The sequence below is a fragment of the Siphonobacter sp. SORGH_AS_1065 genome (genome assembly GCF_030818595.1).
Classification (GTDB): Bacteria; Bacteroidota; Bacteroidia; order Cytophagales; family Spirosomataceae; genus Siphonobacter.
Window position 1 is genome coordinate 4,622,886 of record NZ_JAUTAM010000004.1, and the last position, 57,671, is coordinate 4,680,556.

Consider the following 57,671-nt stretch of genomic DNA (forward strand, 5'->3'; position numbering starts at 1 on the left):
GCTGTCTTTTATCGTTACCTTGTCAGTCTGGCATCCTCCCACGTTCCGTACATTACCTAACCTGTAGGGTTGGGCTTTTGAGCTTGAAGTTCCTGACTATCCCCGAGCCTTTAAATGCAATCCGCACCCCAACGATGCGGCCAATGCCTTTTGAAAACTTCCCTTTGAAGGCCAATTTCTCGTTTAGGCTGATCGTTAGCACTCCGGCGGAGGCCATGCATTTTAACTGGACAGCCTTAGTGAAATCAACGCCAAAACTTGAAAGGTTATGAGTATTCCCGGCAATCTCCTCTTCGCCCAGTCTGAGTAGCAGGTCTCCTACGCACCCTGGAGCGGATAAGGGTATCTCGATAACGCCTCCTGTTCCGAGCAGCATTACACTGGCCTGTCGGCACGGAGCACTCACCTGAGTAAACGTATTTTGCAACGCCATGGTCAGTTCAAAATTTTCCGATTCGATGCCCATGTCCTTATCCACTCGCGTGAGCACAAAAGTGGGGACTTCCTGATTGTAATCCTTGGAATCCATGATCAAGTCCGCTTCTTCGAGTCCCAGCCCACCCGCTTTGAAGTACAATTCCCGGGGCAGGTAGATCGGCATCGGGTCTTTGTCGAGCACGCCGATCCAGTCTGATTCGATAAAAAGGTCGTGTTCTTTGACGACTGAATCATTCAATACCAGCTTAGCACGGTAATATACCGGTAAGTAATAGGTGCTGGCGTACTCATGTTTGTGCTTATCGACCTTAAACCTGCGTCTTTCATCCCAGCTTTGCTGAATGAAAACGCTGTCTGCATTAGAGTCACTGGCATCATATTCAAATAAGACGGTGTTGGGTACACCTTGAGTTACGGGCTGGCTTGAAAAGCGGGTATGGCGATAGGTCAAGGTTCTGCCGAATTGCTTTTGCAGGACAAAACCAATCAGTGCTAATGCAACAACAGCAGCGACAACCAGGAGCGTAATTCTATAGCCTCTCTTTTTACGTTCCTTAGGCTTTGGATCAGTCTTTTCTTCCTGGGCAGAACAAAAGGACCTCCAATTAGGAAAATCTACAAACTGGGCCAGGGCATCCAAGGTGGCCAGGTTCGGTGTGCTGTTGTATTTGACTTTCCCCCAGATCCGCTTTAGCGTGCTTGGGCTTAGCAGTACACCCGTTTTTTTAAAGATCTCTTCACTTAAGGTTTCGAAGTCCTGCGATTGCCAGTCAGTGCTTTTCCGCCAACCGATCTTGCTTTCGACAAGTGCCCGGTATTTTAATATAAAAATCTGAATATCAGTCATTGTAGTACCCTGTTCAAACTTGAATAGATTTGAACACGCTTTGAATGTAAGCTTTGAACCTTTTCACTTTCCTTTGAACGACAATGATAATCACACCAAGTTTAACAACAAATGCTTACGATGAACCGATTTAGTAAAGGAGTAACGGGTCTGATACTGATGTGTTATGCTTTCAGTGCTTTGGGCCAAAAGGCCACTCGGGTACCTTTGGAAAAAGAGAATCTGTATCCGGTAAACCGAGAAATACAACTTGCTTTTGATAAGCATAAAGGTAGCCTAGTGCAGGTCAACGCTTTGAACAACCCAGGAGTAGTCTGGATCAATAACCTGAATTTTAAGAGTGGCAGTATTGAATTCGACGTGAAAGGAAGGGATGTTCTACAGAAAAGTTTTGTAGGCATTGCTTTTCATGGTAGGAATGACCACAGCTATGAAGCGGTTTATTTCAGGCCCTTTAATTTCAATGCGAAAGATAGTGTGAGAAAATCACACGCGGTGCAGTATATGGCCTTACCGAATAATGACTGGCCCTATTTAAGGAAAACTTTTCCCGGAAAATACGAGGCCCCGGTAAAGTCCTTTGTCGATCCTGATGCCTGGTTTCATGTGAAGGTAGAGGTAACCGACCAATTCATCCAAGTTTTCATGAACGGGGATGAGTCACCCATGCTCAAAATTTCGCCACTGGAAAAATCCTTTAACGGCAAAGTAGGCTTTTGGGTGGGCCATGAATCAAACGGGACTTTCTCAAATCTAGTAATCACTGGCGGCCAATGGGTTAAAAAATAAAAGGTTGAAGGCTTACGGCTCCGTGCTCTTTTATCGGGCTCATTATAAAGTCATCATGTGATCAAGGCTCGTGTTAACTTCATACTCTTTGTCTTTGAAAACATGCTTTTCAATTGATTTAATGTTATTTTTTTACCTACTGTAAAAAAAATTCACATCTAAAATAGCAAATGCCTCGGAGATTGATGTCCAGAAATCGTGTTCAAAATAATTAATCTGTAATCATTTTATAAATTATAAATTATGACACTCTTATCAAGTTATATAAGTCATTATATGTTTATAACAAATCATCTGCTTCGATGACGATCAAATTCTATTATAATACAACAACGTCATCGAGCACTGGTTGGGTTTTAGCGACGACAAAAACCATCAGTCCTCGCACCGATGCTTCGTATTGTCGCTTAGCCGCTAAACAGCTCAAAGCCGTTATCACTTATACACCGACCGCAGGAACCTATTCATCTTTTAATTAGCAAAAATATTCCTGCAATTAAATAATAAGCCAGCCCCATACATTAGAATCTTAGGGGCTGGTTTATGGTGACTTTCCTACTGCTAATCACAAACTTTATCAGCTCTTGGAATATTATCGATAATTTTGGCTATTAAGGCTTGCTACTCTGCATTGGCTGCATCCGTCCACATATAAAATTTTACTATAGATATTTTAAACGTGAGCGGATGCGAGAAACTGTACGTTATTATTCCTTTTCTGTTTCACCTTGCTATTGGAGTTTTTGAGTGGCCGCTTCTTTCTGTTATGCCAATTCAGCCCCCCTTCTTAGGCTTTTTTCATACGCAGTTATCATTCCTGGTATTTTTGAGCTCTCTTTTGCCGTTTCCTGTTCTGTTGCTTTTTAGGGTCCGCTATAGTTTACACAAGCACCCTTAAATTCAACACTCTGGCCTGAGCAGTACCAGGGTGTTTTTTATACCAATGGTCCAGTAAAAGTATTTTTCAATAGTTCAGCCTCTAATTAAGACTTAACTTATGTTAAAAAAATCAAGTCTTGCCTTATTTAAATACGTAGCTTATAGGGGAGTATTTAAATTTAGGGCATTATCCCATACCTAATAATAGGTAAGGATTAATCAAACGGGTTCAAACATTAAATACAATAGAACGTCACCTCAAACAGTACATAGACGGGGTTCCTTTAAAGTAGTGATCGCTTCCAATGTCCTATTGCTCTATTACTGGTACAAACCCCGACGTGGATTTTACAAAAGTTAAAAGAGCCTTTTCATCTTATTTAAAAGGCCCCTTGGAAGATTTCCAGGGGCCTTTTGCTCTACGGCGTTCCATGAACGTTCGTTTGTAAGAGGTTACCTTCAAATATTGGGCAAATCATAATCAAATCTATGTAATTTCTTGTCCTGTTTTAATGAGGCAAATGTGCTATTAACTCAACTTCCAGTTTGGCTTCACTCATGTAAAGTCTGGATACCTGAACCCAGGTCGCCGCCGGGAAATCTCCATTATAAAACGTTTTTCTTACGGAGTTGTATGCTTTCATCGTTTCAATGTCCGTAGTATATAAATTTTCCTTTACCACATTTTGAAAAGTTGCCCCGTAGCTTTTTAAAGATTTTTCCAAGGCTTTATAGACTTGTCGTATACCTTCGAGAGTAAGCTTGGTTGTTACCGCCCCAGAAATGTAGAGAACATGGTCTACTTTTAGTACTTGTGTGTAGCCGACTACCGTATCTTGCTTAGAAGGCGTATCCCAATGCCATTTATCTTTGGTGATAGTATGGCTTTGTGCGTAACCAAGGAAGGTTATAAGTGTAAAGAATAGCGATGATACAATTTTCATAATCATAGTCAGAATAACTGCTGTTTTTAGGTTTAATTCTATCAGATTTACTCATACTTCAGCCAGACTCCCATCATTTATCTGTATTCAAAATGCATGTATTTGCTTTGTAACCCATCAAGAGCTAAAGCTGCTTACTCAGCTATAGAGAAAATAACGCTTACCATTTTCCATTCGTTATCCATTTTGATCAGATGCCAGAATTCCTTTCCCCAGTTGGTCATCTTACCATCATTCCAATACTCATAATCAAACGTAACACTACCTATAACGTCATCATTGGTAATTCTTACATTTTTAAAGATTTCCTCCTGCGTTCCTTTATCTCCCAAAAACTTGTAGAAAGTATCATATCCTACGGAAAAATAGTTTTTAAGATCAGGCTTTTTAGCAATTACTTTTTTAAACTGATTCTGATTTTTCATAACCCCTATCCATACGAACGCCTGCGGTGTAAAAAGGCGAAGAAAAGTGACTGAATCTTTTTTACTAATGCTAGTTCGGAATTGATCCACAATCCCGTTGATTTCTGCTTTTTCTTTTGCAAATTTCTGTGCTTTTACCTGAGTTAAAGAGAGCAGGAAAATAAATACGGTAATCACTCTTTTCATGACTCTATATTTTGATTTAGTAATCGATTTTTCAGCCAGCTTGAGGGACGCTCTAACGTGTATCGGTAAACTAATCCAGCCGCTAGGCATCCAATCAGGCAAAGAATCATTAATTGGTTTTCGGAAAGATTCATCGGGCTAGTGGCTACTTGTATGAGATGAATGATTCCTTTATGAGATAAATAGATCGCAAAAGATAAATCAGCCAATTGACGGGTTACCCTTAATGACATCCCGCTGAGAAAACAGGAGTCGGAAACAGCGGAACTTACCAGTAATCCATACGCCAGACCTACCCAGGTAAAGCCAAAAACAGAAGCCGTTTGGGAGTATTGGTCCTTACAAACCCAAAAGGCAAAGGCCAGCATAGCTATTCCTGCAAAGAAAAATAGTACCCCCTTTGAATGGATCAGTTGCTTGAACGTTACTGAATATTCGTAAAGAAAACCGATCAGCACCCCTATGGCGAGGGAGTCCAACCGGGTATGCGTAGGATAGTAGATGTGCATATACCACAGTTTCCAAAAGTGATCAGACTCTAATGCGGGAACGACGAAATGAGTCCAGGCAAAGCTCCGCAGAGCAATAGAAATTAGCGGCAAAACCATGAGTATGTACTTAAGTTTACTCAGCCAGCCCGTTTTTAATAACAGAAGAAGGGAGAAAGGGAGCAGCAGGTAAAACTGTTCTTCGATACACAAAGACCAGGCATGGGAAAACGTGCCTTTATTGATTACATCAAGTCCATAGTTTTGCGTAAACGTTAGAAACCTCCATAAAGGAGGTAAGGCCTCTCGTTCCCTAAACCAAGGAAAACAGACATACAGCAGCAGCGTAAAGACAAAAGGCGGGATAATCCTGAAAAACCTTTTGGTAAAAAAGGTTTTCAGAAATACAGTACCATACTGCCGAATTTCTCTGAACAACTGACCAGAAATAAGAAACCCGCTTAGCACAAAAAAAAGATCCACTCCTGTCCAGCCATAGCTGCCGATAGTATCCAGCCAGTCAGGATGCCGGAACGCCCGGTAATGGTACATCCACACCAATATAATAGCGACGGCCCTTAAATGATCCAGTCCGTTAAATCTGTTCTCTTTCATTTTTTCTGCAAAACTTCACCTCTTGCAACCTATATCCTACGGGGTATGCCAGAAAACCTCTTTTATGGGACCGACGACATTAGAGGGTGTTTACATGAAAAATCCTGCTGTTTGTGCTCCAATCAGGTAGTCTGTCCCTGTTGTGGGCGTTTATACGGACAGAGTTTCTAGTTTTACAGCAATGAAAGAGAAAACAACCCGTAACTTACTTTCAGTCATCAGCTATCAGGCGGTATTCTGGACGGCCCTTTTTCTGTTCGGACTGGGACAGGCTCACAGCAGTACCACTTACCTAAGTTTAGAGGATATCATCATCTACAACTTGTGTCACCTGCTATTTCAGATCATCAGTGCCAACTTGATTTACTATTATCTGATTATTCATCTTTTCGACCGAAAACGTTACGTGCTGTTTTTGATCAGCCTAATCTTTTCTCTGTATCTCTTAGCCGTTATCAATCGAATTTTTATCGTTTATGCCGCAGAGCCTTTTTTTACGAATGAGGCACCGGACAGCATTACCACCATTTTAACCGATCTTGATTATCTGGTTGTGTGTTATGCCCTCCCCGTTATTACTGCATCATTTATTTTTGTCTGTTTCATGCATATTTTACGGTATAAAAACGAGAAACAAGACCGCATTCGACTGCAAAAGGAAAAAGCAGAACTTGAGCTGAAGGTGTTGAAATCCCACCTGAATCCTCATTTTCTGTTCAATACGCTTAATAACATTTATTCCCTCGCGGTTAACCACCCCGATAAAGCTCCTAAATTCATTGCCGGACTGGCTGACATCCTTGACTATGCCCTTTACAAAGGCCCTCAAAAGATGGTTCGAATCACTGACGAGATCACTACCATCGACCGCTACCTGGAACTGGAAGAATTGCGTTATGGAAACACTTTAGAAATCAACCGAATACTGAAAATTCAAGCTGAAAATCAAATTCCTCCGCTTCTGTATCTCTCACTGGTTGAAAATGCATTCAAACATGGAAGCAGGAGCCTTGACGGCAACCTCCGTATCACGCTTGAACTGCAAACCGATGAGGTCAGATCTGTATTCAAAATTGGAAATAGCAGTTTTCAGAAAACGTCTGACCGCCAAGAAGGAATCGGTCTGACCAATATTGAAGAGCAACTGAAATTGTATTACAAACATAATTTTGAACTTCGTGTCAACTCAGATGAAGACTGGTTTAGTGTAGAAATCGTCACTCCTGCCTGGTATGATTAAATGTATGATCGTCGATGACGAACCACTGGCTATTGAGCTGTTGGAAAGCCATTTAAAAAAAATAGAAGCCCTTCAGCTCGTCGGCAAAGCAAGAAATGCGATTGAGGCCCATAAGCTCCTGCAACAACTGCCGGTTGATCTTCTGTTTCTGGATATTCAGATGCCTCATCTGAGTGGTATTGAACTAATGCGGTCTCTACCCGTAAAACCGAAGGTTATCTTCACGACGGCCTTCAGGGAATTTGCTGTAGAGGGATTTGAATTGGAAGCCGTCGATTATATTCTGAAGCCGATCACTTTCGAGCGTTTTTTTAAAGCGGTTAGTCGGATATTGAGAGATACGGGTAACAAAAATCCTGAAAACACCCTAATGATCAGATCAGAAGGGTTAAACCGAAAAATCAGGATAGATGACATTATTTTTATAGAAAGTCAGGGCAATGACCTGAAGCTCTTTCTGACTAATGCGGTTTACCTCACTAAAAACACGATTGCGGATTTTGCAGAACGGCTTGCTACCCAAGGTTTTGTAAGAATCCATCGGTCCTTTCTCTTTAATCCTGACTACGTTACCGGTTATAGCAATTCTGAAATTGCATTAGGCTCCTATTCCGTTCCGGTAGGGAGATTTTACAAACAAGAGTTTAATGCGTTTGTTAAGAATTATGCTAAAACAGAGTAGCAATGGGGATTTGTATGGAAGAAGTTTTTTAAACTATTTTCTTTCCATTGCACATTATACTGGATTTCTCCTGATTGCTACATTGCTTTATTCCTGAGTAGATAAGTAAAATAGAGCCTCCATCCCCAATAAGCTATTCTATGTCTGACCGATCTTTAACCAACCGAACGAGAGATCACGAATATCTGCAAGTATTATTTCAATTCCATAATGGTACGATTAATACATTCAAGAAAACCGGGTCTATTACGGTAATGTGCAACATTTCAATTCCATAATGGTACGATTAATACGGTCTGAAGTAGCAAGTACTGAGGTGCAGGTTATTGGATTTCAATTCCATAATGGTACGATTAATACCGCTTATAATATGGTAGTCACGGCGGAATATATGATATTTCAATTCCATAATGGTACGATTAATACAACATTGCATTATGAGAGCGGAAATAGAGCTACCTATTTCAATTCCATAATGGTACGATTAATACTCTTACTTGCAATGCGTAGCAGAAAACGGTAAAATCCATTTCAATTCCATAATGGTACGATTAATACAAAGCCGCTAAATCTGTCTAATCCCCTTTTCACCGAATTTCAATTCCATAATGGTACGATTAATACGGGACGCCGTCGAGCCTTCATTAAAGTAAATGAGCAATTTCAATTCCATAATGGTACGATTAATACCTCGACAAGTTTGCTGATTACTTGGATCAGTATTATTTCAATTCCATAATGGTACGATTAATACTGTAAATGGTAAGCCAGACTGCACCTTCTATGTTTTATTTCAATTCCATAATGGTACGATTAATACGGAAATCGAAAAAGACGATGCTTTGGGTAAATCTTCATTTCAATTCCATAATGGTACGATTAATACTTGTCTGGATGATTCTGGAAAACGCTCTGGATCTCAATTTCAATTCCATAATGGTACGATTAATACAGGCGGCACAAACTAAAAGAGCAGTTGACTTAACTGATTTCAATTCCATAATGGTACGATTAATACCCCGTTTGCGGTCCTTCGTAATTCGAATGTTTTCGTATTTCAATTCCATAATGGTACGATTAATACACTACTATTAACTGTATTGTATACGTATACGGGGGAATTTCAATTCCATAATGGTACGATTAATACACTGGAGAGATAAGGTAAGAGAAGTATCTAAACGCTATTTCAATTCCATAATGGTACGATTAATACGTTTAACGGGATTTACAACGCTTCCGGCTCAACCCCATTTCAATTCCATAATGGTACGATTAATACAGGTTAGAGCATTTCTTGTCTGGCGTTGGGTTCATAATTTCAATTCCATAATGGTACGATTAATACTAAAATCGTTTTCAAAAACGGTTTGAAGCCTTACAATTTCAATTCCATAATGGTACGATTAATACAGTTTCTGTTCAGACCGATAACGTGGTCGAAATCGAATTTCAATTCCATAATGGTACGATTAATACTCGAAGTATGTACGAAGTTTCTCAGGCCGCGTTCACATTTCAATTCCATAATGGTACGATTAATACCCGTGAATTTACAAATCAAAAAGCCTTATTCTATAGCACAATCCCTATTTATGTTACTTCATAAAAGCTACCAAAATCGTCGACCACCAATCATAAGAAAACATAGGGCGATCGACGACTACTCATTACCAAACAATTAACTCACTAAACTACTTTTCAAACTTCTTATAAAATGCAATTCCAGGCATTTATAAACCGATCGACGACAAAGTGAAGTAAAATACTTCCTTTTTTTACAGCCCAAATTACTAGATACTCAATCTATTTCTAGTTGAATATTAAAACTTCTAAGCTCTTTCTGAGTATAGCTCATCTTTACAAAACTGGATAATCTGGGAAGCCTAATTCTTTTACTACGATTGACTCAATGCGTCTTAGTCATGGTTTCAGGAACCGTGATAATAAAATTAGCCAGTTCGGGTTTGGCATCTTTAGGTTCCTCAATATTTGCTTCTTCGGTAGTAGCAATGGTTACAATTTTTAAAGCGGGATTCGCTTTCTTGAGATACCAGTAAATTCCTTCAAAGTTCTGGCTGTGGTACGAGCCATTAAAGTGTAGAAAGGTCTGTCCTTTTTTCCAGTGTTTAAGAATAAAGTGACTCATCGTGGCATCCTTAATGGCCTGAGCTTTGGCCATATTTTCAGCACTAATGGAGCTACCGCTACCATGTACCCCACCCATTTTTATTAATTCGGCATACCCGGGAAGTGTCAAGTCAAACGGGATAGGTTGAGGGGCAATATGCTGCTGAGCTTCTGGACTTAACTGTTTCAATTCATCCGTACCTCGTTTGGCAACGATGCTGGCATAACGCCGGGGAATATTGGTGGCGATAAAAGGAATCTTCTTTTCCTGAGCAAAATCAACTAATGGCTTATAATCGGTTTGATAATTGTTCCAGACTTTAGCCTCGGCGGTTAATTGCTGAGAGGTAATTTTGTTCTGTAAATATTCATCCAGAACAATCTGATTATCAGATTCAAACATTTCTGCTCCTAGGACTAGTTTCTCATTTTTCTGTTTGTATAAATCCTTTGTCAATTCCAATTGTAACCAGTGATCAATCGAGTTATTGTGTAACTCGCCAAACAAAACGATGTCCGCTTCGGAAGCTTTTCTCAGTAACTCCTCATAACTCGAAGCCTTCAACTGCTGATTGTAAATAAGATAGGCTGGTTTATCCGTGAAAGCTAAACCGATCAGTGCCACCAGTGTAAGGAGGAGACTTCGCATATAGAAATTTATTTTGATGAAGGATTATCGTTTTGTTAATGGATTCTATCTTTTAGGAAACAGACCTCACTGCGTTTCATTCCAATTTTAGGATAATAATCTACCGCTTTGGGTGCAGCCAGCAAAATCAGGCTTGTTTGCAAACCCGCTACTTCATGAGTGAGTTCAAGTAACGTTCGCCCAATTCCCTGATGCTGGTAACGTTCGTCTACGGCCAGATCGGCGAGATAGGTACAGAAGCTGAAATCACTTAAGGCTCTGGAAACTCCAATGAGTACCTCTCCTTCCCAGGCGGTAACTAAAATCTGAGCGGCAGTTAACATCTGCTCCATACGTTCGCGGTCGTTGACAGGCCGCCGCTCACCCAACGTGGAACGATTTAGAACATCAATGAATTCTTCTACGGAGAGCTTTCGCCCGGTTTGATATTGAATCATAGGAATAGTAGTCGACAGATGAAAGCACCGTTTAGTAACTATCGATCAATTTTATAACATTTATGGAAACTCCATTTACCCTTTCTTCCGCACGCATCGAGTCTGCCTACTCCTATCAATCGTATCGTCAACTGATTACGGATCTGCTAGCGGCGGGGAAAACGACGGGCCCGAAACAATCGGACATACTGACGAAATATACCCAGCTCAATGTACAACGAATGCAGCGTCTGGACAAAACTACGGTTCTGATGCCGGAGTTGCTGGCTACTGTTCAGAATAACCCCTCGTCTTATTACTGGCTGATCCTTACCGAAGGCTGGTGTGGCGATGCGGCTCAAATTGTGCCCGTACTGGAACGAATAGCCGAAGCTTCGAACGGAACCATTCAGACCCGTTATTTTTTACGTGACACCAATCTGGACTTTATGGATGCCTACCTAACCAATGGTGGCCGGGCGATTCCCAAGTTAGTTATTGTTGAAAAAAATACGTTAACGGAAGTAGCCGAATGGGGTCCCCGCCCCCAACCCGCTCAGCAATTATACAAGTCTTTGCAGGAAGCAAAAACACCTTTTGAGGAACTCAGCACGCAACTTCACACCTGGTACGCCAAGGATAAAACCCTTACCCTTCAGGCTGAATTACAGAATTTACTGAAAAATTTATTCTAGTATTTTCAGCCATCCAATCAGATCATCTTTTACCTAAGCGTTAAATTTTACGTAGATAGTTGTGTTTATATCTTTAAAATTTATACAACCGGACTATACCCTTGCACTAGTAAAAAACTGCTACAAATGATGGTAATCCGGGGGTATCGTTATAATTTTGGGAAAAACGCTAGCCTGGCTAGCTACTTTAGGGCGAGGTTTTATTATGATACGTTGGAGCGGTAAGCAATTGATTATCAATATTTTATTGTTTAGTATATTTTTACTAGCAGCTTATTATCTATGGTTTCCACCTATTTGGGCCTGCCAGACGGTGCGTTTCCGTGGCTTTTCCAAAATAGCTCCTTCGGTCTACGTCAGCGATCAGACTAGCAAACCTCGTCAGGATTCACTTTTGCAGTTTATCAATCAGGCTCATAAAAGAATACGGTCCTTCTGGGGGGCTCAAAGCGGCGAAGCAACCATTATTTTCTGCTCCAATCGCGAAGAATATCAGAAATTTTGTCTTTTGTACGAAGGGGCCGGCTGTAGCCTGGGCACGCCTACCGGCTCCTGGATTATACTCAATCCAGACGGATTAAATGTAGATGTCATCGCTCATGAAATGTGTCACGATGAGTTATTTGCCCGTTTAGGCTGGATGAAAGCTAAATCTTCTTTGCCTCAATGGTTTGACGAGGGCATGGCTCTCATGGTTGACTATCGGTATTCTGACCCAGATCCTTCCCGCCGATACATTGGCTATGTTCAGGAATGGGATATTCTTACCAATCACGGTAAAACAGCCCCACATCTTCAGGATATTGTTACTTTAAACGGCTTTTTTGGCACGCAGCGTGGCCAGGCCGATCCTACCCGAACGGCCCAGTCGTACGTTACTTCTGGCAAAGAAGTTTCCCGCTGGTTAGGACTGGTCGGGCAGGATGGCTTACTTCGAATCATTCAACAAGTACGCGATGGCTACGAGTTCGACAATGCTTACCGCGAGATCGAACAATACCACCGGCCAAAACTTTAGTGCTTATATAGGGTTACTACTGAAAGGTAAAATAACCCTGCTCTTTGCTCAAAGCATGACTCCATGAAAATTGCTCTCAATGGTCGTCCCTTATCTGAACAAACGAAACCTGCCATTCAGGCTCTTCTGGGAGAACTGGCTCGTCGGGGTGCGGAGGTTCAGATACACGAACAATACCGCCAGAACATTCAGGAAAATGGCGTTAATCATCCTTTCACGTCCACGTACACCTCTCGTCAGGATTTATTCGACGCTGACTTTGTATTTAGCATTGGCGGTGACGGAACTTTGCTTGAAACCGTCACTCACGTTGGCGAACGTACGTTACCAATCGTTGGCGTTAATACCGGTCGGCTAGGGTTTCTGGCTACCATTAACCCCGATGAGATTACCCAAACGCTGGACTGGCTTGAAAACGGAAAATACTCGATTGACGAACGCGTATTACTGCACGTTGAAAATGATCGGGATGTTTTTGAAGGAACCAACTTTGGTCTGAACGATTTCGTGGTTACTAAAACCGATCGATCTTCCATGATCGTCGTACATACCTGGCTCGATGGTGAATTCCTGAATTCTTATTGGGCCGATGGTCTGGTGATTTCAACCCCAACGGGTTCTACGGGTTACTGTTTGAGCGTGGGAGGTCCAGTGGTGTTACCCCGAACCAACAATTTTATTATCGCCCCTATCAGTCCACACAACCTCAACGTACGGCCTATTGTGGTGAATGACAGCAGTCGAATTGAAGTTTCGGTAGAAAGCCGAAGTAAAAATTGTCTAATTTCTCTGGATTCAAGATCGAAAGTGGTAGAAGATTCCGTACGTTTCTGTGTTCGCCGGGAACGATTCAGTGCTCACCTGGTAAAAGTTAAAGGGGATACCTTCCTGGAAACCTTACGCCATAAGCTGAATTGGGGTTTGGATATCAGAAATTAACATTTCTGCTTTTTATTAGTTATATAGTACTAGATTTGCTTTTCGAAAGTATTCTAGTTACCTCCCATACCATATTGGAAGCTCTATCGTTAGTAACAGTACCTTAGTAATTACCGTGTAATAGAACTGAAATTTACGCTCAGATGCGAAAAAGAATTTTACTGATCAGCACTTTATATTTACTTGGAATAGGTTATTCCCAGGCCCAGCTATTTTCCAGCAAAAGAAATTATAATAAACCCTACAAAGCCAAATTTGAACCCTATTCCAGTGTAGGTTTTGGACTTGGGACATCCAGCTACTACGGGGAGCTTTCTCCCATTGCAGACCCTGTCAACGCTACTTTCAAAATGATGCGTTGGAATGTAACGGCTAATTACGTCCGCCATTTTACGCCAAGGTTCAGCGGCAGAGCTTCTCTGACCTTAGCTCGTTTATCAGGCGATGACTATACTTTTTCAAAGGGGCGTCCTCAATTTGATGGCCAATTTTTACGGAACCTGCATTTCAGAAATGATGTAAAGGAATTAGCTATCACGGGTATTTTTAATATCTTACCAGAAGGTCGAAATGCTTTTGACAGACCTTTTTTTGTACCTTATCTCTTTGCAGGTATTGCTGTCTTTGCTCATAACCCTAAAGCCAAAACTCCTGTTGATGCAGGAAATAACTGGGTAGCGTTACAGCCCTTAGGCACCGAGGGTCAGGGCCTTTCAGGCGGAGCAAAACCTTATTCTCTAGTTTCTGCGGCAATACCCGTTGGCATTGGTTTCCGCTTTCGCTTTAATCGCAATTGGGATATTTCTGCCGAAGCTGGAATGCGATTCACAGCTACAGATTATATCGATGATGTGGGTGGATTATACCCTTCTAATCCAAATGATTTAGCGAATCCGACGGCTATACTGCTTAGCAACCGCATCCTTGAGCCAACGGCTGCCCGAAAAGGCGGAGATCGTATACCTGGTTTACAGAGAATCGCCGCAGAGAATGGAGGTGATTTACCCACAACCAATGCCCGTGGGGGCGGTAATAACGACATGTACCTATTAACCGCTATTCACATTAATTACATCATTGCCCCTAAAATTAAATGTCCTCCCTTACGTTAGTTAGTCAGGACAGATATCCATTCAGGAAATAGGTTCGTGTATCTTGCACGAACCTTACTTATTTAAGCGTATGCGGAAACAGCTTTTACTGCTTTGCTTCCTTTTTGTTAGTTCGGCCCTGACCAGTCAGGCTCAAAAGATTGAATTTGGCGGAGGCCTGGGCTTTATGCATTACAAAGGGGACATCACCCCCAATCTTCAACTGAAATCAGGCCGTCCGGCTGGTAATCTATTTTTTCGATACAATGCCTCCAAAGCTCTTTCTGGTCGCTTTTCTGTAGGTGCTGGGCGAATTTATGGTAGTGACTTCCGCAGTAAGGACCCCTTCCAGCTAGGAAGAGGGTATATCTTTGGAACGCGAATGCTGGAAGCGGGTGCTGATTTAGAATATAATTTTCTGGATTTTGATTATACAAAACGAAAACCTCGCAACTGGTCTCCTTATGTTTTTGCCGGATTGGCCTTTTATAACTTTAAACCAGATCAGGAACCTGCGGAGTCCTATCGGAAATCAGGGCTGGCCATTCCCTTTGGTGTAGGTATTAAATGGCAGATCAAAGGTCCCTGGTCACTGGGTTTTGAGTTTGGAACCCGCAAAACATGGTCTGATTACCTGGATGGTCATAATGAATCCGGTCCAGCCGTGGAAAGGCGACTACAGACAGATCCCACCCGAAAAGACATGTATTATTACAGTTCTATTTCATTAAGTTATACAATCCTCCGGGTGTTCTGTCCTTAATAAAACCAATTACAACGAAAACTGCCACAAAAACCTTACTTTTGCAGCATCGTTCAGAACCGGCAGGTTTGGAACCTACCGGTTTTTTGTATTAGAGGATGAAGGAAACTATTATTCAAGGCAATCTCCCCCGTCATATTGCCGTTATAATGGACGGAAATGGTCGCTGGGCCAAACAAAAAGGTATGCTGAGCCGGATATTCGGACACCGGCATGCGATTAAAGCAGTTGAAGAAGTAGTAGAGGGTTGTGCTGAACTAGGCATTGATTACCTTACACTCTATACGTTTTCTACGGAAAACTGGAACCGCCCGAAAGAGGAAGTTGCTGCTTTAATGGAATTGTTGGTTCAGGCCATTGCTGACCAAACCCCCAAATTATTGAAAAACAATATCCGCCTGTTAACCATTGGTGATACGGAAAGTCTGCCCCCCCGCTGTCAGGCCGATCTTCGGCAGGCCATGCAGCGTACCGAACATAACACGGGTCTGTCGCTCGTGTTAGCTCTCAGTTATAGTGGGAAATGGGACATCATGCGGGGAATTAATAATCTCGTACGTGCAACCCAATCGGGAGAATTAGCATCTGGAGAATTAACGGAGCAAGATTTGTCAAATGCATTGCCTACTTCCCACATCCCTGATGTAGATCTGATGATCCGAACGGGGGGAGAACATCGCATTAGTAATTTTTTACTGTGGCAACTTGCTTACGCTGAGCTTCATTTTACAGAAACTTACTGGCCAGATTTCCGTCGAGAACACCTGTACGAAGCTATTCTCGATTTTCAGAATCGGGAACGTCGTTTCGGTAAAACAAGCGAACAATTAAAAGCCTAACTACCATTATTGAAATTTCTGATGATTTGATTATTAATTCATTAATGAACTAAATTTTCAGGCTTTCGATCTTCAGAAATGCATTCTTAACCCATGAGAAAGGTTTTCCCTCTCCTTCTAATTTTCCTGCCTTTTCTTTCATTCAGCCAGGCCCGTGTCGGTTTGGGTGGGCAACCATCTACCAGCCAGACTCCTGCGGCTTCGAATGAAATTGACTATACTCACCCCAAAGAGTATACCATCAAAGGCATTACAACCAGTGGTACCAAGTTCTATGATGCCGCCTCTCTGATTTCCATATCCGGACTTCGGGTTGGTGACAAAATCCAGATTCCGGGTATTGCCATTTCTGGAGCCATCCGTAAACTGATGGATCAGGGCATCCTGGAAGACGTAGAAGTAACCGCTACCAAAGTGGAAGGCGAAAATATCTGGCTGGATATTTTCATGCGGGAACGTTCTCGTCTCTATAAGATTACTTTCACCGGCGTTCGTAAAGGCGAAAAAGACGCTCTTAACGATAAAGTGAAACTGATCAAGGGAAAAATTATTAACGAAGCCCTCATCAAGAACACCCAGGCGACCATCAAGAAACACTACGTTGAAAAAGGTTTTCTCAACGCAGACGTGAAAGTTCGTCAGGTTTCAGATACGACTCGTGGTAATAACGCGGCTCTGACCGTTTCCATCGATAAAGGTCCTAAAATCAAAATTCATACCATTGATTTTGATGGCCGGGAACAATTGCCGGAAGCAACCGTTCGGAACAAAATGAAGGGGACTAAACAAATGCGTTTTGGTCGGGTTTTCACGCCTTCAAAATACATTCCGAAAAAATTCGAAGAAGACAAAGGCAAGCTCATTGAGTTTTACAACAAGAAAGGGTTCCGCGATGCTCGCATCGTAGCGGATTCTGTTTACTCACACGACCGCAAAACCGTTGACGTATATCTGGGGCTGGAAGAAGGTAAAAAATATTACTTCCGTAATATCAACTGGCAGGGTAATTACCTCCACTCTGACTCTGTTCTGACGGAATTATTAGGCATTAAAAAGGGAGACGTTTACAACCCTGAAGAATTACAAAAACGCTTGCAGGGCAGCCCTGGCTATGACGTTTCTTCGCTGTATATGGATGCAGGTTATCTGTACTTCAGTGCCAATCCCGAAGAGACGGCCATCGAAGGTGATTCTATTGACATTAACTTCAATATTTTCGAAGGAAAACAGTTTACCATTAACAAGATTATTCTGAATGGTAACACCAAAACTTCCGACCACGTAGTACTGCGTGAAATTCTTACCTTACCCGGTCAGAAATTCTCTAAAACGGCGGTTGTAAGTACACAGCAGGAATTAGGTCGTCTGGGTTACTTTGATGCGGAGAAAATCGGAATTAACCCGATCCCCCGTAATGATTACACCGTGGACATCGAGTACACCGTTGAAGAAAAAGCTTCGGATCAGATTGAGCTTTCTGGTGGTTGGGGTGGTTACATCGGCTTTGTCGGTACGCTCGGGGTAGTATTTAACAACTTCTCTGCTCGCAACATTACTAACCTCAAAGCCTGGCGTCCGCTTCCGGCTGGGGATGGTCAGAAACTGGCTGTTCGTTTCCAGGCCAATGGTCGTCAGTTCCAGAACTACTCGTTATCGTTTACGGAACCCTGGCTGGGAGGTAAAAAACCAAATGCCTTCTCTTTCAACATTAACCGTCAGATTTACCGCATCTTCGATTACAGCGGTAGCATGTACAGCGGCTATGGTTACGGGAGCGGTTATGGCTACGGTTACGGGAGTGGCGTACCTACTTCGCTGGGTAACGAAAGAGGTTACTTCAACACTACGGGTGCTTCGATCAGTTTAGGGAAACGTTTACGCCGCCCTGACAACCGTTTCGGTTTGAACATGGCACTTTCGTACATGCGTTATGAGTTCAAAAATTATCCGATCCTGATTCGGGACTTTAGCTCAGGTAACGCTAATAACATCTCGTTGATTACGACCCTGACGCGTTATGATCTGGATAACCCCCAGTATACCAGAAAGGGATCTTCTTTATCGATTTCGGCCACTTTGACTCCTCCCTACTCGCTGTTCCGTCCCAATAACTGGAACCCCACGGAGGCTCAGGATAAATATAAATTCCTGGAGTATCACAAGTGGATGTTCGACATGTCATGGTTCGTGCCTATTACTGGAAAACTGGTATTCCACACGCGAGCTCACATGGGTTTCCTGGGTAATTATAACAAACGCCTGGGCATCATTCCAATGGAACGCTTCGTATTAGGAGGTTCGGGTCTGTCAGGCCAGGGCCAGTTTGCCATCGCTCAGGATATCATTGGTTTACGTGGTTATGATGACCGTAACGTACGTACCGATCCTACGCGTCGTTACGAAGGAAATGGTGGGGTTGTGTACAATAAATATGTAATGGAGATTCGTTATCCCATCTCTCTGAATCCTTCAGCAACGGTCTTCGTTTTAGGATTTATGGAAGCGGGTAATAACTGGGGATAGTTACAAATATTTCAATCCCTTTGACCTGAAACGTTCGGCTGGTATTGGTGCTCGTATCTTTATGCCTGCCTTTGGTATGATCGGTATTGACTATGGATACGGATTTGACCGCAACGTAGGGCCGAACGGTACACAGCCAGCCGGTAAAGGCCAGTTCCACTTTACCATCGGTCAGCAGATCCGATAAGGTTTAATTAAGTTTTTTTAATAGCTACAACCCGAACTATAAATCGTATAAGATCCTTTAACTCGTGAGAAACAGCGTATTTTTCCTATTTTTGGCGTTCATAGGGCAGGTAAGTCCTGCAATGGCCCAGCGATTTGGATACATTGACTCCGAGTATATTGTCAGCAAGATGCCTGAATTCCAGAAAGTGAACGGTGAGATGGATCGCTGGACCCAAGCACGGACGAAGGAAATTTCTGATAAATATGCTGAAATTGAAAAGCTTGAACGGGCTTTTAAAGCAGAGGAACCTCTTTTGACTGACCCCATGAAACAACAGCGTCGTCAGGAGATTACGAAGCGGGAAAATGAAGTTAAAGAGTTAAACAATAAAATATTTGGCTACAACGGCCAGTATCACCAGCGACGGAAAGATGTCTTGAAACCCGTTATGGATGAATTACATCGGGCCGTTGAGAAAGTAGCACGCCAAAAACAGCTTCGTATGATTCTGGATAAATCCTCGGAAGGAATTGCCATGATCTATACGGATCCCCGGGACGATTACTCTGATTATGTTTTAGAAGAGCTAGGCATCGATCCTAAAGCGAACCCCAATCAAACAAACACACCAACGCAAAACACAAAGACTAAGCAGTAAATCAAATGAAAAAACAAATTTTCGCCGTTCTGACCGCCGTTGCCCTGGCCTTCGCAGGATTGAATGCAAACGCCCAGTCGGCTCCCAAAATTGGCTATACTGATATCGATGTACTATTAGCTGGACACCCTAAATCGAAAGCAGTAGAAGCTGAATTACAAACTCGTAGTACGCAATATCAAAACCAAATGCAGAGCCTTCAGAAAGATCTGCAGGACAAATACACCGCTTATCAGAAAGCAGAAGCTACGATGTCTGACGTAATCAAAGCTGACAAGCAAAAAGAATTACAAGGCATTCAGGAGCGTCTGCAAACGCTTCAACAAAATGCTCAGACTGAGTTGGGTCAGAAACAACAGCAATTATTACAACCGCTGTTAGTGGACATCGACAATGCGATTAAAGCTGTAGCCAAAGAAAATAACTACACGTTCATTTTAAGCAGCTCGATCAGCACACAATTAAACCCTGTCGTGCTTTACGCTGATCCTTCTACGGAAGTAACGGATTTGATCTTTAAGAAAATGGGTGTTGATCCAGAAGCAGTGAAAAAAGCTGCTGCCGCTGCTCAACAACCTGCCACTACGCCAGCAGCTGGTACTAAACCAGCAACAACGCCAACGAAAAAAGCTGGTAACAAATAAGCGATTAGGCAAGTAAACGAAAAAGCCGGACTCGACAGTCTGGCTTTTTTCGTTTTCCTGAGGCAAGATTCTATCTCATTCCTGCAATAACGGCATATTCCCACATGCCTGTCATTCCGAGCGAAGCGATGAAGCTTACTTAGTTTTCGCCTCTCTTTGTTGTAAATAAGTTTTCTACCATAGTCGCTCAGTTCTGTCTGAGTGACGAAGTGAAATTTAGGCCTCTGGTAGTTAAAGCATTTCCAGTTAGGCAAGCCCTTCGTTCCAGGCTAGAGTTATTTACCTCAGACGGCCAGAGGCCTACGTTAAGTAGTCACTCGGCAGAGCCAAACGACTGCGGGGATGACCTTTGCTAAACGCATTAGGTTATGAAGAACCTTGATTAACTGTTACACTCTCCCACTCTACGGAAGGGCTCTCTCTTCATTCGAGATAACAGGTCTGACCAATCGAGCGAGATTCCCTCTCGTTCCTATCTTAACGACAGGTTCCACCTGCTCTTCTACCTCAAGCTGTCATAAGCGTAAAAAGACCAGCAGGATCTGCTGGTCTTTTTACGTCTATAAATCGATTAAACTCTTATTGTTCTGATGAATCGCTGATGGGCTTGGCATCTTCTTCTGATGGCTTCTCTTCGGCTGGCTTTGAGGGTTCTTCTTTAAAGAACGATGATTGAAAAATCAGAATAAAAACCACCCCAAGAAAAATCGCTGAATCTGCAATGTTGAAAACAGGACTCGTATAATAAGAACCGCCCCAGACGGGAACCCATTCAGGAATAAATCCTTCCCAGGGATTAAACAACACCATATCAATTACCTGCCCGTGAAACCAGGGCGTTGGAGCATCGTAGGGAGCGTTTCCCAGAAATACACCATAGAAAGTTGAATCAATTACGTTGCCAATGGCCCCTCCTAAGATGGCGGCAATGCACCACAATAAACCATCAGGAGCGTTTTTCCGGGCTAAACGAGTAAGATACCAAGCGATTACCCCCATGGCCACCAGACGGAATAACGTCAGCACCAACTTCCCATAAGGATGATCCAGTTGCATGCCAAAAGCCATTCCCGGATTCAGTACATAATGAATGCTTAGCCAATCGCCGATCACCGGTATATCTTCACCCAAATACATATTTTTGAAAACCAGCAGCTTTACTACCTGATCGACAACAATAACCAAAAGGGTAAGTAAAAAAAACTTCAGAGGATTCTTCATTCAATCAATAATTATCAACCTACAAATAAATAGGTTAATCGAGTAACTCATTCAATAAAGTACAAAAATCGGTAACAACCACTCAAAAAACTAGGGTATGATCCTAATAAAAAACCCCATTCAGTTGAACGGGGTTTCGGATTATGCTTTCTGAGCAGCTTTCTTACTTTTACAAAGATCTTGCCGAACGGCTCTTTTACGTCGGCGAACTTCTTTTTTCAGCAAGGTAAACTCTCTGCTGGCTTGGCCAGCTACTGAAGTATTTTCTGCAGCCCGACGGAAGAGGTAAGGCATCACCGCCTCAATGGGGCCGTAGGGAACGTATTTCGCTACATTATAACCTGCATGAGAAAGGTTAAAGCTAATATTATCACTCATGCCTAATAACTGAGCAAACCAGAAATGCTGATCATCAGCGGCAATGCCCATTTCTTTCATTTTCTGAACCATTAACAAACAGGAGTATTCGTTATGGGTACCCAGACAGATCGAAAGAATATCATGGTTATCGAGGAAATACTGAAGAGCTTTATTATAAGCCTGGTCAGTATCTTCTTTGGTGGCATGAATAGGATCTGAATATTCCATTTCATGAGCCCGCTGGCGTTCTCTTTCCATGTAAGCTCCACGAACCAGTTTGATTCCCAGCTCATATCCCTTTTTGCGAGCCGTTTCCGTTGCTTTTACCAGATTTGAATAACTTTCTGTGCGGTACATCTGATAGGTATTCCAAACGATACATTCCTGATGATTGTATAAATCCATCATCTCATAGGTCAACGTGTCGATGGTATCCTGAATCCAGGTTTCCTCTGCATCCACAAAAATCCGTACGTGCAGGTCATGAGCCGCCTTACACAAGGTATTCATGCGTTGTTTTACCCGGGCATAAGCCGCCTGATCTTCGGCGGTTAATTCTCTCCCGGATTGTACTTTTTCCAGTAGTTCCAGCGTCGCGATTCCAGTTACCTTAAATACGGAAAAAGGCACGGCGGGCGACTCAGCAGCTTTCTTAATAGTCAGCAGAATTTCTTCTACCGTATGGTTAAAGCTTTCTTCTGACTCCTCTCCTTCTACGGAATAATCCAGAATTGTACCGATGTGAGCCGCATCCAGTTGCTTGATAGTCTCATTACAACCTTCGATGGTTTCACCACCGCAGAAATGCTCAAAAATTGTGTTTTTAATGGCTCCCTTGATAGGAAATTTGAGCATTAAAAACAATTTGATGAAAAAGGTGCCTATCTTTACAAGCCAATTTCGATTCATGGCAGCGAAGATGAAAAATGTCTTCTTGAGTTGCCAGTTAGATTGATTAGCAAAAGCAACCGAAGTGTCGTCAAATGAAATAGTTTTTTCTTGCTGTTGATGACTCGGAGCTTTCAAAATGTCCATTTTGGGCATGGGAAGTGAACCGTGTTAGTGTGAAAGTGGAATATAGCGGTCAGGTTCAGGTTGGGTGTGCTCGATCTAAAATATATCGGCGATTCGGTACTTTTTGTTTTTCCGAAAAGCGATTACAAAGGTAAGAGGAAACACACCGCATTTTTACATGTCAGTACTGATTTTTTTAATAAAATAGGTTATCTTTGAGAGGTTAACAAACTGATTTTAAGTTTATTAAGATTAGTCAAACCATAAAAGATTTGGCCTTAACGTTACACTTCATCATAATAAACTGCCCCCTGGCTTTTTGAACAAATAAACGCTTACTAATTAACGATTTACAAGATGAGTGCGACGCTGGATATTGTGCCTTTACAGGATTGGATCAACACCAACGGTAAGCCCTTGATGATTGCGGGACCCTGTAGTGCAGAAACTGAAGAACAAGTTTGGGATACGGTTACCCAAATTGCAAAAGAGGGGTATGCCCACGTGATTCGTGCGGGTGTATGGAAACCTCGTACCCGTCCCGGAAGTTTTGAAGGAATGGGCGAAGCAGCTTTACCCTGGTTAGCAGCTGCTAAAAAAGAAACAGGTCTTCCCCTTGCTATTGAAGTAGCAAGTCCTGATCATATTGAACTGGCTCTCAAATACGGCGTTGATATCTTGTGGATCGGAGCCCGTACAACGGTTAACCCTTTTAACGTTCAGGATATTGCGGACGCTTTGAAAGGTGTTGATATTCCAGTACTGGTTAAAAACCCCGTTAACCCTGATTTAGCTCTTTGGATTGGAGCTCTGGAACGTCTTCAAAATTCCGGCCTGAAGAAATTAGCGGCTATTCACCGTGGTTTCTCAAACATGCAGGAAACAAAATACCGCAACTCTCCCATGTGGCAGGTAGCTCTGGAACTGAAACGCCAGTTGCCTAACCTTCCCATCATTGGCGATCCAAGCCACATGGCCGGAAAACGTCAGTACCTGGGTGAGTTGACCCAACGTTTCTTCGATCTGAATTACGATGGTCTGATTATCGAATCACATCGTAATCCTGACGAAGCCTGGTCTGATGCCTCTCAACAATTAACTCCTGCGGCTTTGGGCGAACTGCTTCGCAGCATGCAGGTGCGTGAGTCTGATTCTTCTGACTCCGTATACCACAGCCACATGGATGAACTCCGTGCGAAAGTAGATAACATCGACCGCGAATTGCTGGAAGTGTTAGCGACGCGTATGGCCATTGTTGAGAAAATGGGTGAATACAAACGTGATAATGGAGTAACGATCTTCCAGATTGACCGCTGGAAACAAGTTCACGCTTCACGTGCAGAAATGGCAAAAAAACTGGGTCTCTACTCTGATCTCGTAGAAGATTTATACCGCCTGATTCACGAAGCATCGATCCGTAAACAGACGGAAGTAATGAATTCAGTTTCTCAGTCTTAATCTGAGATTGATTATAAAAAATGAGGTCGCTATCCAGTGACCTCATTTTTATTTTAAGCCTATTTTCATCTAAACCTAAGGGCCTTTTTTATAACCCATATTCGTTACGAGTCATTCCTGCCTATGAAAACGCCTCCCACTGATCCGTTCGCGGCCCTACGCTATAAAGAGTTTACTTTTTATGGCCTCGGGAGTTTCTTTTTTACTACTGCTATTCTGATTCAGGAAGTAGTGCTGGGTTACCAGATTTATCGCATTACGCATGATCCGCTGGCTCTGGGTTTAGTGGGATTAGCGGAGGCCATTCCTTACATATCCCTGGCTTTGTTAGGCGGTCACCTAGCCGATAAGTATGATAAGAAAACGATTATCTTATTAAGCTTGTCTGTGATTCTGGCTGGTTCTTTCATTCTTCACTGGGCCACCCTCCCTGAAACCCGGGCCATTCACGATGATCGTTTTTTATTAATGATCATCTATTCGGTTGTGGCTCTGATTGGTTTTGCCCGTGGCTTTTATAGTCCGGCTACTGCTTCTCTAAAAGCGTTCCTTACCCCTCGCGAAGTCTACGCCAATGCGGCCTCCTGGTACAGTTCATTCTGGCAAACAGGAGCCATTCTTGGGCCAGGCATTGCCGGTTTTCTGTATAGCTGGATGGGGATGTCGGGCACTATGTGGCTGGTGATTGGCAGTATCGGGGTCGTTTTTATACTTTTTTCTTTCATTAAGAAGAAGCCCATTCCCGAACCTACCCACGAAGAAACGAGTGTCTGGCAGAGCATTAGGGAAGGAATTGGCTTTGTCTTCAAAAGCAAAATTCTGCTTTACTCCATTTCGCTGGATCTAGTTGCGGTGCTTTTTGGGGGCGTGGTGGCAATATTACCCGTCTTTGCCGAAGATGTGCTGAAAGTTGGAGCGGAAGGGCTGGGCATTTTGAGAGCAGCTCCTTCTGTTGGAGCAGTGCTTACCATTATCGGTACAGCCGTTTATTCTCCCGTAAAGAAAGCATGGCTTAATATGCTCATTGCCGTGGCGGGTTTTGGATTAACCACTATCATTTTCGCTCTCTCTACTCACTTCTGGTTATCAGTATTGATGTTATTCCTTACGGGAGCGTTTGATAGCATCAGCGTCGTGATTCGGCAGGCTATTTTACAACTGGTTCCGCCCGATGAAATTCGTGGAAGGGTCCTTTCGGTTAATAGCATTTTTGTTAGTACCTCGAATGAAATCGGAGCTTTTGAATCGGGATTATTGGCGAAAGCATTCGGAACGGTTCCCTCCGTTCTCATCGGCGGAAGTTTGACGATAGTCATTGTAGGGCTAATCTGGGTAAAAACGAAAGAATTACTACACGTGAAGCTGATTTAAGAGAAGCACTGATCAGATAAAGAACTTGTATCAAACGATCTCAAACAGATTCATACTTAATACTTATTCAAACCATAAATGAAAAGGCTAACCTGCGAGGGTTAGCCTTTTTTCAGAAGTTATTATTCAAAAATCTTTAGTCCGAAATAACCGAGGGCGAGCCAGAGTAAGCCTTTAATCAGAAAGAAAAAAAAGCCAGCCCAACCTAACCGTTTAATCCAGCCTTTCCAGCCGGGAGTTGTCGCTTTTTGTTCCATAATGTTTAGAATGATTCTATAGAAATCAAAACTCGGAAAAAAGATTCGGTTCTCCCAGCGATTCAGAAAATTTATCAGGCCACCTCTCTAGCTAAAACAACGTACTTGAGCATCTCAATGTACAGTTGAATTCCTTCTTCGATCTCATGGAGGTAAATAAATTCATCGGCTTGATGCGATCGAGCGGAATCTCCCGGTCCCATTTTCAGCGAATGACAACCAATGACAGCCTGATCGGAAGTGGTAGGTGAACCGTAGGTATTACGTCCTAAAGTAATACCCGCCTGAACAATCGGGTGTTCGAGAGGAATACTCGAAGGATGCAAACGTACCGAACGGGCCTGTACTTCTGATTTTAGGTGTGACTGAATAATCTCACACGTTTCCTCCAGGGTATATTGATCGGTTACCCGAACATCCAGTGTAAAATGGCAACTAGCCGGAACGACGTTATGCTGCTTATTTTCCGTTTGAATCACCGTTGCCGACATTTTCATGTTTCCCAGCGTTGGTGACACTTTAGGGAACTGAAACGAACGAACCCAGGCAATGTCATCCAGAGCTTTATAGAGAGCATTTTCGCCCTCTTCCCGGGCAGCGTGACCAGCTTTACCCTGAGCCATGCAATCCAGCACGAGTAACCCTTTTTCTGCAATCGCCAGGTGCATTTGCGTGGGTTCACCCACGATGGCAAATTCTACTTCACCCAATTTGCCGGAATTCCACAGTAATTCCATCCCATTTTTACCGGACACTTCTTCTTCTGAAGAGGCGGCAAAAACGACGTTATACTGAAGATCGGTGCGGTGGTAGAAGTAACAGAAGGCCGCTAATAACGAAACCAGACAACCTCCTGCATCATTTGAACCCAGCCCAAAGAGTTTACCTTCCTCATTAACGAGGGGGTTAAATGGATCCAGGGTCCACTTCGGATTGGGCTTAACGGTATCATGGTGCGAATTGAGCAATACCGTCGGAAGCTCTGGGTTGTAGTATTTGTTCTTTGACCAGAGGTTATTATGCAGACGGGAAAAAGGCATATTCCTTTCCCGAAAAAATTCTTCAATCAAATACGCCGTCTGGTCTTCTTCCCTACTAAATGAAGGCGTAGCAATCAATCGCTTTAATAATTCAATAGAGTCGCTGGTTAGGCTTTCAATTAAGTTTGCAATGGCCATACATACATAGTTAAAATGGATCAAACCCAAAGATCTGATCCATTTTTATGGTGTTAAACGGAGAGCGATTGGGTAAATCGCTCCGCCAAATTTTCAATGTCTTCCCTTCGGGCAATGTCCTGAAGCCATTCGGCTGGTATCGCCTGAAGACTATAATAAACGCCCGCTAGACCGCCCGTTACCGAACCGGTAGTATCCGTGTTATCACCCAGATTAACCGCTTTTAAAACGGATTCTGAAAATGAATTCGAGGTGAGGAAGCACCACAAAGCCGCCTCCAGCGAGTGTACCACGTAACCGGAAGAGTAAATTTCAGATTCGGGGATTTGGGTAAGGTCCTCTTTCAAGATTCGGGCAAATAACTCGCACTCATCCGCCGGGCCGGTTTCTTCGAAAAACGGGCACATGGTTTGCTGAATGCTATAGTAAGCCTCCATCTTATCTTTTCCGGAAAGTAATTCCTGAATGTAACTCACCAGTAAAAAGCAGGCATGAGCCGAACGGATATGTCCATGCGTAATAGCCGACGTTTTTCGAACCAGTTCGAAACGCTCCGTCATGGAAAGACTGGGTTTACGATACTGCAAGTAAAACGCTACCGGTGAAATTCGCATGAGCGAACCATTCCCATTACAAAGCTCGCTGATCTCACCGGCCTCGGTGGGTTCTACCCCATTTTCCAGACGGTCGAGGGAGTTACGGGTGGCAAAACCAATATCAAAAACGACTCCATTAGCTGTCCATTCGCCCTGGTGATACCAGCTCAAAAAACGGTTCGCTAAATCCCGGTAATTCAGACCGTTAATTAAAGTTTCAATGGTTTGATAAGTCAGAGCACTGTCATCCGACCAAGTTCCGGCAGGTTGATAATGCGTTCCGAACGCCCTTAGGCCAGCCACTGGTTTTTCCTTTAAAAACTTACGATTCGAGAATTCCACCGGAACGCCCATTGCATCTCCAATGGCAGTGCCGAAAAGATAGCCCTTTACTCGGGAGTCGAGGTCGTTCATACGGTGTTGCTTGTAATGATAACGTTGGTTATTGAAGTCTGATCCGGGTTCCGGCGGTACCTTCGGCCACGGCCTGACGCAAGTCAGCCGCGTGGCAAATGGTTACTTGCTTTACGCCATCGGCCAGAGCCTTAAAGGCATTATCGAGCTTAGGAACCATTCCGGCGTAAATAGCACCAGAGGCTTTATGCTCGGCATAGGTTTCAGGCAATAATTCTGGAATGACACTGGAATCGTCTTCAGGATTAGTCAGTACGCCCTTTTTTTCGAAACAATATACCAAATTTACTTCAAAATGCTTTGCTAACGCTACTGATATGGCCTGAGCCTGGGTATCAGCGTTGGTATTCAGCATGGAAGCCAGCGAGGCATCTAAAGTTAAGGGAGCAAACACGGGCACTAGTCCTACTTCCAGAAAACGCTTGATTTGCTCATCGTTCACGGATTCAATATCTCCAACAAAACCGTAATCAACGCTCCAGCCCGTCCGTTTTTTAGAACGGATGATCCCTCCATCGGCCCCAGTAAGGCCAAGAGCGTTACAATCCAGTGCTTGTAACTGAGCGACGAGCTGTTTATTCACCAGTCCACCGTACACCATGGTAACTACGTCAAGCATGGCGGCATCCGTTACCCGCCGACCTTCTACCATGACCGTTTCTACATCGAGCTTTACGGCTACCTGCGTAGCAATTTTACCCCCACCGTGAACCAGAATCTTGGGTAAGGATAATTCAGCGAAATCTTTGAGGAATTGTTGTCGTAACGTTGGGTTATCAACTACGTTTCCGCCTATTTTAATGACAGTCAGCATGTTATTAATTCTTTAATCTGGAAATCTCCAGAGATTCCAAACTTACAAATTCAATAACATTTGTTTGATAACCGCCTGAGCCGCCCAAACCCGGTTACCCGCTTCGTGAATTACAATCGACGCAGGTGAATCCAGCACGGCGTCGTCTACGACAATATTCCGGCGAACAGGCAGACAGTGCATGAACTTGGCATCATTGGTCAGGGACATTTTTTCCTGTGTAATCTTCCAGGCGGGATCACTGTTCAGGATTTTGCCGTAATCTTCATAAGAAGACCAGTTTTTCGCGTAGATGAAATCCGCCCCTTCAAAGGCCTCGCGTTGATTCTGAGTTACCAAAGCATTACCTGAGAATTCAGGAGCCAGAGCATAGCCTTCAGGATGGGTAATCACAAAATCCACATCCGCTGCGTTCATCCATTCCGCAAAGGAGTTAGGAACGGCCTGAGGCAAAGCTTTTACGTGCGGAGCCCAGGTTAATACCACTTTGGGACGAGCTACTTTCTTGTATTCTTCAATGGTAATCAAATCGGTTAGTGACTGCAACGGGTGACGCGTGGCCGACTCCAGGCTCAAGATAGGCACACCTGCATATTTCACAAACTGCTTAATTACCTCCTCACCGTAATCCTTCGCCCGATCCGTTAGAGATGGAAAACTCCGAACCCCGATGATGTCGCAATACTGAGCCACTACCGCCGCTGCTTCTTTGATGTGTTCGGCTTTATTTCCGTTCATGATGGCTCCATCCTCGAACTCCAGACCCCAGGAATCTGACGTCACATTCATTACCATCACCTTCATCCCCAGGTTTTCAGCCGCTTTCTGCGTGCTGAGGCGGGTACGAAGACTGGCATTAAAGAACAGTAATCCAATGGTTTTGTGGTGTCCTAACTGTTCATCCGCAAAGGGATTCTGTTTCAGACGAAGAGCTTCCTGCACCAATCCCGGCAGGTCAGGAACATCATGTACGGAAAGAAATTGTTTCATAGGATTAGTTTACAGTTTTCAGTTTGCGGTTTTCAATTTCGCCTACTAATAACTGTTCTTTAAAAGACTAAAGCTGAGAGCATTCTGTTTACAGTTATTGTTTGAACCAACAACTGTAAACAGAAAACAATAAACTGAAAACTATTAGGCTGTTACCGCAATGACCTGCTCGAGAGCTTCGAGGAAGCGATCGCTTTCGGTTTGACCGATGGCCAGACTTGGTAATAAGCGTAAGGTATGTTTACCTGCGTAACCGCAGAAAATTTTATGGTCGAATAAAAGCGTATCGCGAATCTTGTCTACGGGTTGTTCGAACTCAATGCCAATCATGAGTCCACGGCCACGAAGTTCCTTGATACCGCCGATTCCTTTGAGTTGCTCAAACAGGTAATCGCCCTGCTTAGCTGCATTCTCAATCAGATTTTCATTTTTCATGATATCGAGAACCGCTACCGCTGCTGCACAAGCCAGGTGGTTGCCACCAAACGTCGTTCCCAGCATGCCGAATTTCGCATGAAACTTAGGGGAAATCAGAACGCTACCAATGGGGAAACCATTACCCATGCCTTTAGCCGTCGTAATCAGATCAGGTTCAACGCCTGTGAACTGGTGCGAGAAAAACTTACCGCTACGACCGTATCCACACTGAACCGAATCCAGAATTAATACCGAGCCAAACTGATCGCAAAGTTGACGAGCCGCCTGAAGAAACTCAGTCGAAGTAACTTTAATACCACCCACGCCCTGAATTCCTTCCACAATTACCGCACAGATTTCTTCGCTCATGGCCGCTTTTAAAGCTTCCACGTCGTTGAAAGGAATGAAGGTAACGTGTGAATTATCGTTAATGGGAGCAACAATAGAAGGATTATCCGTAACCGCTACGGCCCCTGAAGTACGTCCGTGAAACGCTCCTTTAAAAGCGATTACTTTTTTACGTCCATTATAAAAAGAAGCTAACTTCAGGGCGTTCTCGTTGGCTTCCGCACCCGAGTTTACCAGGAAAAGCGAGTAATCTGGATAGCCCGAAAGTTCACCGAGTTTCTGTCCTAATTCTTTTTGAATGGAAATTTGAACGGAGTTAGAGTAAAACCCGATTTGTGAAAGCTGACGATTGATTGCTTCCACATAGTAAGGGTGTGAATGGCCTACGGAAATAACCGCGTGACCACCGTATAAATCCAGGTATTGATCCCCTTTTTTATCCCAGAGGTAACTTCCCTGAGCTTTCACAGGCTCAATATCATAGAGCGGATAGACGTTGAATGGATTCATGAAATGCTGTGTTTGGGGTTTGACTCGGTTTGAGGTTTGATCTAGTTTGAGAGGTTTGAAAAGTTTGAGTTCCTTGGTATCTTCCTTAAACTCAACCAAACGGTCAAACGCCATCAAACTTTATTGAACCCAATCAAACGCTTCATTAAAAACCAACTGATTTTAATTTCAGACCGGTTTTCTCGTCCAGTCCAAATAATAAGTTCATGTTCTGAACCGCCTGACCGGAAGCTCCTTTGGTCAGGTTGTCGATAATACTGGTAATAAGCAGGTTACCTTCTGCCACTTCCAGATGAACGATGCCTTTGTTGGTATTCACCACCTGCTTGACATCAATGCTGGCATCACTTACGTGTGTGAAGGGATGCGGGGCATAATAGGATTTATAAAGCTCCTTAGCCTCTTCCAGCGTTCCGGCATAAGGCGTATAAACGTTCGCCATGATGCCCCGTGTGAAGTTACCCCGGTAGGGAATGAAGTTAATGGCCTGCGAGAAATCCGGCTGACCTTTCCTCAATACCATTCCGATTTCGGTCAGGTGCTGGTGGGTGAAGGCTTTATAAATACTGATGTTATTATTCCGCCAGCTAAAATGGCTCGTGGCACTCAGGGATTGTCCCGCTCCAGTGCTGCCCGTTACTGCCGAAATGTGAACATCATTCGTCAATAAACCCGACTGAGCCAGTGGTAACAAAGCCAGCTCAATGCTCGTAGCAAAACATCCGGGATTCGCAATTTTCTGAGCCTGACGAATGGTATCTCTTTGTAATTCAGGTAACCCGTACACAAACCCGTTGGATTCATCCCGAAAATCCGTACTTAAGTCAATGACTTTCAGATTCTCAAATGCCGGATTGGCCGCCAGAAATTTCTTCGATTCGCCGTGTCCAGAACACAGGAAAACCACATCTATATCGGTATGAAATTCCTCTGAAAAGGTAAGATCTGTATCTCCGAATAAGTCTGTATGCGTAGAAGCGACGGGTTTCCCTGCCTGACTCTTCGAATGAGCATACACGATCTCTGCTTCAGGATGATGGATTAAAATACGAAGCAACTCACCACCCGTGTAGCCCGCCGCTCCAATGATACCAACTTTCATTTTATAGTTGTTGGTTGTTGGTGGATAGTTGTTAGTAGTAAAAGAATAAATCCAACCACTAATAACCATCAACCAACAACGCAATTTTAGTCGTTCAACTCAGTGATTTTACGGTGAATCATGGTCTGATTCGAAGCAATTTTCGAGAAGCCGCGAACGTCATCACCCGACCAGGCATTGTTCATTTCACCATAACTACCAAAGACATTACTCATCAGATCAAACGGTGAGGTAATACCCGTTACGAAGAAACGGTAAGGCTGTAACTGCACCTGTACCTGACCCGTTACGTGTTGTTGGGTACTTTCGAGGAACGTTTCCACGTCCCGCATGGCTGGTTCCAGGAACTGGCCTTTGTGCAACAGGCTACCGTACTGACCCGACAGTTGTTCCTTGAAGAAAATCTGCTGCTCGGTTAATACGTGCTTTTCGAGTAAGTGGTGTGCTTTAATAATAATCAGCGGAGCGGCGGCTTCAAAACCCACCCGTCCTTTAATACCAATGATGGTGTCGCCCACGTGAATGTCACGACCTACCGCAAACGGAGCCGCTACGTCCTGTAATTTACGGATCGCATCTACTGGGTTTTCGAAGCTTTCGCCATTTACCCCTTTCAGCTCACCGGCTACGAAATCAAGCGTTACCGTTTCTGTATCCTGACGCTGTAATTGCGTAGGCCAGGCTTCTTCGGGTAAAAATCCGTCTGAGGTTAATGTTTCTTTACCTCCTACTGACGTTCCCCATAATCCTTTATTGATCGAATAGGTCGTCTTCGTCCAGTCGCGTACAACTCCTTTAGCTTTCAGGTATTCAATTTCCGCTTCACGGCTTAAGCGTAAGTCGCGAATGGGCGTAATGATCTCTACTTCAGGAACAACAATGCGGAACACCATATCAAAGCGAACCTGATCGTTACCCGCACCCGTACTTCCGTGAGCAACGGCCTTTGCTCCAATTTGCTTGGCATACTCAGCTACTGCCAGAGCCTGGAATACCCGCTCGGCACTTACCGACAGCGGATACGTATTGTTCTTCAGTACGTTCCCAAAAACGAGATACTTCAGGCAGTTTTCGTAATAGTCATTCACGACGTCGAGCGTGGCGTGGCTGGCTACCCCCAATTCATAGGCATTGCGTTCTACCTGCTGTAAATCTGCCTGGGTAAATCCGCCAGTATCTACTAATACGGAATGAACTTCATAGCCCTGATCGTCCGACAGGTATTTCACACAAAAAGAGGTGTCAAGACCACCACTGTACGCCAATACAACTTTGGGTTTACTCATGGAATTTGGTTGAGTGCGGATTCGGAAATGCGATTTCTGGAGGTTACGCCTATGATTTCCGGTCCTGGTTATGTTCAATCAATAAATACTTATAAAAAAGCGGGAAGGAATCTCTCCCACCCGCCAAAATTATACGACAACGTACAACCATTAACTATTCAACAGTTAACGATTTGTGAATAACTAATGAACGGGTTCTTCGATTTCTTCTTTCTCGTGGTGCCTTAACAAAAGCCGTTGTTTGATTTTATTCCAACGCTCATAGATTTTAGCGTTTTTCAGGAAATTCCACTTCGGCTTTTTCTCTTTTTCTTTTTCCCAGGAAGGATCGAACATCATCCCCGTGCAAAGACAATGCTTCCGACCCGTACGGCTCAGCACATCGAAGTTTACGCAGGAGGAACACCCTTTCCAGAAGGCATCATCTACGGGTAACTCACTGAACGTAGTAGGTTTATAACCCAGTTCGGAGTTAATTTTCATCACGGCCAGGCTCGTGGTAATACCAATAATTCTGGCGTTGGGGTATTTATGACGGGATAGCTCAAAAGCCTTTTCCTTAATCATCTTCGCCAGACCACTTTTCCGGTGATCAGGATGGACGATCAAACCTGAGTTTGCCACGAATTTACCGTGATCCCAGGTTTCTATGTAACAGAAACCTACCCACTCGCCGCGACGCGACATAGCCACAATAGCTTTCCCTTCTTCCATTTTACGACGAAGGTACTCAGGCGAGCGTTTGGCAATGCCTGTGCCGCGTTGCTTGGCACTTTCTTCCATGTGCCAGCAAATTTCTTCGGCAAGGTACAGATGCTCTTTCGAGGCAATCTGGACTTTATATTCGTTCATTTGATTACTTAAAACAGGAACTTGTGTTGAATGAAAGTACACTGGCTAATGGTCAGGTAGCCTTGCTTAACGACTCATACAACCCTAAAAGGAAGAAAATAGTGTGCCGGAATGGCCAGAAATCACAGGCGTACCGGCCTCCGTCGTTCAGGCCTGAAGAAGGGCCGACGCGGTGGCAGGATACTAAAGAAAGGCTCGATAATGGCCTGTGAATTCATTTTCTTTTGGAGATAATTTTGAAAACGTCGCAAAGTTTAGAAAAACGAAAGCGTTCTTGCAAACTTTGTACATTTTTTTTCTTTACATTAGTTATACTTGTCAGATCATGAAGACCTTTATATGTTTAACGGAGCCCATGAAATTTTTGTTCCGAGCTTATGACTAATCTTACCGCGGATGATCTGCTTTATGGATATATGAGTGGGATTTTTCCCATGGCGGACTCAGACGGTACACTTTACTGGTACTCGCCTGAACCCCGAGCCATTATTCCTATTGACACCTACAAACCCGCCAAATCCTTACGCCCCATTCTTAATAAAAAGACCTTTGAAATTCGTATCAACCATGACTTTGAAGGGGTAATGCGGGGTTGTGCCCGCATTCGCGTAGGCGAAGACAGTACCTGGATTTCCGAAGAGATCATTACGGCTTACACCGAATTATATGAGATGGGTTATGCCCACTCCGTCGAAGCGTATGTAGACGATGAGCTGGCCGGTGGCTTATACGGCGTAGCGATTGGTGGAGCTTTCTACGGGGAATCTATGTTCTATAATGTCCCTAATGCGTCTAAAGTAGCTTTTCATTACTTAATCGAAAGACTGCGGGAAAGGCAATATTACCTACTCGATACGCAGTTTATTAACGATAACGTGAAACGATACGGAGCCATCGAGATTCCAAGGGCAGAGTACATGTTCCGCTTACGCATTGCTCTTCAACAACGGTGCCAGTTTGCGGATGTTTCCCCCCATCCATTGCCATATCCTTTTCCGGCGATTATCAAGCACAAGAGCTAGCGTAAACCAGCGGAAAAAGCTAGTCGGGCTATGCCAAGAATACCGCTGCTAGCGAAAAAGCTGGTAGCGGTATTCTCAATCCTGCCATTCAATAACAATAAAAAGCTACCAGCAAAAAAGCTGGTAGCACGTATTAAAACAACAGAAATGCCGCTAGCAGCACCATCCTCAACCCTGCACCTCAATAACAATAAAAAGCTGGCAACACGTATTAAATTAAAACAACAAGAATGACATTGCCCGCATGCATTTGAATTCCTGAATTAATTCCGTCGGTTCACATCACTACCGCCCGATTTCCGAATACCAACTTCTTTCGCATTCCCGGAATAGTTGATATCGCTTCCTCCGCTGGCTTCCGCAGTGATCTCCTCATCTGCATGTACGTGAGCGTCGGAACCGCCAGAGGCTTTCACCCGCACAATACCTGCTTTAAACCCTGAGGCTTTAATATCCGAACCGCCACTGGCTACGGCTTCAAAAACCCCCGCACTTCCTTTCAGATAGGCATCCGAACCGCCACCCGCAGTTATTACCAGGTGTTCGGCTTTCAGCTCAACTTTTGCATCAGAGCCGCCGCTTAAATCCATCGTTAAGTCTTTGACGCTCCACTGGTTTTGAGAATAGACATCTGACCCTCCGCCAGCTCTAAGTTTCTCCAGGGTTTTAAAGGAAATATAAGCCTTCACTGAACGACCAGACCCACCCCAGCTTCCCCAAGGTCCATTGCGGTCAATTTTCAGCATGAGTGTGCCGTCCTTAATCTCTGTAATGACTTCCTTCTCTTCGTAGCCTTTCACTTCGAGTTTCAAAGAGTTACTGTTTCCCTGAGTCAGGTATAGGTCAATGCCACTATTAGCCTGAATGGCCGTAAAATTGCCTACCGAGCGAGCTTGCTGCCAGTTTTGAGCTTGTAAAGCTCCCGTTATTCCCAGTACCAGAGCAATAGATAATAAGGCTTTCTTCATAAGTTGAATGAATTATTTTTAGTAAAGATGCATACTCGGATTTTTTCGTTGCATGACCTATCTTTTCTCATAGGATAATTCCCTCCATTTCAGTCTTCTTCGGAACCATAAGTCCTGATTTTTGATATAACTGAGCCTGTAGTTCTAAAGCAGCTTTCTGAGCTTGCAATTCCCGATAAGATAAATGGTTGATAGTATCCCCAAGAAGATGATACACCTTATAGAACATTTCCCGAAGAGGCAGTTGATGATATTCTCCACCTATAAAGCTATTCATCGAACGCTTTAATTCCTCCGTTCTAATTCCATCGAAAATTCCATTTTTTTTAAACTCCTCAAATTGACTCATTAATCCAGGTTCTGCCTTTTTATATTCTTCGTGATAATAGTTAAAGTTAATGGACGTATCTTCTAAACTATTCATCAGAAAAGGCATAATAAATTCGGCATCTTTAGTAGCCTCGGCCAGAAAATCTTCTTTGATTTTCTTCACCTTAAAAAAGTTACAATAGTGCTGTTTAAAGTTTTCAGATTCGTCAGGATTGTGTTTAGAGACATACCAGTAAATCTCGGTATCCAATTGATTTAATTGAGCCGTGTCTATCTCCTGCTCTTTAGTGAGTTGATGGATCCAGCTCTCTGCTCCTTCTTTTTTGTATTTCTTTCCATCAAAATCAAAAGATATTACATCGATTTCACCCGACTGTATGGATTTCAAAACCTCTATATCTTTAGCATTAGCCAAAATTCGATCTTTTAGAAGCATCGCTTCCTGGTTCATTAGACTATTCCAGGGTCGTAAACTTTCGGGTTCGGTCTCTAAATCAAAAGTTCCGATAAGCCGTTGACTGTAGAAATCTTCGAAAATAGCTGGCAAAGCATATTCTTGCTCGTTTTCCTCTATTTTATCTAATAAGGCTTGAGAACTAACGATTTGTACTTCCGATTTAAATTCAACCTGATTATATAGTTGTTCAGTAAAATACAATTGCCAATGTTTAGAATTTGTAAACACATTCCAGGCAGAATCTTCTACATTAACAGCATCGACATTGATACTTCTTAGATTCTCCTCACGCTCTTCCTGACTTGGGTGAGAGGCCCATTGATTTTTGTAAACTACTCTACTGGTTTGATGTGACGCTAAATACTGATCTGTTATTACTGGTAAATCGTTACTGAACGTAAGGTTATGTTTGGCAACCATGTACTTAATAATTGTTGTCTGCCCCTCATATATATTATCAATTTTTTGATTATCATCCACCAACTGACTACACCAACTCAGCGTTGAATTGAATGCAATTTCTGCAAAATCAGCTCTTCGTAAGGCGTGAATAGTAATGTCACTGCCAGCTACACTTGCCGCAACCGCATCGGCATGAAATTCCATTTCACGCGATAGACTTAATTGTTTCTTATTAATAGAGACGTAAAAAAACTGCAATACACTCATAATCTGCCTGATAAGCAGTGTCGAAAGAGAAGCTGCAATACTGCCAGCCCAGTGACTGGCTGAAATAACTTCTGCCGTTTTACTCCAGGATTCATTTTCATAAAGCATATTATAAATAACCCTGTTTGACTGATACACGTAACTCCCCAGTTTCATACTACGCTGAGAGAAATGTCCAAATTCATGAGCTAGTACGGCCTTCAGTTCACTTAAAGACAATCCATTAACCAAACCTACACCGATGAGCAAATTTTTACGAATAGGAAAGAACATGCTCCAAAAACTGGAATCGTAAAAAACAGCAGCATTAACATTATGCGATAGGAATATTTTTTTGGGCTTTGGTGCTTTAGTATCTTCGGCTATTTGATAAATAAATTTGTATAGATCAGGTTCGTCTTCTTCGCTTATTTCAACAAGCTCAGATGTATCTTCTTTTTTTATGGCAAACATAAATTTGATTAGAAAGAAGATAGTTAATAAACCAAACCCTACTAATCCCAGACCTAAAATAAAGACTCCCGAATAAGAAAATTTCGAGAAAAGTAATATCCCTACAAAGCCACAAGCTATTGTCAGAGCAATAGAGGCCAGAAACAAAACTATATATACTATAATGAAGGTAATAATAGAAGTAGTTACCGTTTTTACTTGCCTCTTGTAAGCGTTTGAAGGTTCTGTTAAGGTTGGGGAAATACCCTTGGGAGACGGTGGATAAATAAATTGATTGGACATCAGAATTAGGAGTTAGGTTATAACACCTAATAAAGCAAAGACTGTATTCTTTAGCAAACTCAATGATAGTACGCCTGGTTTCTTAATAAAAAATAGCCCCCACTACGAGTAGCGGGGGCCTGTTCGAGTTTTGGTTAAGAGAAAGCCGCAATAGCTTAAAAGAGAGTAATTTAGGCAGTAATCTTACTTGACTTTTAAGTTTCGAGAAGGGGAAAACCTTACTAATACCTTCCCGAAATTTAATTTATGAAACTAGTTTGAATGTACAAAATTGGAAGTGAATTACTTCGTCATAACCACCGTTCCGTTGACTACATAGGTAGTCTTATCGGTTTTCAGATTAAATACTTTGTTAACCGAACGAACCGCAGATTGTGTCGTAAAGACATCGTATTTTTTGAGTGTGTTGGTTTCGGCATCGCGGTAATACAGGGCATCGCCTACCCGAACTTCACTCATCTTCTTTACTCCACTTTCCGTTAAAACAGGGTGATTGGCTGTAGCTTCCAGGTTAACTGTTTCCCAATTTGTCGTAGCAGATGCCGTTACTTTAGTGGCTGCATCGACCAGGGTTAATCGGGTTAAGTCAAAAGTCTGATCAGCGTGAACCGTAAGTTCCTCAACAGTAGCTATTTCTGAAGACTTGGTTACGGAGTCATAACTTTGTACCTGATCACCAGCAGTAACCTCCGAGATGGCTTTTGTTGTGCCGTTGGCTAAGGTTACCAAAGCCTCCGCGGGAAAACAATATTCAATTTTCTCCCCTTCCTGAGCCGCCGCCGGTGCACCACCCACGCCCGATTTCGTCAACACAAAAGCAATACAGGACGCCATGCCTTTCATGGCATCTTCTCCGTATTTCAACTCATCAATGTATTTTCCCCAAACGTCGCCCGCAGCATCGGGACTGGGTAAGGGAAACTGACGAAGCTTACCATCTTTGGGCGTTGTATAAATGGCATACATTCCCAATTCGGCCATTTTCTCAGTTTCAAATAATTTATAGAGATATACCCGACGTTCGGTACCGTCTGAAAACTTAAATACGAAAGGATCTCCTACGCGATCCAGTATGAAATTCCCGGCCTTTACGTATGTGTCTTTTTCCAGATTCTTTACGGCAATTTTCTTGGCCGCGTCAAATTCAGCAGAGGTAATCGGACGTTTCTCAGCATCTTGAGCCCAGCTATTTAAAGAAACTAAAGCGGCAACTCCCAGCGTCAGGAAAATTTTCTTCATAAGACTACATTTGAAGCGTTATCAGTATTACGTTAGTTCGTTAATCGTCTGATTGAACGAATTATTAATTCATTATCCCGCCGAAACCCGTTTGTGTAACAAGTCAACCGCGTAACGGGCTGATTCAAACGCTCCGGCCATCCAGGCGGGCAGGTTACTGGCGTGTTCGCCAGCAAAGTAAATGTCATCGTCATTTTTCGTCATGGTGGCATATAACCGCTGACGATTGGCCTCAGAATAAATACCCCAGCCGCCCTGTGAATACGGGATTTTATGCCAGGCTAGTGAAAAGGCATTTTCAAATTCATCCTTATACTGCGGGTGAATTTTTGAACCCTGCTCAAAGGCCAGTTTCTGCCGATCCGCAATGGATAACTCTCCCACCTTTTTTGCCAGACCGTGGAAGTTATACATGCCTTTCAGTACGCCCTTCTCTCCTAACATGCCATGGGCCGGGTAGAAAATCTGGGTAATATCCATATTGGTTTTGGTAATTCCACCGAAGATTTTGTCATCTTCTTCCCAAAAGCGGCGTTTAAACTGCATTCCGATTTTGCAGGTTTCCATGTAAGGTACGAAGTCGGCTACCCGTTGTACTTCACCGGAGAGATCAGATGGAATTTTTCGAAGGATCGGTAAGGGTAAGGTGCAAATGCAATAATCGCCCTTCATTTCTTGTTTCTGCCCGCTTTTCTTATCCTGGTACACAATGCGTACGCCAGGATTGGTTTTGCGAATTTCCAGAATCTCGCAGGAACGTTTAATCTTCTCTCCCAATACTTTCTCAAAAGCCTTGGGAATCATATCCATACCACCCACGGGCTGAAGGAGAACGGGTTGCTGATTAAACGTATATTCGCCTACATTGGCAAAAGCCGGATGCGTTAACCCTGACTCTACGATGTCTTTCAGAGCATAAGGCTGGGCAATTTTGCCACTCTGCAAGCCCGCTCCCGGAGCCATTTCATAGCCATGACGCTCCGAGCCTTTGTACTTTTTGTTAATATCTAAATCTCCTTCTTCGCGTAACCAGGCTACATAGCGATCAACGTCTTCTTTAGACATCTCCAGATCCAGAGCGTTTTGATCAATGGCTTTGGCTACTAACTCGGTCAGGTAACCCCGCATATCGGCGTGAATTTCACGAGCTCTCACCCGCTTATTCGCTAAAGCTCCACGGTTACTTTCAGAATATTGATACCCCGCTTCATTGAGATTGCCAAAAATCTCCACGGGTATTTTTAGTTCTCTACAATACTGAACCGTTAACTGATGATGATGTGGAATCCGGGCAGCCCCGGCATTTAGATAGTACCCTTCATCAAATTTGCAAACCTGTTTTTCCCCTCCAATCTCCGTCTCCGTCGTTCCCTTCCGTATGGTCCAGATCCGACCACCTACCCGTTCGCGGGCTTCTAGCAAGACACACTCATACCCCAATTTGCCCAACTCATAGGCCGCCGACATACCAGCCAGGCCAGCACCGAGAATAACAACCTTTTTGCCGTTGGGTTTTTCGTTACGAGGTAAGTTAAATGCCTGGGCAGGAGCACCTGAAAGAAAGCCCAAAGCAACCATAGCCAGGTAACTGTTACCTGACTTTTCAATAAAATCTCTTCTGGTCATATGGGGAAAGAAAGCGGTTGGTCAGGTTTTTAAAATAGAACCTGCCCGGTATGATCCAACTAAACTAATCAATTGCTCATTACTAGTTTGTATCATACCGGGCAACGTGCAACCCAACAAACTTAATTAAGAAACTACCTTCGTGAACGCGTCGGTGAAGGCTTTCATTTCATCCATTGTACCGATGGACACCCGGCACCAGTGTTGTCCGTCAAAGAACCAGTTCCGTACCATTACGCCTTCCTGCATCAGTTTACCCGTAAGCTCCGTGCCCTTCATATTTACTGGGAAGAGCATAAAGTTGGCGTAAGATGGGATGACTTTATAACCTGCTTTTTTGAGGAAATCAGCCGTATATTTTCTCGATTCCGTCGTCTTTGCTAATACCATTTTAGAGTTTTCCGTATCCGCGAAGGCCGCCTGTGCTGCCATAAGCGTGGGAAGTGATACGCCAAAGCCATTCATGGTGTATTTTGAAATATCCTGTAATAATTCAGGTTTGCCAATCGCATAACCCAAACGCATCCCTGCAAAAGCGTAAAGTTTAGACATCGTGCGAAGAACGATTACGTTTTTACCTTCCTTCACTTTATCTACCATACAATCCGTTTTAGGATCATTGGCGTAGTCGATGTAGGCTTCATCCACCAATACGGGGACTTTAGGAGAAACTTCATCAATGAACTTCCGCAGTTTATCGGCAGGAAGCAGGTTACCCGTGGGGTTATTAGGATTACAGATATAGACCAGGCTGTGTTTCGCTGGATCTACCTTCTTCGCCATTGCGTCCAGATCGTATTGATAATCGGGCGTCAGCTTCACCTTGTCCATCGGAAACTTCTCGTCGTTGCCCGAAATATAGCAGGGATCTCCCACCATGATCGTTCCCTTAGAACCGAAGTGCATCAGACTGGCATTCAGCAACTCCGTGGAACCACATCCTAATTTGATGTAGCTTTTAGAAGGACCGCCCCAGCCGCCGCCACCCGAAGGATTTTGTGGCATCGGAATTCCATCTTTCTCCGAAATGACTTTATACAAATCCATAGAAGCACGACCCGCATAACGGTTGGCTTCAGTGAGTGAGTTATTGACGGCTTCTTTCGTTTTTACAGAAAGTCCCCAGGGATTTTCATTCGCACTTAAACGAGCTTTTACTGCCGCAGGAGGCATAGCATCCGCTAACATAGCTGCCCGAAACTCATGGGACAGGTCCATGTAAAGTTCCTGACGAGCCGCTGGGTCTGCATAAGCTTTTTGCAGAAGAGTAGGCAAGGCGGTCGCTCCTACTGTAAGAGCCGCTGAGTTTTTAAGCCAATTACGACGATTCATCTTTTCGTAACAGTTTGATGGTTTGTGGTATGCGTGCGACCTAAAATGGGACTTATTAGAAAGATGGAGTAGAAAATTCCAACATTAGCAGAGTTAATAAAAAAATATTTTCCTTTCCGAGCATAAAAATAGGGATTATTTGGCCATCCACCAAACATCAGTTTACATCTATTTTTTACATTTTTACAATTTAAACGTCAAATAACTCATTTTTAGAAACCTATTATTTGTCATTTATTAATTTTTCATCCACAATTAGTAATTTTTTAAACCTATAATATTCAAATATCTAATCTATACTAACTCTACATAGATTGCCGACCAATTTTTTACCTTTGTGGGCAGTATGAAGCCTATTCTTGTTATTAAATTCGGCACAGCCAGTATCACCAAAGCCAATGGTGAGATTAATGAAGCAACGATTCTTGAAATTGCCCGGCAAGCCGCTCAGTTACACGATCAGTACCGCATCGTTCTGGTATCCTCGGGTGCCGTGGGTGCAGGTAAAGCTTATCTGAAGGAATACCGAGGCGAGTTAACGCAACGCAAAGCCGCTGCGGCTATTGGCAATCCGCTTCTGTTAGGATTATACGCCAAGTATTTTGGAGCCTTCGGAATCCCGGTAGCCCAAAACCTGTGCGAACGCAGTCACTTCGCGAATCGACCGCAGTTTCTTCAATTAAAAGAGACCTACGAAACGCTCTGGGAAAACGGCGTGATTCCTATCGCTAACGAGAATGACGTGGTATCGGATCTGGAGCTAAAGTTCTCGGATAACGATGAACTAGCCACGCTCCTGGCAGCTGGCCTGGGGGCAGATACCTTGTTATTCAGCACATCCGTTGGAGGCTTACTGGATAAAGAAAACAACATCGTCCCACGCGTCGAGCGAATTGATGAAAATATTCTCGGCATGGCCGATACGTCCAAATCTGCCGTGGGTTTAGGGGGTATGGTTTCAAAGTTAAGCTTTGCCAAACGTGCCGTTCGGATGGGCATTCGGGTGGTCATCTTTGGGATTCATACGCCGGAAGGCATTTTGAATGCCTTAAAAGAAGAAACCGGAACCGTCTTTACACCCGATAAGGTTTCTCTGAAAGCCCGGCAAAAATGGCTAGGAACCGCCAGCTTAGTAAGGGGACAATTGAAAGTAGACGATGGGGCCGTCAAGGCTTTACTATCCCGACGCAGCTTATTAGCCGTGGGTATTGCGGAAGTGATGGGTGACTTTGACCGTGGCGAAGTAATCGAAATTACCGATGAAAGCGGCCAGATCATTGCCGTTGCTAAGGCCCGGGAGTCTTCCCATACGGTTTCCCAGAATCTGAAAACCCAGAACTTTGCTGTCGCTCACGCCGACGATATCGTATTACTGTAGTTTTCTATTTGCTGTTTTCAATGGGGTTAATCGGTATGAAACAAGCGGTTAAACTCTTTCTGCGGAACAAACAGTAAACGGCAAACTTGAAAACTGAAAACTTTTCACTTCCATGCAGGAAACGGAACAATTGAGCATTCTTCCCCAACTCGAAGCTACCCACGCGGCAGCTCCGGCGGTTCGGCGACTGAGTGGTTCGCAAAAAGCGGAAATTCTGAATCGTCTGGCAGCCCTTCTGCTGGAACATTCCAGTCAGATTCAGACTGAAAATCAGAAAGATCTGGAGCGAATGCCGCAGAGTGACCCGAAGTGGGATCGTTTATTACTGAATGATCAACGGATTCAGGGTTTAGCCCAGAGCGTTCGGGACATTGCTCAGTTACCCGATCCCAGTGGGCAAGTTCTACTGGAACGGACGTTACCCAACGGATTAGACCTGAAAAAAATAGCCGTCCCGCTGGGTGTAGTAGGCGTTATCTACGAATCCCGCCCTAATGTAACCATTGACGTAACTGCGATTTGTCTGCGTTCGGGAAATGCGGTGGTTTTACGCGGTGGCAGCGATGCCTGGTTTACGAATCAATACCTGGTTAATTTAATTCATCAGGTTTTGCAGGAATTCGATGTACCTCCGGCAGTGATTACGCTTCTCCCCACCAATCGGGAGTTAATGAAAGAGTTACTAACGGCCACGCGTTACGTTGATATTATTATTCCCCGAGGCTCCAGTGCTTTAATTCAGTTTGTACGTCAGCATTCGCTCATACCAACCATCGAAACCGGAGCGGGTGTGGTGCATACGTATGTTCAGGAAGAAGCGGATCTTGAAAAAGCCCGCGACATTGTCGTTAATGCTCGGGTGTCCCGTCCTTCGGTCTGTAATTCGCTCGACTGCATTCTGGTGGATCAGGGCGTAGCTTCTGCTTTCTTACCGATGCTTTGTGCGGATTTCGAAAAATGGAATGTAGAAGTTTTCGCAGACCCTGCCGCGTATTATGTTTTAGAGAAAACGGGCTACCCCTTTTTACACCATGCTCAGCCCGAAGATTTCGGCAAAGAATGGCTCGACTATAAAATTACAATTAAGGTAGTTACCGGACTTGACGAAGCTCTGGAGCACATTCGGGTCTACTCTTCCCGGCATTCGGAAGCGGTTATTTCTGAGAACCCACACGTTTGTCAACGTTTTCTGGAAGAGATTGATGCGGCGGCGGTGTATGCTAATGCTTCCACTCGGTTTACGGATGGTGGTGAATTTGGTTTAGGTGCTGAAATTGGAATCAGCACGCAAAAATTGCACGCCCGTGGGCCTTTTGCTCTGGAAAAATTGCTTACTGAGAAATGGGTAATTCAAGGAGACGGACAGGTTCGTTGGTGATCTTCTTATTTGTATCGTGGTTGGGTTTCCCCTGCATTTCATCTAGGTAACTTCTTGTATTGCAATTTACCCCCCGTTTCCCCGGGGAAACGGGGGGGTTATAGATGCATTCACTACTACTTTTTATGTACTGAAAATCCCGTAGGGGTTAAATATGAATAGCCCCGGATACAATCCGGGGAAACATCCGACAAACAGAGAAATCATAAAGGTACCAACCCTGTCAAACCTTAAATCGCTTCAGGGGTGGCTCCCTCTTCTGCTTTGAGCTTATCTTTCGTGTCTTTGTAAGCCTCCTCAATAGAGTGTGATTTTCTTAAATCGCTGGCCTTGCGGGTTAATTCGGCCAGTGTTTCGTAATGTTTGCAAAGAATATCCAGTTCATCCTGATCCAACGTTTCTACACCTACGAGTCGGTTACTGGCTCCTTTGGTAGCCGCAATCAACTCATTCAGTTTCAATTGAATCGAAACGGAATCCTTATTCTGAGCTTTCTGAATTACGAATACCATCAGAAAAGTAATGATGGTTGTTCCCGTATTAATTACGAGCTGCCAGGTTTCGGAATAATGAAAAAAGGGACCAGAGATCGCCCAGACCAGCACTACCGCCAGAGCCATCAGAAAAGCCGCCGGACTTCCCGTCGCTTTGGTTACCCAGGAAGAAAAGCTCTCAAAAAACTTATGCTTCTGGACGTGAGATTCATCCGAATGAGGGTTGTTTTTCATGATTGTATAGGTAAAGTTCATCCTACCCAATCTTCTAAAAAACCATTCTCAATTCAACAAAAAAGGTCTCACTTTGGCAAGCGAGACCTTTTTTTAAGGAAAAGTTAATCTACATATTTAGGTAACGAAGCAGTAAATCCAGCCGTTCCTGATCGGTATTGTCCAGAGCTTCCGCCGTGAAGACAGATTCAATGACATAATTGTAACGCTCAAAGGTAGCAATCACGGCCTTGATGTTCCGACGGTTCAGCTTCAGAGTTAATCGTCCGGACTGATTATTTTCGTAATTACCACTGTTAAAATAACTACTAATAATCTTCACGTCGTTCGATTCCACCAACCGGCTTACTTCACTCATAGAGTAATCCCGGTCGTCCATTTGAAGCACCACGATGGCTCCTTCCTCCTGCGTTCCTAAGTCGTCCGCGAATCTTTTCAGTAATTCGTTAACGGAGATACTGCCTACAAAAATCTGGTCTTCCGTAACTACTGGCAGAACATCCAGTTGATACAACTGCGTTGTTCGTAACAAGTCGTACATATGCTGGTAAGGCTGCACCGAAATACCGGGGTGTTCGGGCTGAACTTCCGTCAGGAAATCCTCCTCGTCTGCGTTCATTAATCGTTCTTCCGAAAGAATTCCTGCATAACGTTCTTCTTCAGCCAATACTAACTGAGTCATTCGAAATTCCTGCATCCAGTCCAGTGCCTTCCCAACCGTATCGGTAGGTCGCAAAGTCGGTAATAATGGGTCAATCAATTCTTCAGCGAGCATATGGCTTTGTATGGGTTATGTGAAAGCTTATCCGGTTTTTTCGATAGTTTCCTTGTTAAAATAAGACAGATTATTGATTAATGCAAAGTCACTTTAATTTTCCACCAAAGCAACTTCTTTGGTTCTTTTTAAAAACTTCGCCAGAATTTCATTGAATTCATCGGGATGTTCCATCATCGGAGCATGGCAACACTTATCAATAAAAAACAATTCCGAATTGGGAATAAGTCGATTAAACTCGTGTGCCACGGTGGGAGGCGTAATCGTATCGTTCAGGCCCCAGATTAATAAAGTGGGTACTTTGATTTGATCCAGATCTTTACCCACGTTATTCCGTTGGGCAGACTTTGCAATCTGCACAATGCTCATACATTTCGGAATGCTGTTCGTAATCTCAAAGCATTCTTCAATCAGTTCTGGCGTTGCTACGTTAGGATCGTAAAACGTATACGAGACCCGCTCACGGATGTACTCGTAACTACCCCGTTTAGGATAACTACCACCCATGGCATTTTCAAATAATCCAGAACTTCCCGTTAACACCAGACGTTTAACGTTAGATGGATTTTTAATCGTATAAAGTAACGCAATATGACCACCCAGAGAGTTCCCTACCAGGGTCAGGTCAGTCAGATTACGGTCGGTTACAAATTTTTCAACGAACGCGGTTAAGCCTTCGACCCCTGCTTCACGAGGAGGCATTTCATAGACCGGCATCAAAGGAATGATTACCCGATACTGATCTCTGAAAGTATTAATGACCGAGTCCCAGTTTGAAAGAGCACCGAACAAGCCATGAAGCATCATGACGATTTCGCCCTGCCCTTCGTCAATGAATTGGTACCCGTCTTCTTGTTTAATTGAATAGTTCATTTCACGGATTAAGACAATCGTTGAAGCAAAATAAAGCATTTTTTCTTTGAAAGGTTCAAAAAAGCAGTGCTCGTTTTTTCATCAAGTGATGAAAATAGATAATTCTTAATCGAAAGACAACATCTTTGAATTGTAGATTTGTTAAATTTTTGAAGAAAATACTTCAGTATTCTTTATGCAACTTCCTGATTCCCTGCTTTTATCCTTACAGAATGAAAGTAGTTTTCATAAAAACGAGTTTCTGGTAGCTCACGAGCAGCCAGCCCCCGTTTCCATCAGATTAAATCCTTTTAAGGTTATTAATCCTCCGGCAGAAGCCACGCCTATTCCCTGGTCGGAGTACGGCTACTACTTGCCCGAACGTCCAGTTTTTACTCTGGACCCTCTCTTTCATGCGGGCACCTATTACGTTCAGGAAGCCAGCTCTATGTTCCTCGAAGCCTTCTTTAAACAAGTGGCTCCCGAAGGTCCCCTACGGGTTCTGGACTTGTGTGCCGCTCCGGGTGGGAAAAGCACCTTACTTTCCAGTTTACTGGATGAAGATTCCCTGCTGGTCTCTAACGAAGTCATTCGCCCCCGTTCGGGCGTGCTGGCGGATAACATGACCAAGTGGGGACGAATAAATTCGTTCGTGACGAACAACGACCCCCGCGATTTTCAGCGAATACCGGGCTTTTTTGATGTACTGGTTATTGATGCTCCTTGTTCGGGCTCAGGTCTATTCCGTAAGGACAGCGACGCCATTGAGGAATGGTCAGAAGAGAATGTAGCTCTCTGTTCGCAACGTCAGCAACGCATTCTGGCCGACGCCTGGCCTTGTTTGAAGGAAGGGGGTGTCTTGATTTATTCGACCTGCTCCTATTCACGTTCGGAAAACGAAGATATTCTGGACTGGTTTTCGGAATCCTTTGGCTGTACTTCGCTCAATTTCACGGATTTGCCGGCGGGCATCGTAGAAGTTTGTACTGAAGAAAAAAACTACGGCTACCGTTTCTGGCCCGATCAGATACAGGGAGAAGGTTTTTTTATTGCTGCTTTTCAGAAAACTGAAGATCAGGACGAGGTTCAGTTTCGGATGAATTATGCCGGAAAAGGCAAAACCCGCAAGCAGGAATCCGCAATTTTCTCTGACTGGGTCGATCATATCCAGTCTTACGAATGGGTAGAAAAAAATGGTGATTTCTTTTTATTGAACCCTGATCACCGCGTTGATTTCGAGATTATTAGCCAACAGTTATACCTTCGAAAAGCGGGTATTCGGCTAGGGAAGCTGGCCGGTAAAGACTTAATTCCCGATCATGAATTGGCTTTAAGCACGCTGGTTTCCGAAAAGTCCGTTCCCCGGCTGGAATTAAACCGGGAAAATGCTTTACGTTACCTTAAACGCGAAGATTTTGAGTATAAAACTTCGAAAAAAGGCTGGCATTTAGTAACCCATCAGGGCCACTCTCTTGGCTGGGTGAAGGTATTACCGAATCGGGTGAACAACTACCTTCCCAAAGACTGGCGGATTCTGATGGATATTCGGGAGAATTAAAAACAGTTTTTTTACAGTAGAGACGTCCATTTATGGCGTCTTAGCCGAAAGATGAAAATCCTCTCCAATGATAACTAAAACCGCCTCTGCCCAGACGCGATGAATCGGCGTCTCTACGAAAAAGGCCGTCATCTGCCAATAGATGACGGCCTTTTGAATTATCCGCCATGGTTGGTGTCCTCACCAACCATTCATAAAGGCATAATGGTTGGTGAGGACACCAACCATGGTGGGAGAGGCCGTTTTTTTACAATTTCTCTAAATCTTCATTTACCTTACAAACACCATATGGGGTTACCTTTCATTGATCCCCATCTCCCGGCCAGACGCGATGAAGTCGCGTCTCTACAGAAAAAAGGCATTTGGTAGAACAACAGGTTTCGTAGAGACGCGACTTCATCGCGTCTGGGTAGAGGCCGTTTTTTTACAATTTCTCTAAATCTTCATTTCCGCCATGGCTGGTGTCCTCACCAGCCATGGTGGGAACCTTTCATTGATTGCCATTTCCCAGCCAGACGCGATGAAGTTGCGTCTCTACATGAAAGAGGCCGTCCTCCACGAATGGAGGACGGCCTCTTTTTTAGGTAATAACTTATTTTCTACAATACAAAGCGAGATGACGATACCGTAAGAAAAGGGTGATATTCAGGAATAATAACCCGTATAAACCTTTCCAGAATAGGAATTGTAACATCGTTCCAGCCACTACAAACACCATCGCTACGATAAAATAATACATCAGCCATTTCGGGCGACGGGACAGCATGATGAAAGCAATGACGTTGAAAGGACTGGTTACAAACATGCTGTAATTCCAGTCGGTAATCCCGTGGTTGGTACCGAACCATAACAGGGTATGAATCACGCCGAAAACGCCAGTGATGAACAGTAAGCTTCGATCAAACGTACCACCGGGTCGGATTTTGTTTTTCCTCACCATCAGAATAATCAGCGGGGAAGCCATCACGATCCAGAAGAGGCTTTTCCAGAGAAAACTGGTTTCTACGGGCGTTGCTTCAAAAAGCGTGTTGGTTTGTAATACCAACTTTTCCGACTTGCCATTCAAACGTATTATTCTGGCCCGATCTAACATCCGAAGTAAGTTGTTGGGAATATACGCCGACTGATTAGGTGTAGTAATCCGGTCAATCGGGTAACCTAAAGCCAGATTCAGTCCCAATCGCGACCAGTAGCTTTGGTGCAAATAATCGTTCATCCAGTCGCGGTACGACTTACCGATCAGAAACGTATCTCTTTCATCCAAACGAATGCTATCTCCAGCAGCCTCAAAAACCTTATCGCGGGGGCGAGTCGAGCAGTTATCATAATAAGGTCGATACTGATACGTCTTGTTCTCGGGACGGGCGTTCATCTCCATCAATTCGAAGAGACGCTGCTTTTGCTGGGGCGTAAAGTTCAGCACCTGCTCGATCACACTGCGGTTTTCACTTTTCCAGTATTCCAGCAAGCTATACTGCGGATCAGGATAATCCAGGGGAGACGTAGAAAGCTGATACGGAAGGTTCCCTCTCAGAAAATTCCAGTAAAAGCCAGAAGCCCGGAAATCAAACGTTCCGTAGTTATACACTTTGTCGATTCCCAACCCCGGATCGTAGATCCAGATGGCGGTATGGCCAAAAAAGGTATAAATCTCGTCACCCGGGCCAACGGTAATCAAACTAACCTTAGCCATCGGACTCAACTGTTGAGCCCCCAACCCAAGCGGAAATGCCAGTAAAAAGAAAAGTATAAATCGACGAAGGAACATGTGGAGGGTTTTGAGTTTGGTGTTTTGAGTTTTGAGTTTTGAGTTTGGGGACGCCTCCCTTAACTCTAAACCCAAAACGCTAAACAAGCGAACTAACTGAAAACTAAAAACAGCAAACTGAAAACTTATGCTCCGGCTACTACCAGCACAAATTCCCCTTTCACCCGGTCGGCGTGGTCGGTGTAGTGCTGAATCAGTTCGGTTAAGGTTCCACGAACGGTTTCTTCGAACATCTTCGTTAGCTCCCTCGAAACCGAAGCCTGGCGATCAGGGCCTACTACTTCTACAAGTTGCTCAAGTAACTTCACAATTCGGTGCGGTGACTCATAGAAAACCATGGTTCGTTCCTCTTCCACTAAGGCTTTCAATCGCGTCTGACGGCCTTTTTTTTGGGGTAAGAAGCCTTCAAAACAGAAACGATCGGTTGGTAAGCCCGAGTTCACCAGAGCCGGAACGAAGGCCGTTGGGCCGGGTAGACATTCCACGTCAAGGCCATTTTTGAGGCATTCACGCACCAGCAAAAATCCGGGATCCGAAATGCCGGGCGTTCCCGCATCGGACACCAAAGCCAGGGTCTTGCCTGATTGCAGCATTTTGATAACGCCCCCCGAAGACGCGTGCTCATTGTGCGAATGATGAGCCATGAGCGGTTTCTGAATGTTTAAATGCTTGAGAAGCTGACCCGTCGTACGAGTATCTTCCGCAAGAATGGCATCTACCGACTGCAATACCTTCAACGCTCGCAGCGTAATATCATCCAAATTGCCAATCGGTGTTGGCACTAAATACAATTTCATCAGTTATGATCAATGATGTCGTCATGACTCATAAAAATCATTAGAGTTAAGCCATGACGACATTCCAGTTACTTAAACGAAGGTATCAATAATTTCCGCGAGCTTGTGATCTTTTTCCGTAACCACGTGACCAGCATCGTGCGAAGTCAAAGCAATGGTTACTTTGTTATACGCATTCGACCAGTCGGGATGGTGGTTCAGTTTTTCTGCCGCCAAAGCTACCCGAGTCATAAAGGCAAACGCTTCTGAAAAATCGTTGAATTCGAATGTTCGCTGGAGTTGATTATCTTTTTCTTCCCACATGAGTGATAGACGATTTTAGAACAAACATACAGGCTGAGCCCTAGCCTTAGGCGTTCAGGTGGTCTAATTTTTTATACTCTCTACACAAGTAAAGAGGCTTGCCAACCATCAACCGCCCTACGCAAGAGCATCTGTAAACCTTTAAACGCATACAATCATGGATGAATACACCACCGAAACCGAGGCTATTAATGATTTAGCGTCTCGGGGTTATACCGAAAGTTTTAGCATTGAAAACGGTGCCCTTAATTACCAGTCTTTAGGGATGGTTTTGCACCCTGAAGATTTTGAAGTAGTAGAAGCGTATCGCTTCGAAGGGGTAACTGATCCGGGCGATATGTCTGCGGTTTATGCCATCGAGTCGAAAGACGGTCATAAAGGTGTACTCGTGATGGCTTACGGAACCTATTCAGAACCGCTATCAGCCGATCTGATTCAGAAACTGGACATGCGAAAAGGAGCTTTAGGAGCTACCAACGCCAAAGGTCAGGAATAGAATAAGGAGCCTTGCGAGGCTCCTTATTTCTAAGGTCAATAGCACTCTCCGGCAGATTGACACTCATAGGCCTCTAACTGACGATTACAAGTAGACTATTCAGGTAAGATACCTTTCTTTTCCTACGTTAGCTTTTTTCATAAGACGGCCAGAGGACTACAGCTATGCAGTCACTGGGCAGAGCCGAGCAACCGTAAGAGACTGCATTAAAAAAAGGAGCCTTGTCGGGCTCCTTTTTAATTATGAATTTGATGTAACTTATACCGTTACATCTTCCGTACCATTCATTTTTGCTATGTCCAGCTCTCCTTCCCATTTCGATACTACTGCAGTAGCTACGGCATTTCCAATTACGGACGTCGACGAGCGACCCATGTCCAGAATCTGATCGATTCCTAATAACAGAGCCAACCCTTCGATGGGTAAATCAAACATGGTCATGGTTCCGGCAATGATTACCAGCGAAGCACGGGGCACGCCTGCAATCCCTTTACTACTCAACATCAGCGTGGCCAGCATGGTAATTTGTTGCGTTGTGGAGAGGTCTTTCCCGTAAGCCTGAGCGATAAATGCCGTCGCAAAGGTCATGTACATCATGGAACCATCAAGGTTGAACGAATAACCTAGAGGTAACACGAAACTAATGATCTTTTCAGAACAACCGAATTTGCGAAGAGCCTCAATAGTCTGAGGCATAGACGCTTCTGAACTCGCTGTACTGAAGGATAGTAAAGCTGGATCTTTGATTAAACCCAATAACTTGAAGTAAGGGATTTTATTAACCAGACAGATCACCCAGAGTACAATAAAGATAAAGAAGAACAGGCCGATAAAGAAGCTGAAAATCAGATACGCATATCCTATAAAAATCCCCAGACCTTCGGTTGCTACTACGGCGGCAATTGCTCCAAAGACGCCGAAGGGAGCAAAGCCCATCACGTATGAAACGATTTTGAACATCACGTGCGAAACCGCATCCAGGGCTTTGATAACTACCTTGCCCGTTTCACCAATGGCGGCGGTTGCAATACCAAAGAAGATCGAGAAGACAACAATTTGAAGAATTTCATTCGCCGCCATCGATTCCACGATACTTTGTGGGAAAATGTGGTAGAAAAACGATTCAACCGAAAATTTCTTGGCTTCTACCCCGATATCGGTTCCCGAGGGAGGCAGGGGTAACTGCATCACCTTACCGGGTTTCAGCAGGTTGACTGTAATTAAGCCGGTTAGTAACGAAAGAACCGTAGCGAAGAGAAAGTAACCTAAGGTTTTACCGCCAATGCGACCTACTAACTTGAAATCTCCTAATTTCGCAATGCCTACCACCAGCATGGAGAAAACCAGTGGTCCGATAATCATTTTAATCATTCGAAGAAAAACCTTACTTAAAATCTGAAGGTTTTTACTCCACGTAGCCAGTGTTTCCTGGTCGGCTGGGCTGCCCGAATCATAAGCCGTGTGGACTGCCAATCCCACGATAACACCCAAAACCAATCCAATAAAAATACGCCAGGTAATAGAAAGTTTCATAGAGAAAATTCAGGTAAAAGACAATGGTTTGTTGACCCTTTCGGGTAAAGATAGTGCATCACTAACTCACATTTCACAAGCCCTCGCATCTATTTTTCGCAAAAAATACTAAAAAAACCCCCAATATAACGCCCTTTTTAGACGAATCCATTTGAAAGTTACGTCCTTTCTTGTAGAATTGAGACATGTTTGCAGCCGCTAACGCAATCCCATCAACCAAATCTCGTTATGAAATCCAAGTTACCCCTGGAAGCTGAACTGGAACCGCTTTTCCTTCGTAAGCTCCCCCCTATGCCATTCAATGTTAAAGATGGATTTGTTCAGGTAATGCCTTGGATAGCCCTTATCAATGGCATTTTAGGTATTGTCCGCCTCATTAAAGTATACAGTGATTCTTACGCTATTTCTTATGGTGTGACTACCGAGGCCACCTTTTCATTATTAGCCACGGCGGTTACTTCTATTCTATCGTTGCTGGCATTTACGTCGCTGCGTGCCAATCGTCGCCGGGGATGGAATTTCCTTTATTTTGCCGTTCTGATTAGCACCGTTTTAAATCTTCTGTCAGGTGTGCTGGACTTTGGCATCGGAGAGATTCTATTCACGCTCCTCTTCTCAACTTTTGAGTTATGGGTACTTTTTAACATCCGCGAAAGATACTGGTAAAGGAGGCATAGTTTGAAGCCGTTGGATAAAGTCTATTTGAAAGTTTGATCAAGTTTAACTACTTCCTTCCTTCTCTCATTCTGACGTTTAAAATTGATATAAAAGATCAGCCTTCCGGTGTAAAAGCTGGAGGCTGATTTGTGTTTTTAGCCGTTCATCCCTTTTTTGAGTAATTTGATGCAATAAAACAAGCCTTCTGCTTTAGATCGTTTAGCTTTGATTCATCAACAAATATCAGCCAGGTGTCCCATCCTTTACTCGAAACCCGCAATGTCTATAAACGTTATACCAGCCATACGGCTTTGGATAATGTTTCGCTAGACATCCCTCAAGGCCAGATTTTCGGTTTACTTGGTCCGAATGGAGCCGGTAAAACATCGCTCATTCGAATCATTAACCAGATCACGGCTCCCGATGAGGGCGAAGTGTTACTCAACGGCGAGCCGCTTCATCCCAAACATATCGCCGACATTGGTTATCTTCCCGAAGAACGCGGTTTGTACAAAAAAATGCAGGTTGGCGATCAATTGATTTACCTGGCCCGGCTGAAAGGTCTTTCCCAACGCGAGGCCACTGAACGCCTCAAACGCTGGTTTATTAAATTCGACATCAAAGACTGGTGGGATAAAAAAGTAGAAGATTTGTCGAAAGGGATGGCTCAAAAATGTCAGTTCATTGCAACCATCGTTCACGAGCCTAAACTGGTTATTCTGGATGAACCTTTTTCCGGTTTCGATCCGATCAATGCCAACCTGCTGAAAGACGAAATTCTGGAATTAAAGCAGAAGGGGTCTACCATTATCTTCTCGACGCACCGGATGGAATCCGTAGAAGAACTCTGCGATTCGATTGCCCTTATCAACCGATCAAAAGTAGTATTGCGGGGAGAAAAACGAGCCATCAAACGCCAGTTTATGGACAATACCTATACACTGGAATACGTCGGTTCTTTGGTTTTACCCTACTCGTACGAAATAATTTCCAAAACCGAACTGGAACCAAACGTCTACCGTACCAATGTTCGGATTGGTCCTGAAGGTAGTGTGAATGCCTTATTAGCTCAGCTAATTGACCAGGTGGAGCTGAAGTCTTTCAGCGAAAACGTGCCTTCTTTCAACGACATTTTCATTCGTGTAGTCGGCGAAACCGCTACGCAAGCCCTCATTCCTTAACCTGCTTTACCTTATGAATAAAATTCTCCTCATTCTCCAGCGGGAGTACATGACGCGGGTACGGAAGCGTTCTTTCTGGATTACTACGCTTATCACACCCCTATTAATTACTGCCATTTACGCTATCCCGGCCCTGCTGTTTTTTGCAGGCGGCGACCTGAAAACGATTGAAGTTATTGATGAAACCGGGCTTTTCAAAGATAAATTCAAGAGCGGTAAAGACTACGCTTATACCTTTAAAAAAGCTCCTGTATCGCAGGCGAAAGCTGACCTTAAAAAAAATAAGGTGACGGCCCTGGTTCATATTCCGGCTGATATTATTGACCATCCGAACGGACTGGAAATTTTTTCTGAAAAAAGCGTAGGCCTGAATTTACAGAACGACATTGAGAACATCGTTCAGGCCGAAGTTCGCAATCAGCGGCTCAAACGGGCCGGTATCGATACGCAAATCATTGAAGACAACCGGGTTAATGTCAATGCCGAAACCTACAGTTTAACCGAGGGACAGGAAAAATCGAGTAATACTGGCGTTTCAATGGGGTTAGGTTACGCCATTGCCCTGTTACTTTACTTTGTCGTTTTCTTCTCGGGATCACAGGTAATGAACGGGGTTATTGAAGAAAAAAGTAACCGCATCATTGAAGTAATCGTCTCTTCGGTTCGTCCGATAGAGTTGATGATGGGAAAAATCATCGGCGTAGGGTTGGTTGGATTAACCCAGTTTGTACTCTGGATCAGTTTAACGATTGCTATTTCCAGTGCTACGACGCATTTTCTGAAAGTCAAACTTGAATCGAAAGCCAAAACGGAATTGAGCAGTCAGGCCAGTCAAAAACAGGTGGAAGCCGCCGTGAAGCAAATGAGCGAAGCTGGCCCCGGTTCCAAAGTCATGGGTATTATGGATACCATTGGCGATTTACCCTGGGCCAAAATCCTGACCTTATTCCTCTTTTATTACCTGGGCGGTTACCTCTTCTACAGTGCCTTATTCGCCGCCGTTGGTTCGGCAGTGGAAAGTCCGCAGGAAGGACAGCAGCTAATTTTCCCGGTAACGATGCCGCTCATTATCAGTATTATGCTGATGAGTTTCATCATCAATGAGCCAGATAGTAAAATTGCCTTCTGGGCTTCGATCATTCCGTTTACCTCCCCCGTCAATATGATGGCTCGCATTCCCTTTGGGGTCGAATGGTGGGAAATTGGGTTATCCATGGCTTTACTGGTGCTAGGCTTTATCGGTACGACCTGGCTCGCTGCCCGGATTTATCGCGTCGGAATTCTGATGTACGGTAAGAAGGTTACGCTGAAAGAACTATCCAAATGGATTTTCTATAAGGTCTAGTTTTCATAGCAAAAGTTCTTTAAAAACCATCTCCTGGTAGCCAACGTTTAGATTACTTAACAGATTTTAACGCCCCTAGCCCTATTGGTCGGGGGCTTTTTGCTATTTTTGGCCAATCTATCCCTACAACCATCATCCGTAATTAGATTATTTAGCATAAAACTACTTCATGAAAAATTTTCAGCGGCTCAATAACCTTCTGGGTTGGAGTGTCTTTGCCATTGCGTTGTTCACCTATGCCTCGACCGTTGAGCAAACCGCCAGTTTCTGGGATTGTGGTGAATTCATT

General features: G+C 43.8%; 54 protein-coding genes and 1 CRISPR repeat array (1 of these 55 only partly in view). Of the genes, 25 read left to right on the top strand and 29 right to left on the bottom strand.

All coding sequences use genetic code 11. The features are described from left to right. Nucleotides 1–52: 52 nt before the first annotated feature. Nucleotides 53–1,285, bottom strand: coding sequence for a hypothetical protein (locus QE390_RS19980; protein WP_307143480.1), 1,233 nt, complete (start codon nt 1,283–1,285; stop codon nt 53–55). A 120-nt stretch (nt 1,286–1,405) separates the two neighbouring features. On the opposite strand from QE390_RS19980, the gene QE390_RS19985 reads away from it, so the two are divergent. Continuing rightward, the gene (locus QE390_RS19985; protein ID WP_307143481.1) at nt 1,406–2,074 is read left to right on the top strand and encodes a hypothetical protein; all 669 of its coding nucleotides are present in this window, start codon (nt 1,406–1,408) and stop codon (nt 2,072–2,074) included. A gap of 1,388 nt (nt 2,075–3,462) precedes the next feature. On the opposite strand, the gene QE390_RS19990 is transcribed toward QE390_RS19985, so the two are convergent. The 3 genes from QE390_RS19990 to QE390_RS20000 form a co-directional block, all read right to left on the bottom strand. Then, complete coding sequence (locus QE390_RS19990) at nt 3,463–3,897, bottom strand: RidA family protein (RefSeq protein WP_307143482.1); 435 nt, start codon at nt 3,895–3,897, stop codon at nt 3,463–3,465. A gap of 134 nt (nt 3,898–4,031) precedes the next feature. After that, nucleotides 4,032–4,508, bottom strand: a complete 477-nt coding sequence (locus QE390_RS19995) for a hypothetical protein (RefSeq protein WP_307143483.1) — start codon at nt 4,506–4,508, stop codon at nt 4,032–4,034. Further along, nucleotides 4,505–5,611, bottom strand: a complete 1,107-nt coding sequence (locus QE390_RS20000; RefSeq protein ID WP_307143484.1) for an acyltransferase — start codon at nt 5,609–5,611, stop codon at nt 4,505–4,507. Before QE390_RS20000 ends, QE390_RS19995 begins: the two co-directional genes overlap by 4 nt. 181 nt (nt 5,612–5,792) lie before the next feature. Here QE390_RS20000 and QE390_RS20005 point away from each other — a divergent pair, with 181 nt between their 5' ends. Both QE390_RS20005 and QE390_RS20010 read left to right on the top strand, forming a co-directional pair. Next, nucleotides 5,793–6,851, top strand: coding sequence for a sensor histidine kinase (locus tag QE390_RS20005; protein WP_307143485.1), 1,059 nt, complete (start codon nt 5,793–5,795; stop codon nt 6,849–6,851). Nucleotides 6,852–6,855: 4 nt separating this feature from the next. Continuing rightward, nucleotides 6,856–7,533, top strand: a complete 678-nt coding sequence (locus tag QE390_RS20010; RefSeq protein ID WP_307143486.1) for a LytTR family DNA-binding domain-containing protein — start codon at nt 6,856–6,858, stop codon at nt 7,531–7,533. A gap of 196 nt (nt 7,534–7,729) precedes the next feature. Next, a CRISPR array of direct repeats spans nt 7,730–9,078; the repeat unit is 30 nt; unit sequence ATTTCAATTCCATAATGGTACGATTAATAC. A gap of 364 nt (nt 9,079–9,442) precedes the next feature. Here QE390_RS20010 and QE390_RS20015 read toward each other — a convergent pair. After that, the gene (locus tag QE390_RS20015) at nt 9,443–10,312 is read right to left on the bottom strand and encodes a ChaN family lipoprotein (RefSeq protein ID WP_307143487.1); all 870 of its coding nucleotides are present in this window, start codon (nt 10,310–10,312) and stop codon (nt 9,443–9,445) included. Between the two features lie 35 nt (nt 10,313–10,347). Further along, a complete protein-coding gene (locus QE390_RS20020; RefSeq protein ID WP_106635774.1) occupies nt 10,348–10,749 on the bottom strand; it encodes a GNAT family N-acetyltransferase in 402 nt (133 codons plus the stop codon). Between the two features lie 62 nt (nt 10,750–10,811). On the opposite strand from QE390_RS20020, the gene QE390_RS20025 reads away from it, so the two are divergent. From QE390_RS20025 to QE390_RS20070, 10 genes are all read left to right on the top strand, one after another. Beyond that, complete coding sequence (locus QE390_RS20025; RefSeq protein WP_106635773.1) at nt 10,812–11,423, top strand: thioredoxin family protein; 612 nt, start codon at nt 10,812–10,814, stop codon at nt 11,421–11,423. A 205-nt stretch (nt 11,424–11,628) separates the two neighbouring features. Then, complete coding sequence (locus QE390_RS20030) at nt 11,629–12,441, top strand: hypothetical protein (RefSeq protein WP_307143488.1); 813 nt, start codon at nt 11,629–11,631, stop codon at nt 12,439–12,441. A gap of 63 nt (nt 12,442–12,504) precedes the next feature. After that, entirely contained in the window at nt 12,505–13,380 is an 876-nt protein-coding gene (locus QE390_RS20035; protein WP_106635771.1) for an NAD kinase, read from the top strand. Between the two features lie 143 nt (nt 13,381–13,523). Beyond that, nucleotides 13,524–14,492 (top strand): hypothetical protein, encoded by a 969-nt coding sequence (locus tag QE390_RS20040; RefSeq protein ID WP_307143489.1) that lies wholly within the window; start codon nt 13,524–13,526, stop codon nt 14,490–14,492. A gap of 70 nt (nt 14,493–14,562) precedes the next feature. Continuing rightward, entirely contained in the window at nt 14,563–15,234 is a 672-nt protein-coding gene (locus QE390_RS20045; RefSeq protein WP_307143490.1) for a DUF6089 family protein, read from the top strand. A gap of 98 nt (nt 15,235–15,332) precedes the next feature. Next, entirely contained in the window at nt 15,333–16,073 is a 741-nt protein-coding gene (locus QE390_RS20050) for an isoprenyl transferase (RefSeq protein ID WP_106635768.1), read from the top strand. Nucleotides 16,074–16,166: 93 nt separating this feature from the next. Further along, nucleotides 16,167–18,596, top strand: coding sequence for an outer membrane protein assembly factor BamA (bamA, locus tag QE390_RS20055; RefSeq protein WP_307143491.1), 2,430 nt, complete (start codon nt 16,167–16,169; stop codon nt 18,594–18,596). Between the two features lie 61 nt (nt 18,597–18,657). Then, nucleotides 18,658–18,783 (top strand): hypothetical protein, encoded by a 126-nt coding sequence (locus tag QE390_RS20060; RefSeq protein WP_307143492.1) that lies wholly within the window; start codon nt 18,658–18,660, stop codon nt 18,781–18,783. Between the two features lie 64 nt (nt 18,784–18,847). Next, nucleotides 18,848–19,423: an OmpH family outer membrane protein gene (locus tag QE390_RS20065; RefSeq protein WP_106635767.1), complete on the top strand. Its 576-nt coding sequence runs from the start codon at nt 18,848–18,850 to the stop codon at nt 19,421–19,423. A 5-nt stretch (nt 19,424–19,428) separates the two neighbouring features. Beyond that, nucleotides 19,429–20,067: an OmpH family outer membrane protein gene (locus QE390_RS20070; protein ID WP_106635766.1), complete on the top strand. Its 639-nt coding sequence runs from the start codon at nt 19,429–19,431 to the stop codon at nt 20,065–20,067. Nucleotides 20,068–20,646: 579 nt separating this feature from the next. Here QE390_RS20070 and QE390_RS20075 read toward each other — a convergent pair. After that, the gene (locus QE390_RS20075; protein ID WP_307143493.1) at nt 20,647–21,288 is read right to left on the bottom strand and encodes a lipoprotein signal peptidase; all 642 of its coding nucleotides are present in this window, start codon (nt 21,286–21,288) and stop codon (nt 20,647–20,649) included. Nucleotides 21,289–21,429: 141 nt separating this feature from the next. Beyond that, complete coding sequence (locus QE390_RS20080) at nt 21,430–22,692, bottom strand: proline dehydrogenase family protein (protein WP_373424554.1); 1,263 nt, start codon at nt 22,690–22,692, stop codon at nt 21,430–21,432. A 327-nt stretch (nt 22,693–23,019) separates the two neighbouring features. On the opposite strand from QE390_RS20080, the gene QE390_RS20085 reads away from it, so the two are divergent. Together QE390_RS20085 and QE390_RS20090 are read left to right on the top strand one after the other, a co-directional pair. Beyond that, a complete protein-coding gene (locus QE390_RS20085; protein ID WP_307143495.1) occupies nt 23,020–24,120 on the top strand; it encodes a chorismate mutase in 1,101 nt (366 codons plus the stop codon). Between the two features lie 123 nt (nt 24,121–24,243). Continuing rightward, nucleotides 24,244–25,491 (top strand): MFS transporter, encoded by a 1,248-nt coding sequence (locus QE390_RS20090; RefSeq protein ID WP_106635764.1) that lies wholly within the window; start codon nt 24,244–24,246, stop codon nt 25,489–25,491. Nucleotides 25,492–25,613: 122 nt separating this feature from the next. Here the strand turns inward: QE390_RS20090 and QE390_RS20095 are convergent, their stop codons facing one another. From QE390_RS20095 to QE390_RS20135, 9 genes are all read right to left on the bottom strand, one after another. Beyond that, nucleotides 25,614–25,748 (bottom strand): hypothetical protein, encoded by a 135-nt coding sequence (locus tag QE390_RS20095; RefSeq protein ID WP_255400607.1) that lies wholly within the window; start codon nt 25,746–25,748, stop codon nt 25,614–25,616. A gap of 74 nt (nt 25,749–25,822) precedes the next feature. Next, nucleotides 25,823–26,926 (bottom strand): M20 family metallo-hydrolase, encoded by a 1,104-nt coding sequence (locus QE390_RS20100; protein ID WP_106635763.1) that lies wholly within the window; start codon nt 26,924–26,926, stop codon nt 25,823–25,825. 53 nt (nt 26,927–26,979) lie between these two features. Next, complete coding sequence (locus tag QE390_RS20105) at nt 26,980–27,936, bottom strand: ADP-ribosylglycohydrolase family protein (RefSeq protein ID WP_307143496.1); 957 nt, start codon at nt 27,934–27,936, stop codon at nt 26,980–26,982. 28 nt (nt 27,937–27,964) lie between these two features. Beyond that, complete coding sequence (gene argB / locus QE390_RS20110; RefSeq protein WP_307143497.1) at nt 27,965–28,750, bottom strand: acetylglutamate kinase; 786 nt, start codon at nt 28,748–28,750, stop codon at nt 27,965–27,967. 42 nt (nt 28,751–28,792) lie between these two features. Further along, nucleotides 28,793–29,740 (bottom strand): N-acetylornithine carbamoyltransferase, encoded by a 948-nt coding sequence (locus QE390_RS20115; protein ID WP_307143498.1) that lies wholly within the window; start codon nt 29,738–29,740, stop codon nt 28,793–28,795. Nucleotides 29,741–29,884: 144 nt separating this feature from the next. Then, a complete protein-coding gene (locus QE390_RS20120; protein ID WP_307143499.1) occupies nt 29,885–31,015 on the bottom strand; it encodes an aspartate aminotransferase family protein in 1,131 nt (376 codons plus the stop codon). A gap of 145 nt (nt 31,016–31,160) precedes the next feature. Next, nucleotides 31,161–32,117, bottom strand: coding sequence for an N-acetyl-gamma-glutamyl-phosphate reductase (gene argC / locus QE390_RS20125; protein WP_198555152.1), 957 nt, complete (start codon nt 32,115–32,117; stop codon nt 31,161–31,163). Nucleotides 32,118–32,203: 86 nt separating this feature from the next. After that, nucleotides 32,204–33,403, bottom strand: coding sequence for an argininosuccinate synthase (gene argG, locus QE390_RS20130; protein ID WP_106635758.1), 1,200 nt, complete (start codon nt 33,401–33,403; stop codon nt 32,204–32,206). Between the two features lie 183 nt (nt 33,404–33,586). After that, the gene (locus QE390_RS20135) at nt 33,587–34,255 is read right to left on the bottom strand and encodes a GNAT family N-acetyltransferase (protein WP_106635757.1); all 669 of its coding nucleotides are present in this window, start codon (nt 34,253–34,255) and stop codon (nt 33,587–33,589) included. A 377-nt stretch (nt 34,256–34,632) separates the two neighbouring features. On the opposite strand from QE390_RS20135, the gene aat reads away from it, so the two are divergent. Beyond that, a complete protein-coding gene (gene aat / locus QE390_RS20140) occupies nt 34,633–35,277 on the top strand; it encodes a leucyl/phenylalanyl-tRNA--protein transferase (protein WP_106635756.1) in 645 nt (214 codons plus the stop codon). A gap of 30 nt (nt 35,278–35,307) precedes the next feature. Then, a complete protein-coding gene (locus QE390_RS20145; protein WP_307143500.1) occupies nt 35,308–35,511 on the top strand; it encodes a hypothetical protein in 204 nt (67 codons plus the stop codon). A 29-nt stretch (nt 35,512–35,540) separates the two neighbouring features. On the opposite strand, the gene QE390_RS20150 is transcribed toward QE390_RS20145, so the two are convergent. The 5 genes from QE390_RS20150 to QE390_RS20170 form a co-directional block, all read right to left on the bottom strand. After that, nucleotides 35,541–36,245 (bottom strand): head GIN domain-containing protein, encoded by a 705-nt coding sequence (locus QE390_RS20150; protein WP_307143501.1) that lies wholly within the window; start codon nt 36,243–36,245, stop codon nt 35,541–35,543. Between the two features lie 67 nt (nt 36,246–36,312). Further along, nucleotides 36,313–38,436, bottom strand: a complete 2,124-nt coding sequence (locus tag QE390_RS20155; protein ID WP_307143502.1) for a M48 family metallopeptidase — start codon at nt 38,434–38,436, stop codon at nt 36,313–36,315. Nucleotides 38,437–38,718: 282 nt separating this feature from the next. Next, a complete protein-coding gene (locus tag QE390_RS20160) occupies nt 38,719–39,675 on the bottom strand; it encodes a hypothetical protein (protein WP_307143503.1) in 957 nt (318 codons plus the stop codon). Between the two features lie 72 nt (nt 39,676–39,747). Continuing rightward, complete coding sequence (locus QE390_RS20165) at nt 39,748–41,301, bottom strand: flavin monoamine oxidase family protein (protein WP_307143504.1); 1,554 nt, start codon at nt 41,299–41,301, stop codon at nt 39,748–39,750. 126 nt (nt 41,302–41,427) lie between these two features. After that, nucleotides 41,428–42,633 carry a histidinol-phosphate transaminase gene (locus QE390_RS20170; protein ID WP_106635750.1) on the bottom strand — a complete coding sequence of 402 codons (1,206 nt, stop codon included), beginning with the start codon at nt 42,631–42,633 and terminating at the stop codon, nt 41,428–41,430. Between the two features lie 346 nt (nt 42,634–42,979). Here QE390_RS20170 and proB point away from each other — a divergent pair, with 346 nt between their 5' ends. Both proB and QE390_RS20180 read left to right on the top strand, forming a co-directional pair. Next, a complete protein-coding gene (proB, locus tag QE390_RS20175; protein WP_106635749.1) occupies nt 42,980–44,011 on the top strand; it encodes a glutamate 5-kinase in 1,032 nt (343 codons plus the stop codon). 112 nt (nt 44,012–44,123) lie between these two features. Further along, on the top strand, nt 44,124–45,389 hold the full coding sequence (locus QE390_RS20180; RefSeq protein WP_307143505.1) for a glutamate-5-semialdehyde dehydrogenase: 1,266 nt from the start codon (nt 44,124–44,126) through the stop codon (nt 45,387–45,389). Nucleotides 45,390–45,619: 230 nt separating this feature from the next. On the opposite strand, the gene QE390_RS20185 is transcribed toward QE390_RS20180, so the two are convergent. The 3 genes from QE390_RS20185 to QE390_RS20195 form a co-directional block, all read right to left on the bottom strand. Then, entirely contained in the window at nt 45,620–46,117 is a 498-nt protein-coding gene (locus tag QE390_RS20185; protein ID WP_307143506.1) for a low affinity iron permease family protein, read from the bottom strand. A 109-nt stretch (nt 46,118–46,226) separates the two neighbouring features. After that, nucleotides 46,227–46,892 carry a CBS domain-containing protein gene (locus tag QE390_RS20190; RefSeq protein ID WP_307143507.1) on the bottom strand — a complete coding sequence of 222 codons (666 nt, stop codon included), beginning with the start codon at nt 46,890–46,892 and terminating at the stop codon, nt 46,227–46,229. Between the two features lie 93 nt (nt 46,893–46,985). Next, entirely contained in the window at nt 46,986–47,765 is a 780-nt protein-coding gene (locus tag QE390_RS20195; RefSeq protein ID WP_106635942.1) for an alpha/beta fold hydrolase, read from the bottom strand. 175 nt (nt 47,766–47,940) lie between these two features. Between QE390_RS20195 and QE390_RS20200 the strand changes: the two genes are divergently transcribed. Beyond that, nucleotides 47,941–49,302 carry an rRNA methyltransferase gene (locus tag QE390_RS20200; RefSeq protein WP_307143508.1) on the top strand — a complete coding sequence of 454 codons (1,362 nt, stop codon included), beginning with the start codon at nt 47,941–47,943 and terminating at the stop codon, nt 49,300–49,302. 592 nt (nt 49,303–49,894) lie between these two features. Here QE390_RS20200 and QE390_RS20205 read toward each other — a convergent pair. From QE390_RS20205 to QE390_RS20215, 3 genes are all read right to left on the bottom strand, one after another. Further along, complete coding sequence (locus tag QE390_RS20205; protein WP_307143509.1) at nt 49,895–51,070, bottom strand: DUF4105 domain-containing protein; 1,176 nt, start codon at nt 51,068–51,070, stop codon at nt 49,895–49,897. A gap of 125 nt (nt 51,071–51,195) precedes the next feature. Next, a complete protein-coding gene (gene rsmI, locus QE390_RS20210; protein WP_106635744.1) occupies nt 51,196–51,867 on the bottom strand; it encodes a 16S rRNA (cytidine(1402)-2'-O)-methyltransferase in 672 nt (223 codons plus the stop codon). A gap of 72 nt (nt 51,868–51,939) precedes the next feature. Then, complete coding sequence (locus QE390_RS20215; RefSeq protein ID WP_307143510.1) at nt 51,940–52,170, bottom strand: 4a-hydroxytetrahydrobiopterin dehydratase; 231 nt, start codon at nt 52,168–52,170, stop codon at nt 51,940–51,942. A 157-nt stretch (nt 52,171–52,327) separates the two neighbouring features. Between QE390_RS20215 and QE390_RS20220 the strand changes: the two genes are divergently transcribed. Continuing rightward, nucleotides 52,328–52,666, top strand: a complete 339-nt coding sequence (locus QE390_RS20220) for a phosphoribosylpyrophosphate synthetase (protein ID WP_106635742.1) — start codon at nt 52,328–52,330, stop codon at nt 52,664–52,666. Nucleotides 52,667–52,924: 258 nt separating this feature from the next. Here the strand turns inward: QE390_RS20220 and QE390_RS20225 are convergent, their stop codons facing one another. Next, entirely contained in the window at nt 52,925–54,199 is a 1,275-nt protein-coding gene (locus QE390_RS20225; protein ID WP_106635741.1) for a dicarboxylate/amino acid:cation symporter, read from the bottom strand. A 228-nt stretch (nt 54,200–54,427) separates the two neighbouring features. Between QE390_RS20225 and QE390_RS20230 the strand changes: the two genes are divergently transcribed. From QE390_RS20230 to QE390_RS20245, 4 genes are all read left to right on the top strand, one after another. Then, nucleotides 54,428–54,865: a hypothetical protein gene (locus QE390_RS20230; protein ID WP_106635740.1), complete on the top strand. Its 438-nt coding sequence runs from the start codon at nt 54,428–54,430 to the stop codon at nt 54,863–54,865. A 242-nt stretch (nt 54,866–55,107) separates the two neighbouring features. Next, on the top strand, nt 55,108–56,037 hold the full coding sequence (locus QE390_RS20235; protein WP_307143511.1) for an ABC transporter ATP-binding protein: 930 nt from the start codon (nt 55,108–55,110) through the stop codon (nt 56,035–56,037). Between the two features lie 13 nt (nt 56,038–56,050). Beyond that, a complete protein-coding gene (locus QE390_RS20240; protein ID WP_307143512.1) occupies nt 56,051–57,382 on the top strand; it encodes an ABC transporter permease in 1,332 nt (443 codons plus the stop codon). A gap of 169 nt (nt 57,383–57,551) precedes the next feature. After that, nucleotides 57,552–57,671 carry the 5' portion of a DUF2723 domain-containing protein gene (locus tag QE390_RS20245; RefSeq protein ID WP_307143513.1) on the top strand. 2,880 nt of this gene lie beyond the right edge of the window, so 120 of the gene's 3,000 nt are visible here — the first part of the coding sequence; it begins with the start codon at nt 57,552–57,554; its stop codon lies beyond the right edge, outside the window.

Bases quoted from the DNA above. Each gene is read 5' to 3' on its own strand.
- QE390_RS19980 (WP_307143480.1), bottom strand. From the start codon at position 1,285: ATGACTGATATTCAGATTTTTATATTAAAATACCGGGCACTTGTCGAA.
- QE390_RS19985 (WP_307143481.1), top strand. From the start codon at position 1,406: ATGAACCGATTTAGTAAAGGAGTAACGGGTCTGATACTGATGTGTTAT.
- QE390_RS19990 (WP_307143482.1), bottom strand. From the start codon at position 3,897: ATGAAAATTGTATCATCGCTATTCTTTACACTTATAACCTTCCTTGGT.
- QE390_RS19995 (WP_307143483.1), bottom strand. From the start codon at position 4,508: ATGAAAAGAGTGATTACCGTATTTATTTTCCTGCTCTCTTTAACTCAG.
- QE390_RS20000 (WP_307143484.1), bottom strand. From the start codon at position 5,611: ATGAAAGAGAACAGATTTAACGGACTGGATCATTTAAGGGCCGTCGCT.
- QE390_RS20005 (WP_307143485.1), top strand. From the start codon at position 5,793: ATGAAAGAGAAAACAACCCGTAACTTACTTTCAGTCATCAGCTATCAG.
- QE390_RS20010 (WP_307143486.1), top strand. From the start codon at position 6,856: ATGATCGTCGATGACGAACCACTGGCTATTGAGCTGTTGGAAAGCCAT.
- QE390_RS20015 (WP_307143487.1), bottom strand. From the start codon at position 10,312: ATGCGAAGTCTCCTCCTTACACTGGTGGCACTGATCGGTTTAGCTTTC.
- QE390_RS20020 (WP_106635774.1), bottom strand. From the start codon at position 10,749: ATGATTCAATATCAAACCGGGCGAAAGCTCTCCGTAGAAGAATTCATT.
- QE390_RS20025 (WP_106635773.1), top strand. From the start codon at position 10,812: ATGGAAACTCCATTTACCCTTTCTTCCGCACGCATCGAGTCTGCCTAC.
- QE390_RS20030 (WP_307143488.1), top strand. From the start codon at position 11,629: ATGATACGTTGGAGCGGTAAGCAATTGATTATCAATATTTTATTGTTT.
- QE390_RS20035 (WP_106635771.1), top strand. From the start codon at position 12,505: ATGAAAATTGCTCTCAATGGTCGTCCCTTATCTGAACAAACGAAACCT.
- QE390_RS20040 (WP_307143489.1), top strand. From the start codon at position 13,524: ATGCGAAAAAGAATTTTACTGATCAGCACTTTATATTTACTTGGAATA.
- QE390_RS20045 (WP_307143490.1), top strand. From the start codon at position 14,563: ATGCGGAAACAGCTTTTACTGCTTTGCTTCCTTTTTGTTAGTTCGGCC.
- QE390_RS20050 (WP_106635768.1), top strand. From the start codon at position 15,333: ATGAAGGAAACTATTATTCAAGGCAATCTCCCCCGTCATATTGCCGTT.
- bamA (WP_307143491.1), top strand. From the start codon at position 16,167: ATGAGAAAGGTTTTCCCTCTCCTTCTAATTTTCCTGCCTTTTCTTTCA.
- QE390_RS20060 (WP_307143492.1), top strand. From the start codon at position 18,658: ATGCCTGCCTTTGGTATGATCGGTATTGACTATGGATACGGATTTGAC.
- QE390_RS20070 (WP_106635766.1), top strand. From the start codon at position 19,429: ATGAAAAAACAAATTTTCGCCGTTCTGACCGCCGTTGCCCTGGCCTTC.
- QE390_RS20075 (WP_307143493.1), bottom strand. From the start codon at position 21,288: ATGAAGAATCCTCTGAAGTTTTTTTTACTTACCCTTTTGGTTATTGTT.
- QE390_RS20080 (WP_373424554.1), bottom strand. From the start codon at position 22,692: ATGCCCAAAATGGACATTTTGAAAGCTCCGAGTCATCAACAGCAAGAA.
- QE390_RS20085 (WP_307143495.1), top strand. From the start codon at position 23,020: ATGAGTGCGACGCTGGATATTGTGCCTTTACAGGATTGGATCAACACC.
- QE390_RS20090 (WP_106635764.1), top strand. From the start codon at position 24,244: ATGAAAACGCCTCCCACTGATCCGTTCGCGGCCCTACGCTATAAAGAG.
- QE390_RS20095 (WP_255400607.1), bottom strand. From the start codon at position 25,748: ATGGAACAAAAAGCGACAACTCCCGGCTGGAAAGGCTGGATTAAACGG.
- QE390_RS20100 (WP_106635763.1), bottom strand. From the start codon at position 26,926: ATGGCCATTGCAAACTTAATTGAAAGCCTAACCAGCGACTCTATTGAA.
- QE390_RS20105 (WP_307143496.1), bottom strand. From the start codon at position 27,936: ATGAACGACCTCGACTCCCGAGTAAAGGGCTATCTTTTCGGCACTGCC.
- argB (WP_307143497.1), bottom strand. From the start codon at position 28,750: ATGCTGACTGTCATTAAAATAGGCGGAAACGTAGTTGATAACCCAACG.
- QE390_RS20115 (WP_307143498.1), bottom strand. From the start codon at position 29,740: ATGAAACAATTTCTTTCCGTACATGATGTTCCTGACCTGCCGGGATTG.
- QE390_RS20120 (WP_307143499.1), bottom strand. From the start codon at position 31,015: ATGAATCCATTCAACGTCTATCCGCTCTATGATATTGAGCCTGTGAAA.
- argC (WP_198555152.1), bottom strand. From the start codon at position 32,117: ATGAAAGTTGGTATCATTGGAGCGGCGGGCTACACGGGTGGTGAGTTG.
- argG (WP_106635758.1), bottom strand. From the start codon at position 33,403: ATGAGTAAACCCAAAGTTGTATTGGCGTACAGTGGTGGTCTTGACACC.
- QE390_RS20135 (WP_106635757.1), bottom strand. From the start codon at position 34,255: ATGAACGAATATAAAGTCCAGATTGCCTCGAAAGAGCATCTGTACCTT.
- aat (WP_106635756.1), top strand. From the start codon at position 34,633: ATGACTAATCTTACCGCGGATGATCTGCTTTATGGATATATGAGTGGG.
- QE390_RS20145 (WP_307143500.1), top strand. From the start codon at position 35,308: ATGCCAAGAATACCGCTGCTAGCGAAAAAGCTGGTAGCGGTATTCTCA.
- QE390_RS20150 (WP_307143501.1), bottom strand. From the start codon at position 36,245: ATGAAGAAAGCCTTATTATCTATTGCTCTGGTACTGGGAATAACGGGA.
- QE390_RS20155 (WP_307143502.1), bottom strand. From the start codon at position 38,436: ATGTCCAATCAATTTATTTATCCACCGTCTCCCAAGGGTATTTCCCCA.
- QE390_RS20160 (WP_307143503.1), bottom strand. From the start codon at position 39,675: ATGAAGAAAATTTTCCTGACGCTGGGAGTTGCCGCTTTAGTTTCTTTA.
- QE390_RS20165 (WP_307143504.1), bottom strand. From the start codon at position 41,301: ATGACCAGAAGAGATTTTATTGAAAAGTCAGGTAACAGTTACCTGGCT.
- QE390_RS20170 (WP_106635750.1), bottom strand. From the start codon at position 42,633: ATGAATCGTCGTAATTGGCTTAAAAACTCAGCGGCTCTTACAGTAGGA.
- proB (WP_106635749.1), top strand. From the start codon at position 42,980: ATGAAGCCTATTCTTGTTATTAAATTCGGCACAGCCAGTATCACCAAA.
- QE390_RS20180 (WP_307143505.1), top strand. From the start codon at position 44,124: ATGCAGGAAACGGAACAATTGAGCATTCTTCCCCAACTCGAAGCTACC.
- QE390_RS20185 (WP_307143506.1), bottom strand. From the start codon at position 46,117: ATGAAAAACAACCCTCATTCGGATGAATCTCACGTCCAGAAGCATAAG.
- QE390_RS20190 (WP_307143507.1), bottom strand. From the start codon at position 46,892: ATGCTCGCTGAAGAATTGATTGACCCATTATTACCGACTTTGCGACCT.
- QE390_RS20195 (WP_106635942.1), bottom strand. From the start codon at position 47,765: ATGAACTATTCAATTAAACAAGAAGACGGGTACCAATTCATTGACGAA.
- QE390_RS20200 (WP_307143508.1), top strand. From the start codon at position 47,941: ATGCAACTTCCTGATTCCCTGCTTTTATCCTTACAGAATGAAAGTAGT.
- QE390_RS20205 (WP_307143509.1), bottom strand. From the start codon at position 51,070: ATGTTCCTTCGTCGATTTATACTTTTCTTTTTACTGGCATTTCCGCTT.
- rsmI (WP_106635744.1), bottom strand. From the start codon at position 51,867: ATGAAATTGTATTTAGTGCCAACACCGATTGGCAATTTGGATGATATT.
- QE390_RS20215 (WP_307143510.1), bottom strand. From the start codon at position 52,170: ATGTGGGAAGAAAAAGATAATCAACTCCAGCGAACATTCGAATTCAAC.
- QE390_RS20220 (WP_106635742.1), top strand. From the start codon at position 52,328: ATGGATGAATACACCACCGAAACCGAGGCTATTAATGATTTAGCGTCT.
- QE390_RS20225 (WP_106635741.1), bottom strand. From the start codon at position 54,199: ATGAAACTTTCTATTACCTGGCGTATTTTTATTGGATTGGTTTTGGGT.
- QE390_RS20230 (WP_106635740.1), top strand. From the start codon at position 54,428: ATGAAATCCAAGTTACCCCTGGAAGCTGAACTGGAACCGCTTTTCCTT.
- QE390_RS20240 (WP_307143512.1), top strand. From the start codon at position 56,051: ATGAATAAAATTCTCCTCATTCTCCAGCGGGAGTACATGACGCGGGTA.